At 37.3% G+C, this 57,671-nt stretch carries 53 protein-coding genes, 1 pseudogene and 1 other annotated feature (2 of these 55 only partly in view); of the genes and pseudogenes, 43 read left to right on the top strand and 11 right to left on the bottom strand.

The window, feature by feature from the left end; genetic code table 11:
• Positions 1-1,381 carry the 5' portion of a stalk domain-containing protein gene (locus MHI10_RS10660; RefSeq protein ID WP_340785325.1) on the bottom strand. The gene continues 8 nt to the left of window position 1, outside the view, so 1,381 of the gene's 1,389 nt are visible here — the first part of the coding sequence; it begins with the start codon at positions 1,379-1,381; the stop codon falls past the left edge of the window.
• A 338-nt stretch (positions 1,382-1,719) separates the two neighbouring features.
• Positions 1,720-2,598: a LysR family transcriptional regulator gene (locus MHI10_RS10655; protein ID WP_340785323.1), complete on the bottom strand. Its 879-nt coding sequence runs from the start codon at positions 2,596-2,598 to the stop codon at positions 1,720-1,722.
• 115 nt (positions 2,599-2,713) lie between these two features.
• Here MHI10_RS10655 and MHI10_RS10650 point away from each other — a divergent pair, with 115 nt between their 5' ends.
• The gene (locus MHI10_RS10650; protein ID WP_340785321.1) at positions 2,714-3,724 is read left to right on the top strand and encodes a DUF2332 domain-containing protein; all 1,011 of its coding nucleotides are present in this window, start codon (positions 2,714-2,716) and stop codon (positions 3,722-3,724) included.
• A gap of 52 nt (positions 3,725-3,776) precedes the next feature.
• Here the strand turns inward: MHI10_RS10650 and MHI10_RS10645 are convergent, their stop codons facing one another.
• On the bottom strand, positions 3,777-5,513 hold the full coding sequence (locus MHI10_RS10645) for an ABC transporter ATP-binding protein (protein ID WP_340785319.1): 1,737 nt from the start codon (positions 5,511-5,513) through the stop codon (positions 3,777-3,779).
• 154 nt (positions 5,514-5,667) lie between these two features.
• Between MHI10_RS10645 and MHI10_RS10640 the strand changes: the two genes are divergently transcribed.
• From MHI10_RS10640 to MHI10_RS10590, 11 genes are all read left to right on the top strand, one after another.
• Positions 5,668-7,089, top strand: coding sequence for an ABC transporter permease (locus MHI10_RS10640; protein WP_340785316.1), 1,422 nt, complete (start codon positions 5,668-5,670; stop codon positions 7,087-7,089).
• Between the two features lie 14 nt (positions 7,090-7,103).
• Entirely contained in the window at positions 7,104-8,600 is a 1,497-nt protein-coding gene (locus tag MHI10_RS10635; protein ID WP_340785312.1) for an ABC transporter permease, read from the top strand.
• Positions 8,601-8,620: 20 nt separating this feature from the next.
• Complete coding sequence (locus MHI10_RS10630; RefSeq protein WP_340785308.1) at positions 8,621-10,435, top strand: ABC transporter substrate-binding protein; 1,815 nt, start codon at positions 8,621-8,623, stop codon at positions 10,433-10,435.
• 158 nt (positions 10,436-10,593) lie between these two features.
• The gene (locus tag MHI10_RS10625; protein ID WP_340785306.1) at positions 10,594-11,271 is read left to right on the top strand and encodes a response regulator transcription factor; all 678 of its coding nucleotides are present in this window, start codon (positions 10,594-10,596) and stop codon (positions 11,269-11,271) included.
• A complete protein-coding gene (locus tag MHI10_RS10620) occupies positions 11,252-12,619 on the top strand; it encodes a HAMP domain-containing sensor histidine kinase (RefSeq protein WP_340785302.1) in 1,368 nt (455 codons plus the stop codon). The genes MHI10_RS10625 and MHI10_RS10620 overlap by 20 nt, the downstream gene beginning before the upstream one ends.
• A gap of 79 nt (positions 12,620-12,698) precedes the next feature.
• The gene (locus MHI10_RS10615; RefSeq protein ID WP_340785300.1) at positions 12,699-13,094 is read left to right on the top strand and encodes a hypothetical protein; all 396 of its coding nucleotides are present in this window, start codon (positions 12,699-12,701) and stop codon (positions 13,092-13,094) included.
• 443 nt (positions 13,095-13,537) lie between these two features.
• Positions 13,538-14,299 carry a Nif3-like dinuclear metal center hexameric protein gene (locus MHI10_RS10610; protein WP_340785298.1) on the top strand — a complete coding sequence of 254 codons (762 nt, stop codon included), beginning with the start codon at positions 13,538-13,540 and terminating at the stop codon, positions 14,297-14,299.
• A 103-nt stretch (positions 14,300-14,402) separates the two neighbouring features.
• Positions 14,403-14,891, top strand: coding sequence for a tetratricopeptide repeat protein (locus MHI10_RS10605; protein ID WP_445683182.1), 489 nt, complete (start codon positions 14,403-14,405; stop codon positions 14,889-14,891).
• A gap of 100 nt (positions 14,892-14,991) precedes the next feature.
• The gene (locus MHI10_RS10600; protein WP_340785296.1) at positions 14,992-15,543 is read left to right on the top strand and encodes a hypothetical protein; all 552 of its coding nucleotides are present in this window, start codon (positions 14,992-14,994) and stop codon (positions 15,541-15,543) included.
• Between the two features lie 263 nt (positions 15,544-15,806).
• Positions 15,807-16,277 carry an SRPBCC family protein gene (locus MHI10_RS10595; RefSeq protein ID WP_340785294.1) on the top strand — a complete coding sequence of 157 codons (471 nt, stop codon included), beginning with the start codon at positions 15,807-15,809 and terminating at the stop codon, positions 16,275-16,277.
• A gap of 95 nt (positions 16,278-16,372) precedes the next feature.
• Entirely contained in the window at positions 16,373-17,050 is a 678-nt protein-coding gene (locus tag MHI10_RS10590) for a GNAT family N-acetyltransferase (RefSeq protein WP_340785292.1), read from the top strand.
• A gap of 541 nt (positions 17,051-17,591) precedes the next feature.
• Here the strand turns inward: MHI10_RS10590 and MHI10_RS10585 are convergent.
• Complete coding sequence (locus MHI10_RS10585) at positions 17,592-18,569, bottom strand: LysR family transcriptional regulator (protein ID WP_340785290.1); 978 nt, start codon at positions 18,567-18,569, stop codon at positions 17,592-17,594.
• Positions 18,570-18,911: 342 nt separating this feature from the next.
• Here MHI10_RS10585 and MHI10_RS10580 point away from each other — a divergent pair, with 342 nt between their 5' ends.
• The 23 genes and pseudogenes from MHI10_RS10580 to MHI10_RS10475 all read left to right on the top strand — a co-directional run bounded on the left by MHI10_RS10580 (position 18,912) and on the right by MHI10_RS10475 (position 39,127).
• Positions 18,912-20,477, top strand: coding sequence for a class I adenylate-forming enzyme family protein (locus MHI10_RS10580; RefSeq protein WP_340785288.1), 1,566 nt, complete (start codon positions 18,912-18,914; stop codon positions 20,475-20,477).
• A gap of 100 nt (positions 20,478-20,577) precedes the next feature.
• A complete protein-coding gene (locus tag MHI10_RS10575; protein ID WP_340785286.1) occupies positions 20,578-21,030 on the top strand; it encodes a Zn-ribbon domain-containing OB-fold protein in 453 nt (150 codons plus the stop codon).
• A gap of 93 nt (positions 21,031-21,123) precedes the next feature.
• Positions 21,124-22,272, top strand: a complete 1,149-nt coding sequence (locus tag MHI10_RS10570) for a thiolase family protein (protein WP_340785285.1) — start codon at positions 21,124-21,126, stop codon at positions 22,270-22,272.
• Between the two features lie 62 nt (positions 22,273-22,334).
• Positions 22,335-23,288 carry an MBL fold metallo-hydrolase gene (locus MHI10_RS10565; RefSeq protein WP_340785283.1) on the top strand — a complete coding sequence of 318 codons (954 nt, stop codon included), beginning with the start codon at positions 22,335-22,337 and terminating at the stop codon, positions 23,286-23,288.
• Between the two features lie 141 nt (positions 23,289-23,429).
• Positions 23,430-24,605 carry an acyl-CoA dehydrogenase family protein gene (locus MHI10_RS10560; RefSeq protein WP_340785282.1) on the top strand — a complete coding sequence of 392 codons (1,176 nt, stop codon included), beginning with the start codon at positions 23,430-23,432 and terminating at the stop codon, positions 24,603-24,605.
• A 124-nt stretch (positions 24,606-24,729) separates the two neighbouring features.
• Positions 24,730-24,876, top strand: a complete 147-nt coding sequence (locus tag MHI10_RS21430) for a hypothetical protein (protein WP_445683220.1) — start codon at positions 24,730-24,732, stop codon at positions 24,874-24,876.
• A gap of 386 nt (positions 24,877-25,262) precedes the next feature.
• Entirely contained in the window at positions 25,263-25,769 is a 507-nt protein-coding gene (locus MHI10_RS10555) for a sigma-70 family RNA polymerase sigma factor (RefSeq protein WP_340785280.1), read from the top strand.
• Complete coding sequence (locus MHI10_RS10550) at positions 25,766-27,085, top strand: DUF4179 domain-containing protein (RefSeq protein WP_340785278.1); 1,320 nt, start codon at positions 25,766-25,768, stop codon at positions 27,083-27,085. Before MHI10_RS10555 ends, MHI10_RS10550 begins: the two co-directional genes overlap by 4 nt.
• A gap of 247 nt (positions 27,086-27,332) precedes the next feature.
• Positions 27,333-28,346 (top strand): hypothetical protein, encoded by a 1,014-nt coding sequence (locus MHI10_RS10545; RefSeq protein ID WP_340785277.1) that lies wholly within the window; start codon positions 27,333-27,335, stop codon positions 28,344-28,346.
• Between the two features lie 199 nt (positions 28,347-28,545).
• Positions 28,546-28,762 (top strand) — a binding site (T-box leader).
• Between the two features lie 243 nt (positions 28,763-29,005).
• Positions 29,006-30,679 (top strand): annotated as a pseudogene (gene argS / locus MHI10_RS10540) (arginine--tRNA ligase).
• Between the two features lie 35 nt (positions 30,680-30,714).
• On the top strand, positions 30,715-31,239 hold the full coding sequence (locus MHI10_RS10535) for a GNAT family N-acetyltransferase (protein ID WP_340785276.1): 525 nt from the start codon (positions 30,715-30,717) through the stop codon (positions 31,237-31,239).
• A gap of 487 nt (positions 31,240-31,726) precedes the next feature.
• Positions 31,727-31,987: a metal-sensitive transcriptional regulator gene (locus MHI10_RS10530; RefSeq protein WP_340785274.1), complete on the top strand. Its 261-nt coding sequence runs from the start codon at positions 31,727-31,729 to the stop codon at positions 31,985-31,987.
• 55 nt (positions 31,988-32,042) lie between these two features.
• On the top strand, positions 32,043-32,519 hold the full coding sequence (locus tag MHI10_RS10525) for a DsrE/DsrF/DrsH-like family protein (RefSeq protein ID WP_340785272.1): 477 nt from the start codon (positions 32,043-32,045) through the stop codon (positions 32,517-32,519).
• 10 nt (positions 32,520-32,529) lie between these two features.
• Positions 32,530-32,871: a rhodanese-like domain-containing protein gene (locus tag MHI10_RS10520; protein WP_340785270.1), complete on the top strand. Its 342-nt coding sequence runs from the start codon at positions 32,530-32,532 to the stop codon at positions 32,869-32,871.
• A gap of 13 nt (positions 32,872-32,884) precedes the next feature.
• Positions 32,885-33,181, top strand: a complete 297-nt coding sequence (locus tag MHI10_RS10515) for a rhodanese-like domain-containing protein (protein ID WP_340785269.1) — start codon at positions 32,885-32,887, stop codon at positions 33,179-33,181.
• Positions 33,182-33,271: 90 nt separating this feature from the next.
• Positions 33,272-33,835 (top strand): sulfurtransferase TusA family protein, encoded by a 564-nt coding sequence (locus MHI10_RS10510; protein WP_340785267.1) that lies wholly within the window; start codon positions 33,272-33,274, stop codon positions 33,833-33,835.
• Between the two features lie 25 nt (positions 33,836-33,860).
• On the top strand, positions 33,861-34,256 hold the full coding sequence (locus MHI10_RS10505) for a DsrE/DsrF/DrsH-like family protein (RefSeq protein ID WP_340785266.1): 396 nt from the start codon (positions 33,861-33,863) through the stop codon (positions 34,254-34,256).
• A 148-nt stretch (positions 34,257-34,404) separates the two neighbouring features.
• Positions 34,405-35,532, top strand: coding sequence for an MBL fold metallo-hydrolase (locus tag MHI10_RS10500; RefSeq protein ID WP_340785265.1), 1,128 nt, complete (start codon positions 34,405-34,407; stop codon positions 35,530-35,532).
• Between the two features lie 265 nt (positions 35,533-35,797).
• A complete protein-coding gene (locus tag MHI10_RS10495; protein ID WP_340785264.1) occupies positions 35,798-36,025 on the top strand; it encodes a sulfurtransferase TusA family protein in 228 nt (75 codons plus the stop codon).
• A gap of 80 nt (positions 36,026-36,105) precedes the next feature.
• Positions 36,106-36,891 (top strand): sulfite exporter TauE/SafE family protein, encoded by a 786-nt coding sequence (locus tag MHI10_RS10490; RefSeq protein WP_340785263.1) that lies wholly within the window; start codon positions 36,106-36,108, stop codon positions 36,889-36,891.
• Positions 36,892-37,191: 300 nt separating this feature from the next.
• The gene (locus MHI10_RS10485) at positions 37,192-37,641 is read left to right on the top strand and encodes a nucleoside deaminase (RefSeq protein WP_340785260.1); all 450 of its coding nucleotides are present in this window, start codon (positions 37,192-37,194) and stop codon (positions 37,639-37,641) included.
• A gap of 117 nt (positions 37,642-37,758) precedes the next feature.
• Positions 37,759-38,253, top strand: a complete 495-nt coding sequence (locus MHI10_RS10480; RefSeq protein WP_340785258.1) for an RNA polymerase sigma factor — start codon at positions 37,759-37,761, stop codon at positions 38,251-38,253.
• A gap of 1 nt (position 38,254) precedes the next feature.
• Positions 38,255-39,127 (top strand): DUF3298 domain-containing protein, encoded by an 873-nt coding sequence (locus MHI10_RS10475; RefSeq protein ID WP_340785257.1) that lies wholly within the window; start codon positions 38,255-38,257, stop codon positions 39,125-39,127.
• 55 nt (positions 39,128-39,182) lie between these two features.
• Here the strand turns inward: MHI10_RS10475 and MHI10_RS10470 are convergent, their stop codons facing one another.
• The 4 genes from MHI10_RS10470 to MHI10_RS10455 form a co-directional block, all read right to left on the bottom strand.
• On the bottom strand, positions 39,183-39,566 hold the full coding sequence (locus MHI10_RS10470; RefSeq protein ID WP_340785256.1) for a VOC family protein: 384 nt from the start codon (positions 39,564-39,566) through the stop codon (positions 39,183-39,185).
• A 63-nt stretch (positions 39,567-39,629) separates the two neighbouring features.
• The gene (locus MHI10_RS10465; RefSeq protein ID WP_340785255.1) at positions 39,630-39,944 is read right to left on the bottom strand and encodes a DMT family transporter; all 315 of its coding nucleotides are present in this window, start codon (positions 39,942-39,944) and stop codon (positions 39,630-39,632) included.
• Positions 39,944-40,282 (bottom strand): DMT family transporter, encoded by a 339-nt coding sequence (locus tag MHI10_RS10460; protein WP_340785254.1) that lies wholly within the window; start codon positions 40,280-40,282, stop codon positions 39,944-39,946. The genes MHI10_RS10465 and MHI10_RS10460 overlap by 1 nt, the downstream gene beginning before the upstream one ends.
• A 222-nt stretch (positions 40,283-40,504) precedes the next feature.
• Positions 40,505-41,068, bottom strand: coding sequence for a TetR/AcrR family transcriptional regulator (locus tag MHI10_RS10455; protein WP_340785251.1), 564 nt, complete (start codon positions 41,066-41,068; stop codon positions 40,505-40,507).
• A gap of 107 nt (positions 41,069-41,175) precedes the next feature.
• Here MHI10_RS10455 and MHI10_RS10450 point away from each other — a divergent pair, with 107 nt between their 5' ends.
• Positions 41,176-41,730: a DNA-3-methyladenine glycosylase I gene (locus MHI10_RS10450; protein WP_340785250.1), complete on the top strand. Its 555-nt coding sequence runs from the start codon at positions 41,176-41,178 to the stop codon at positions 41,728-41,730.
• A 284-nt stretch (positions 41,731-42,014) separates the two neighbouring features.
• Positions 42,015-43,844 carry a GTPase gene (locus MHI10_RS10445; protein WP_340785249.1) on the top strand — a complete coding sequence of 610 codons (1,830 nt, stop codon included), beginning with the start codon at positions 42,015-42,017 and terminating at the stop codon, positions 43,842-43,844.
• Between the two features lie 53 nt (positions 43,845-43,897).
• Here MHI10_RS10445 and yfkAB read toward each other — a convergent pair whose 3' ends face one another.
• Together yfkAB and MHI10_RS10435 are read right to left on the bottom strand one after the other, a co-directional pair.
• Positions 43,898-45,007, bottom strand: a complete 1,110-nt coding sequence (gene yfkAB, locus MHI10_RS10440) for a radical SAM/CxCxxxxC motif protein YfkAB (protein ID WP_340785246.1) — start codon at positions 45,005-45,007, stop codon at positions 43,898-43,900.
• A 71-nt stretch (positions 45,008-45,078) separates the two neighbouring features.
• A complete protein-coding gene (locus MHI10_RS10435; RefSeq protein ID WP_340785244.1) occupies positions 45,079-45,822 on the bottom strand; it encodes a DUF4184 family protein in 744 nt (247 codons plus the stop codon).
• 794 nt (positions 45,823-46,616) lie between these two features.
• Between MHI10_RS10435 and MHI10_RS10430 the strand changes: the two genes are divergently transcribed.
• Positions 46,617-47,684: a DUF4085 family protein gene (locus tag MHI10_RS10430; protein WP_340785242.1), complete on the top strand. Its 1,068-nt coding sequence runs from the start codon at positions 46,617-46,619 to the stop codon at positions 47,682-47,684.
• A 73-nt stretch (positions 47,685-47,757) separates the two neighbouring features.
• On the opposite strand, the gene MHI10_RS10425 is transcribed toward MHI10_RS10430, so the two are convergent.
• Positions 47,758-49,695 (bottom strand): right-handed parallel beta-helix repeat-containing protein, encoded by a 1,938-nt coding sequence (locus MHI10_RS10425; protein WP_340785239.1) that lies wholly within the window; start codon positions 49,693-49,695, stop codon positions 47,758-47,760.
• A 308-nt stretch (positions 49,696-50,003) separates the two neighbouring features.
• On the opposite strand from MHI10_RS10425, the gene MHI10_RS10420 reads away from it, so the two are divergent.
• The 5 genes from MHI10_RS10420 to MHI10_RS10400 form a co-directional block, all read left to right on the top strand.
• Positions 50,004-51,125 (top strand): AAA family ATPase, encoded by a 1,122-nt coding sequence (locus tag MHI10_RS10420; RefSeq protein ID WP_340785237.1) that lies wholly within the window; start codon positions 50,004-50,006, stop codon positions 51,123-51,125.
• 24 nt (positions 51,126-51,149) lie between these two features.
• On the top strand, positions 51,150-52,601 hold the full coding sequence (locus MHI10_RS10415; protein WP_340785233.1) for a vWA domain-containing protein: 1,452 nt from the start codon (positions 51,150-51,152) through the stop codon (positions 52,599-52,601).
• Positions 52,602-53,060: 459 nt separating this feature from the next.
• A complete protein-coding gene (locus MHI10_RS10410; RefSeq protein WP_340785231.1) occupies positions 53,061-53,894 on the top strand; it encodes a DUF2785 domain-containing protein in 834 nt (277 codons plus the stop codon).
• Positions 53,895-54,126: 232 nt separating this feature from the next.
• Entirely contained in the window at positions 54,127-56,832 is a 2,706-nt protein-coding gene (gene acnA, locus MHI10_RS10405) for an aconitate hydratase AcnA (RefSeq protein ID WP_340785228.1), read from the top strand.
• A 225-nt stretch (positions 56,833-57,057) separates the two neighbouring features.
• Positions 57,058-57,671: the 5' portion of a hypothetical protein gene (locus MHI10_RS10400; RefSeq protein ID WP_340785226.1), read on the top strand. 97 nt of this gene lie beyond the right edge of the window; the window shows 614 of its 711 coding nt (coding positions 1-614); the start codon lies at positions 57,058-57,060; its stop codon lies beyond the right edge, outside the window.

Here is a 57,671-nt window from a genome sequence, read left to right as displayed (position 1 = left end):
TGGAAAGTTGATGAATTGACCATACGATATCCGCATCGAAGCCAAGAGTTAACCCGTCATCTTCGTAATACAATTCAACTTGATCACCTGCTTGTAACTCTACGTCACCGACTAATGTAACTGTAGCAGAACTTAGTATTGTTCTCATAGTTAACACCAGTGCTATATTTACATCAAGTATAGGTAGGTAGCCCATAATCAAATCAGTGTTTCCATTAAGTTTCACTGTAAACATTGGGTCAATTTCTCGTCCTAAACTAATATTTGCTGCAGCGTGAGTTTTATAGTTAACAGTTGCTTTAATTGCATATTTTCCAGTTTCTGGAGTGGTAAATATCCCTGTAGCTGGATCGAAGTCTGAGCTAGAATAATATGGTGACTGTACATTCCAATTCATAGATATAGTGCCACTATCCATAGTAGTACTTGATGCAGAAAACCCTACATTCGCATTATTAGTTCCACCAGCAGGACCTGGGTCGCCTTGAGGACCTTGTGGACCCATTGGACCAGCAGGACCCGGGGCGCCTTGAGGACCTTGTGGACCCATGGGACCAACAGGACCCGGGTCACCTTGAGATCCAGCAGCCCCAGTGTCACCTTTGTCCCCCTTATCTCCTTGTGACCCAGTAGCTCCAGTGTCACCTTTATCGCCCTTAGAACCTTGAGATCCAGTAGCGTTAGAGTCACCTTTTTCACCTTTAGGCCCAGTAGCCCCAGTGTCACCTTTATCGCCCTTAGAACCTTGAGATCCAGTAGCCCCAGTGTCACCTTTATTGCCCTTAGAACCTTGAGATCCAGTAGCCCCAGTGTCACCTTTGTCCCCCTTATCTCCTTGTGGCCCAGTAGCTCCAGTATCTCCTTTAATGCCATTTGAATTCACATCGTTTTTATTCTCGCCAGGATTTTCTGACTCTGAGGAAGGGGACGTCTCAGTTTGAATGAATATTGTTTGCATCGTTGCATCCCATAAAATTTCAGCACCAAATAATTCACTAATAAAACGAACGGGTGCCATAACACGATTGTTAATAATCATAGGTGGTTGAGTAAGCGTTAAAGTATTTTTTTCATCCCCAATTTTAATGTTGGCTACTGGGTTATCAATTTTCAGTACGCCTAATACATCTCCTTTCACAGCTGTGAGCATTTTGCTGGTATTATCCCAACTTAGCGAGATGTTAAGTACATCTTGGAGGACACTTAAAGGCACAAGTGTTGTCCCATTATAAATAATAGGTGAATCTTCACTCGGAATGTCGCTTCCATTCACATTAATAGAAATTCCGGAAGCTTTAGCAGAAGGTACCTCTACTACAATCGGAACTACTAATAGCATTAAACTAAAAATGATGATAAAGAGTAGCTTGTTTTTTTTCATTTTATTCCCTCTCTTTTTTATAATGTTTACATACTAAAAGTAGATACCATTCTAGTTATAATAAATTAATCTACTTAAAAGTAGTAACTAATGGAACTATATCATTGAAAGGTTAAAAATGGGTTAAAAAATAAGATAATTCAAAATAATATAAAGATATTTTAAAAATTCATTTAGTTCTCATCCCGATGCTCTTGTCTCAAGCTAAAATAACTGATTTTCAAATAGGTAATATAAATAGGAAGTAAGGAATGAATGCCTATCAAAATTAGAAGAAGGGCTATTTTTTTTGCGTAAAATTAGCTGATTAGATGCTAGGTGATTGATAGATTGTAGTCCTATTCCATGTTTGCTTCACGAATTGCTTGTAATAATGGTAATAAACTTTCATCCTCGCGAAAATGGCGCATATACAAATCTACGGTATCTAAATAAAATAATGTAAAATGGTAGCTTGTAAATAAACCATTCTTCAAATCTTGGTCAATGATTGATTCGGGTAAAAATGCCATCCCAAGCCCGTCCTTCACGAATTGTTTAATGATATGACTTTGCTTAGTCGCTCTTTTACGCAATTGAGGGAATTCCTTTTTAAGTAATGTTTCAGCCTCCGAAGTTTCCTCTAAGTGTCCTGAAAATAGTGGATACTTTTCGATTAGTTCTTGAAGTTGATTGTAATGCCAGGTATTTTCTTTACCTGATTGAATAGGGTAGATTAATTTCAGCGGGCTTGAACTAATTTTTTCAGAATGAATTCGTTTAACTTTACTTTTCCCAATACAAATTGCAAGTTGTACTTTACTAGTCAGAATAAGTTCATCCATATATTTTGAATCTTCAACTATAATATCAATCTCATATTGTGGGAAATTAATTGAAAACTGATAAATAATTTGTGGTAAATTCGTTTCTGCAAGTAGTGGAGAAAGGGCAACTGCTAGCTGTATTTTATTTTGTTGTGAAAGCAATTGCACAGCTCGGCTACTTTCATCTATATTTTTAATAATGTTTACAGCTAACGGATAATAAAAGCGACCTGCTGAAGTAAGTTTGATTTGTGTATGATGGCGTTCAAAAAGTTGGACATTAAGGCTTTCCTCTAATTGTTTAATATGGACCGTTATACTTGGTTGTGAAATGAATAATTTCTCTGCAGCAATACGAAAATTGCCTGTTTCAACTGCTGTAATAAATGATTTTAACCATTTGATGTCCATTGATAACCTCCAAACTATAATTAAAAATTTTAATTAGAATGATTTAAATTCATTAATTTTATTAAATGTAACCTCATTATACAATAAGAATACAAAAGTAGGGGGAGGCATTAAAATGGAGAAATTGGCGATGATTTTTAACCGTTTTGCAGAACAGGAAGCGGAAGGTAGTAGTCCGTTGTATGAATATTGGAGTTTGAATATTGCGCAGGATATCGAATTATTAACGTTAATTCAATTGATCCCGCCAAATCAACCAAAACCAAACTTATTTTTCGCAGCTGTGCAATATTTGGCATGTGAAAAACAACATCATTTAGCCCGTTATTATAAAAATGTTACATCAAGCGAATTTGCTCAAAGCTTTATTCATTTAAAAGATTTTTGTCAGCAATATAGAGGTTCCTTACAGGATATTTTTCAAATGAAACTTGTCCAAACGAACGAGCTAAACCGTGCTGCCTATTTGTATCCAATCTTTCATAGGATTCAAACAAAGCATCAAAAGCCGTTATCACTTATGGAAATTGGTACGAGTGCAGGGTTATTACTTAATTTAGATCAATATTATTATGAAATTTCTGAAGGTGAAATGAAACATATTTATGGAAATGAAAAGAGTAAGGTGCGTATTGTAGCGGAAAATAATGGTCAATCTATTGGAGCGTTGAGTGCGCTAAATATTAATCATCGAATAGGTATTGATTTAAATATAGTAGATTTACAAAAAGAAGAAGATTATTGGTGGATGCAGGCGTTAATTTGGCCGGAACATAAAACGAGAAAACAGCAACTTGAAAATGTGCAAGCATTGAATAGCAAAGTGAGGAAAACATTGCTTGAAGGGGATTTTTTAACGTTCATACCGAAGATGATGGAGCAACAGGATCATACAACGCAATTAATCATTTTTCATACGCATGTTGCGAATCAATTTTCAAACGAGCTGAAACAACAACTGTTGCAAATGCTTAGTGAAGTCAGTTACAAGCAGCCTATTTATCATGTTTACAACAATATGTATGACAATTATGTACACGTCGACTATGTTCGTAATGGACAAACAGAAGTTTTAAAAACACTACAAACGGTTGATAATCATGGGAAATACTTTGCTTGGAATTGAAAAGAAGTAAAAAGCCATTCCCTAATCAAGCAGAGAATGGCTTTCTTCGTTGTTACATCGCTACCCAATGATCTTTCGAAACTTCCACAAGCGTTGTGTTTTCCACATCAAAGCGGTTGTTCATTAATTCTTCTTCGGTCATGACGTGGCGCTTTTTCTGCTTTTCAATGACCGGATCTGGAATCGGGATGGAATTCAGCAACATTTTTGTATAGGGATGCTGTGGATTCGCATACAATTCTTCGCTTTCTGCTAGCTCTACAATTTTCCCGCCATACATTACGGCGACACGGTCACTAATATGCTTCACCATCGATAAATCATGCGCAATAAATAAGTATGTTAAACCGAGTCTTTGCTGTAAGTCTTTTAATAAGTCGACCACTTGCTTTTGAATGGATACGTCAAGAGCAGATAAAGGCTCATCACATACGATAAAATTTGGCTCTACGGCTAATGCGCGGGCAATGCCGATCCGCTGACGTTGCCCACCACTAAATTCGTGCGGGTAACGGCGCGCATGTTCTTTATTTAAACCGACTAGTTCTAATAGTTCTTCCACTCTTGCACGTCGTTGCTCTTTTGATGTAACGAGCTTATGTACATCTAACGCCTCACCGATAATATCGAGTATTTTTTTGCGCGGGTTGAGTGATGAATATGGATCTTGAAAGATCATTTGCATATGGCGACGCATACTTTTCAGTTCATTTTTCGTTAAGCGCGTCACAGGTACACCTTTATACAATACCTCCCCATCAGTCGGTTCATGTAATTGCAGTAGCGTGCGGCCAGTTGTGGATTTTCCTGAGCCCGATTCGCCAACAAGTCCAAGTGTTTCACCAGGGTAGATTTTGAAAGTTAAATCGTTGACCGCTTTTAAAACGTTTCCTTTCGCTGCTGCGAAATGCTTGGACAAATTTTTCACTTCGACGAGTGGTACCGTTAAATCGACATCCGAACCGACATTCGGCAACTGTTTCGGTTCTTTCTTTTCATGTAATTTCGGTAAAGCATTCAATAAGTTTTTCGTATAAGGATGCTGTGGATTGGCGAAAATTTCTTCGGTCGTACCTTCTTCTACAATTTCGCCTTCCTTCATTACAATTATGCGGTCACACATGCCTGCAACGACACCTAAATCATGCGTAATCAAAATAATCGACGTGCCTAAACGTTCCTGAATTTGCTTCATTAAGCTTAAAATTTGGGCTTGAATCGTCACGTCTAGCGCAGTTGTTGGTTCATCAGCAATGAGTAGGGAGGGGTTACACGCAAGGGCCATCGCGATCATGACACGTTGACGCATCCCGCCACTAAACTCATGTGGATATTGCTGATAGCGTTCTTCACTATTTTTAATGCCTACTAATTTTAAAAGCTCAATCGTTTTTTCATACGCTTGTTTTTTAGATAGGCCTTGATGCTTAATTAAACCCTCTGCTATTTGTTCACCAATACGAATGGTTGGATTCGTTGAGGTCATGGGATCTTGGAAAATCATACTAATATCTTTTCCACGTATCCCTTCCATTTGTTTTTCGGATTGTGTGATTAAATTTTTGTCTTGAAATGTAATCGTTCCAGATTTTAAAAAGGAAGGGGGAGAGGGAAGTAGGCGCATAATCGAACGCGCGGTTACACTTTTTCCACTGCCTGATTCTCCAACGATACCGAGCGTTTCCCCTTTGTTTACATGGAAACTAACCCCTTTTACTGCTTCAAATTCCGTTTCATCCGTAATAAATGAAACGCGCAAATCATTTACTGTTAAAATTTTTTCATTCATTGTTTGCTCATCCTTATTAGAAAATTTAAATAATTATATTGACGAAATGATATTGCTACTACATACTGTACTCTACAGGTAGGGATTATACAATGATAATATTCGCAATATTTTAAACTATTTTGCTATTTGTCGTTGGGAAGGAGACAATATTATGAGTAAATCGAACGATATTAGGAATACAAATCTGGTTCAGAAAAGCTATCAAAGAAACTCATCGAAAAAAGGTTATTTAATTGCTTATTTTATTCTCGGTTTACCTGTGCATCTTGTAACGTTTCTCCTTTATTTAGTAAAAGGTTCAAAAACATCCGATATAGAAAATGTAGCGTTGCTTAAAGAGCAGTTTTACAAGGATGGAAAATTTGAAACATGGTACAAGGAGTATAAGAAACAAGAACTGACGAAAGCGCATTTTTTCAAACATCCTGTCGATGAGCAAAAAATAGCGGATCATGCAAAAGTGCTCGCTACACAACGCGTGCAACGTGAAGTAGAAAACATAATGGCAACAAAGGGGATTGAAAAACATACATATGTAAATTATTTTGGTCAGTTGTTAAAACATCCGATGTTTTTAGCTATTAGTGTCATTCCGGGTGTACTGATGTACTTGCTGCTCTTAATAAGTAGTAATCCGTTTGTGCGCTTCGTATTCGAGCGTTTCATTCAAAGTGCATTTGTTATTTTAGGTGTCGCGACGTTAGTATTTACGATTCTTTATATTTCGCCGTTTGACCCGGCACGAAATTTACTAGGCGTCGAAGCAACGCAAGAGCAAATTAACAATTTCAACCGTTTGTATGGCTTAGATCAGCCGTATCTTGCGCAACTTTGGAATTCATTGACGGGGCTCTTTACGTTTGATCTTGGGACTTCATTTGCAGGTAAGGAAGATGTCACACAAAGCATTATGAATAAGTTCCCTGTGACATTAGAAATTGCTTTATTCTCGTTATTGATGGCGGTTGCCATTGCGATTCCAGTCGGCATTATTTCAGCAGTAAGACCGAATACACTCTTCGATTATGTGCTGATGTTTATTGCTTTAATTGGTTTATCGATTCCGAGTTTTTGGCAAGGGCTTATTTTTATTTTAACGTTCTCGTTAGAATTAAAGTGGTTCCCAGCGACTTATAATCCGAACAATTGGATGTCACTTGTGCTCCCAATTGTCGTACTTGGAACGTCGCTTGCAGCATCCATAGCCCGTATGACGCGTTCAAGTATGCTAGAAGTGATTCATGAAGATTATATTATTACAGCGAAAGCAAAAGGATTAAGTGAACGAAAGGTGATTACGAAACATGCAATTCGTAATGCGATGATTCCTATTATTACGGTTATCGGGCTATTATTTGGAGGCATGTTAGGCGGGGCATCGGTCGTTGAAAAAGTATTTAATATTAACGGAATCGGCAGCTATATTGTAGACAAGCAGTTCATTCCAGATATCCCAGCGATTTTAGGTGGCGTTGTGTATATTGCGATTACGATTTCGATTGTCAATATGCTCATAGATATTTTATACGCGTTCTTTGATCCACGCATACGTTCTAAAATGAAAAGGTCATAAGAGGAGGCAGACACGTGAAATTCATATCAGATGTAAAGCTGCTTTTGAAAATAACACAAGAATATGTCAACGCACAGTTTACGCTTGCCTTTTCTGCTATTTTTTCAGCACTGTTTTTACTTTATAGTTTTAATTTTGAAGAAGGTGTGTGGCGCCCATACGTTGTCGCGTTATTTGCGATTTACGCCGTAACTGCCGTTTATGTTTGGCTCGTATCCAAGCTTATTAAAAAAGATTTAGCGAATGAACGTGAAATTACCAAGCGCACGCGAATGCTTGGGTATCCGCTCATACTCACATTATTTTTAGGAAATGTATTTGCATCAGGGTTTGGTTTTATGCTTGCGACGAAAAATAAAACAGCGGAATATACATTTGCGGTGTACGCATTTCAAACGCAAATTTTTATTATTATGATTTCGGGTGTGAATATATTTAAGCCGTATGTTGTCGATACATTTTTACTGGCGATGGGTGCTTTTATTGCTTTAGCGACTGTGTACTTAGTGATGGCGATTTTAGTTGCGCGCAAGGTGACATTAAATGATGCGCCGAAATGGATGCTTATCCCAGGTGTTCTGCTATTAATACCGGTATTAACGGGGAATTTCTTTTCCTTTTTACTAGGAATTACATTAATCCGAAAAGCGCGTAATGCAGACCCATCTGCTATTGAAAAATGGCAAAAAATGTGGAATAAAATTTTACGAAATACAATGGCGGTATTTGGGTTATTTTTCATAACGTTTATGTTTTCACTTTCTGTTGTTAGTAATTGGACGTTTGATTATGACTTTGCTGTGCAAAATAACTATAGTGCATTGTTACAATCACCGACATTGGAGTATCCATTAGGAACAGATAATTTTGGACGCGATTTATTTTCTCGTATTGTTTTCGGTGCTCAAATTTCATTAATTGTTGGTTTTAGTGCAACTGTTATACCGGCACTTATTGGTGGAGCACTTGGCGCAATTTCAGGTTATTACGGGAAACATACCGATAATATTATTATGCGTTTATTGGATATTTTGTATGCAATTCCTGGTATTTTATTGGCAATTGCGATCATTGCAGCATTTGGTGCAAATACGGTGAATTTAATTGTCGCGCTTAGTGTTGGCGCGATTCCGACATATGCGCGTACGATGCGTGCCAACGTATTACAAATTTCTAACTACGAATTTGTTGAATCTGCCCGGGCATTAGGTGCGTCGGATCGTTCAATTATTTTTAAACATATCGTACCGAATGCACTTGCTCCGATGATCGTTAAAGCGACACTGACAATCGGTGGCGCGGTCATTTCAACAAGTAGTTTAAGTTTCCTTGGTCTCGGTATTGAGCCACATATTCCAGAGTGGGGCAATATATTAAAAGTAGGAAGCACTTATTTAGAGTCACATTCATATTTAGCAATATTCCCAGGGCTATGCATTATGCTGCTTGTGCTATCATGTAACTTCTTTGGCGATGGACTGCGCGATGCAATAGACCCGAAAGCAAACTAATTATTATGGAGGAAATGAAAATGAAAAAAAAATATTTTACATTAGCATCTACGGCAATTGTAGCAGCGGTGGCATTAACAGGCTGTGTTGAAACAAAATCCGACGTTAAAGAAAATGATAAAGAGGTCGATGAAACAGCAAGCGCAAAACCGGTTATCGAATTATTAGGGATGGCGGCGAACGAACAAGATTTAAACATTGTCCGTGACCAATTAGTGAAAAATGGCTTCGATGTTAAATTAAATATTCAACCTGATTACGGTTCATTTAAAGCGCAAGAAGATGCGGGGAACTATGATATTTCTCATTCGGGCTGGACAACTGTAACGGGGAACCCAGATTATGCAGTTCGTGGCTTATTTAAAACAGGTGGCGATTATAGCCGAATTTCGGATGCAAAAATCGACGAATTAATTGACGAAGCAAGTACATTAACAGGGGACGCTGCAAAGGAAAAGTATAAGGAATTTGAGCAAACATTAGTATTTGATAATGCTTATATTGCACCATTATACATTTCTCAAAAATTCCAAGGTATTTATGCAAAAGAAGTAAATCCAGATACAGTGCTTTTACCAAAATCACGCGCACAAGTATGGGAAAAAATTTCTTTCAATGACCCAGCAAAAAATAGTTCAGAAACATTAGTTTTACATCAAACGATGCCTTCTTTAACATCACTCGATCCAGTGAGAGGGAATGACGGATCCATTAATACGTTAAACACAGAAATGTATGTTCGTTTAGTAAACTTAACTGAAACGGATGAAGTCGTTTCGGAAGGTTCATTATCATACAATCACGCAATGGCTGAAAATAAAGAGGAATTTTATTTCGTATTACGTGATGATATTAACTTCGCAAAAGTGGAAAATAAAAAAGCGGTTGATACAGGTGATTTAGTTTCAGCTGAGGATGTTGTCTTTTCATTAAATCGTGCAAAAGATAAAAATGCAGTACCTGATCACCGGACATACTCGATTCATGAAAACATTGAAACGGTAGAAATTGTTTCGGATATTACGGCATTAGAAGCTGTTAAAACAGCAGAAGGCGACACAGTATTAGAAGCATTATCAGAAAATCTTCCAGCGGCTGTTGCGGAAGTTGTAACAAATGAAGCGGATGTAGACAATGCAGCAGGAAAATACCAAGTAGTGAAAATTACGACACCAGCAGCATTCCCGCAAGTGTTAAACTACTTAGCGCACCAATCGGGAGGCATTGTTTCAGAAAAAGCAGTGACAGCCGTGAATACATTTGACGTAGCAAGCTATGACCCAAATAAAGATGTAGCGTACGGGGACCAAGCGTCAATTACTGAAGGTGCAACATATGCCAACCATTTAGCGGCATCAGGCCCATACATTTTAGTACAAAAAAATGATTATGAAGCAACATTCGTGAAAAACCCATCCTATCTTGTAGGCACGAAAAACGAACCGAAAATAAATGATATTAGCGTTCGTTTCATCCAAGATAATGACAGTGCATTATCGGCATTACGTAACGGTGAAATTCACGTATTACAAACAGTGCCAGAAACGAAAGTAGATGTTGTCGAGAGCGATCCGAACTTAAAGCTTAAAACATTTGATAGTAATGGCGTAAGTTACTTAATCTTCAATCCAAAAGGTCGTGAAGTTTCGAAATCAGTCGACTTACGTAAAGCTGTGCTCTATTCAATCAATCAAGATGAGTTTATCAGCTATTACCAAGGGAAGAAAAAGCCAGCTGTATCAACGGTTTCTCCATTAGTAGATACAGGCCTGAAATTAGAAGCAGATAGTGCAAAAGTGAAAGAGTATTTAAACGCTTATAACGCAAGTAAATAATGAAACATGCCCGGTGCGGTAAACAGGTTGAAAAATTTGTTTGCGCATCGGGCGTTTTTTTATCCCAATCAACACTTAGCGGTATGTAAACTTGCTTCCATCGCGGTTTCATGTCAAAATCGAAACCAATAGGAATGTCGAAAAAGGGGTTGGCGGCAATGAGAAAAATTTTATTAGTTGATGATGATGAAGCCATTTTAAATTTATTAGCGACTTATTTTAAACAGTGGCATTATAAAACAATTAAAGCGAGCAATGGTGTCGAGGCACTTGAAATGATGGATGAAACAGTGGATATCGCAGTAGTGGATGTCATGATGCCTATCCTCAACGGCTTTGAACTGACGAAAAAATTAAAAGAAGATTGGGAAATTCCCGTGTTGTTACTTACAGCGCGTGGGCAATTAGAAGATAAACGTGAAGGGTTTTCAGCTGGCGCGGATGATTATATTGTGAAACCGTTCGAATCTGAAGAAATGCTGTTTCGTGTCCAAGCGATTTTGCGACGTTATGACAAATTAACCGTTGCCAAGCTTGAAATAGGCGACCTGACATTAAATAGAGCGCAATTTGAAGTAGCCAAAGAACATATTTCAATCGTACTACCGAATAAAGAATTTGAGCTGCTTGAGCTATTATGTAGCCGCAACCGTGTATATGAACGCGCCCATATTATGGAACTTGTCTGGGGTGATATCGTGAGTGATGATACATTGAACACACATATCAAGCGGTTACGTGATAAATTAACGCGATTAAAAAGTAATGTGACCATTAAAACAATTCGCAATGTCGGGTATCAAATCGAGGTTATATATGAAAACGCTGTACAGTAAATTTATTCTGTTTACACTGGCGACTTTTTTAATTAGCGCTACGTTTAGCTTTTTAATAACAAATGCATTTTACCATCAAGTCATGAAGGAAAAAAATGATGCCAATTATGTACAGTTAGCAACTGATATTACAAATTATATACAACAACATCCGCCAGACTCATTAGAAGCGTATTTAACACAGCTTGGTCAAATCGGCTATCAAATTTATTTAGCAGATGAACTAGGGAATAGCTCTTTTTACGGAGATGAATACCGATTAAAGGAGCTACCAACAGCGGATATTGATACTGTTTTGGCAGGTGAAACGTATCACGGTGTCCGAGATTATCCGCAGCAACTCTTTATTACGGGCTTCTTTTCAAATGATTTAAGAAATACAGTCGGACTACCATTTGAATATGAAGGAAAAGATTATGCGCTGTTTATGCGCTTAGATATTAAGCTGCTATTTAGTGAAATGCATTTTATTATCGCAGGATTTTTCATTTTTATTCCGGTTGTTAGTATTCTTGCGATGGTTTTAGCTGCTTGGTATTTAGTGAAGCCAATTCAACGTTTATCGAAAGCGACAAAATTAGTAGCTTCGGAAAACTTTGATGCACATATTGTTGTAGATCGCGCGGATGAAATCGGTACACTCGCGACAAACTTTAATTTAATGACGAAAGAATTAAAAAAGCAACGGGAAATTCGCAAAGAGTTTATCCGCAATGTATCACATGATTTCCAAACCCCATTGCAAAGTATTGCAGGCTACGCGAATCTCATCCAGCAGCAAAAAGCGGATGATGAGCGTACGCGGGAGTATGGAGAAATTATCGCGCGTGAAAGTGATCGACTGTCGCATTTAACGAAACAATTATTATTATGGCAAAGTGCGTCAAAACTAGCAGAGCAAAAAGAGAAAATTGCACTGGATGAAGTGATCAAGCAAGTTATCAAGGAACAGCAATTTTCCATTCAACGAAAGAATATTTCCGTATGGATGGAGCTAGAACCACTTAATCTATACGGAAGTGAGCCATTCATTGTCCATGCAATTGATAATTTAATAAGCAATGCGGTGAAATATAGTGAGCCGGGCACTGAAATTAGCGTGACAGGAAAAATAATCGAAGGGCAAATCGAACTCATCGTGCAAGATGAAGGGCACGGTATTAGCGAGGAAAATATTACCCGGATTTTTGAACCATTTTACCGCGCAGATGAATCGAGATCAACACCTGGTACCGGTTTAGGGCTAGTGATCGTCAAGCAAGTTGTTGAAATGCATGATGGGACGATTGCTGTGCAAAGTGAAAAGGGTATAGGCACGAAATTTTCAATGACGTTTCCGATTGAATAAATAACCATGGTCGTTCAGATTGAGTTCAGATACGTATTTTATACTCACTATAGATTATATTTATGGAGGGTATTTAAAAATGGTAGAAAAAAAATGGAGCATCCGTCTCATTCGTTTAGCAGCGATTTTTGGATTAATCGGAGCGGTTATTGGATCAGATATGTCGGGCACAGGTAGTTATGCAATGCGTCCAATTCACGCGCATATTTTAGTTGTTGGTTGGTTATCAATTGCAGTTTGGGCATTATTTTATAGAACATTTACTGTGAAATCAAAAAAATTAGTAAATTTACATGGCTGGACAGCGGTACTTGGTACAATTGGTTTAACAGTCGGCATGCTCTTTTATAATGTTAATCCGTTTAACTTCAATCAAACATTCACATTAATTTTCTTCATCGTAGGCGGTACGACTTTGTTGATCAGTTATGTGATTTTCATTTGGATTACATTTACGTTGAAGACGGAAGAATAGACTTTCAAATAAGTAGACAGATTAAAATCATCTATCACCTAAAGAATTTTAGGCGGTGGGTGATTTTTTGTTGATGTAATTAGAAACGAAGCAAGATGTAAAAACAAAAAATGCACCCTATCGGATGCATTTTTATCTTTTTCTCAACAGTGAATCCCCAAGAGGTAATCCAACGAAAACAACCAAAACCGTTAGAATTACTAGGGTTTTTAAAATTAATACCGCAGCTACATCAAACATCGTACCGCTCCTTTGTTATTCATATTTTCTATCTTATTTATTGCAATGATCCAACTGCTAATAAAGTACGAAAACATCTGAACGTTATTAGTTTGCTTCATTAAAATATATGTATACAGTTCCCAAAATATTTTGTATCGGATAATGATGTTAAAGTTAGAGTGCAGAAAATACAATAATTGTAATGGGGAGCGGTAAAGTATATGGATGTTTCACATATTGTCGAAAAAATTAATGGACTTTTTAACATAACAAATAAGGAAATTTATGCGAGTGAATCTGGGATTATATATGATGCAATTAAAAAAGTTAAAAAAATAGGATATTGTGTTAACTTAACGCTTGAAACAATAGAAGAAGCAAGAAAACATGGGGTTGATATGATGGTGACACATCATGATGCATGGGATGAAATTTATGGATTAAGAGAAGCCTGTATAGAAAAACTAGCGGATTATGGTATAAGCCATTACTATAATCACTTGCCACTCGATGACTGCAACTTTGGAACGAATGATAGTTTATTAATGAATTTGGATTTAGAAATTGTTAAAAGAACGCACGAGTGGGAAGGATTCCATTTTGGGAGAATCGCAGAATATGATGAAGAAATTGAAATGAATGATTTCATAATAAAACTTGAAAATTTATTGGAAGAACCCGTTAAATTTTGGCGTTTTAATGACAAAAAGATAAAGCGAGTGGGCCTAGTTTGTGGTAATGGAGGATCAACAACTTGCCTGAAGGAAGCAGTTGAAAATAATTGCGATGTCTACATTACAGGTGAATGCAATTTGTATACGATTCAATATGCTCAGTTTAAAGGGATAAATCTTATCGTGGGAAGCCATACTTTCACAGAATTTTTTGGGATTCAAAGTTTAGCATTAAAATTGAATGAGCATATGAAAGAACTAGAAGTAGTGAAACTTAATGAGGAGCATTATGAAGCGAATATAAAGTGAAATATTATAACAGATAAATACTAATTGCTTATAAGAATTTAACAAAAAAGATTTCAAATAAAAAGGCAAACATATACAAACTTTTAATAGGGGGGAACCGACAATGATTGAAGAACAACTTGCAAAAGCGATTGAATTACGAAATGCTGGCAAGAAGAAAGAATCAAATCAAATGCTTTTGAAATTGGTAGAGGAGTTTCCTAATAATGTGGTTGTTAATTACCAATGCGCTTGGAGTTATGATGTTTTAGGGGAAGAATTAAAAGCAGTACCCTTCTATGAAAAGGCCATTAAGCAAGGGCTAACTGGCAAAGATTTAGAAGGAGCAATATTGGGGCTCGGAAGTACATACAGAACATTAGGAGAATATGAAAAATCAAAAAGTACTTTTCTAAAGGGAATCGAATTATTTCCAACCAACAATGCAATTCAGGTGTTTTATTCAATGACCTTATATAATTTAAATGAACATAATGAAGCGATGAGGTTTCTACTAAAATGCTTAATAAATACAACAGAAGACTCGGAAATACTGAGCTATAAAAAAGCGATTAATTTCTATTCCGATAAATTAGATCAAATATGGGAATAGAATGCTGTCTTGAATATCAAAAAGGGAAATGCCTGTTTTACGAAAGGTGGTTAAGTAGCAGTAAAGTGGATTAGTTTGTTTATTTGAAAGGAAGGATTTAATGAATCTTAATGACAACGAGAGTCCTATTCAAAAATTATATAAAACTCAAAAATTTGCTTTATATTGGTTGTTAGGACTGATTTATTCAGGATTCATAGGGCTACAACTTGGCAGAATTCAAGCAATTACAGATATTAATTATACTCTACATGAATTAATGTTTGTACCAACTAGTATCGCAATGTTTACTGTACCTGTTGTGTTTCTTATATATATCTACTTTCTAATTAAATATTTGGTAGCAAGAGGAAAACAAAAGGCGAATTTAACAGCCGTTTCTAAAGTGGTGTTAGTAATAGCATCACTCATCGTTGTTGTATCAATAACAGTCCCTCAATCCTTTGAAGTACACACAACGGGAATATTTGAGGTAGAAAAGAAACTACATGAGGATCGAAAATATTATTTGGTCATAGATGATACAAAAGTTAGAGTATCTCAAAATGAATTTCATTTAATTGATGAAAATCAACAGTATTTGATCAGCTTTGTTTGGAATAAACGAACTCCGAACAAAGGGCAACTTGAGATGATTGAGCCATTTAAATAAGTTAGGTATTATATTCTATATACCTAAGCAAATATAGGTGTTGTTGATCTAAGAGGGATTAATGTTTTTTTAGAACTTTTTGTACTACCGCAGTTTTTTCCTTGAAATAATATTTGCAATTTTACTGTTTAAGAAAGTAAAAAAGTAGATAGGGTATTAATGGGGTAGAAACGAAAGGGACCGTTTTTTATTTAATTGACAACATAATTTGAGACAAGAAAAGAAGTTGTAATATAAAATATTTGGAGATGGAGGACTTAAAAATGAAACCGATTACTACGATACCTAACCTTTCAACGAGACCATTTAAATTAGTGGTTGAGCGCATAATGGATGCACCACCCGAAGTACTGTACCAAGCGTGGACAAAGCAGTTCGATCGTTGGTTTGCAGCTCCGGGAACAGTAATAATGGAAGGTAAAGTGAACACAGTTTTCTTTTTTGAAACAAGGTATAAACTCGAAACGCATAGTGAGGAGCAGCGTTCACCTCATTACGGACGATTTTTAAGGCTTGAGCAAAATAGCCTCGTTGAAATTACGTGGGTTACTGGAGCTGGGGGAACAAAGGGAGCGGAGACAGTTGTTACAGTTGAACTTGAACCTTCCAACAAAGGTACTCAACTTCGCCTTACGCACGCAGGTTTTCCGGATGAGGAATCTAAAAATAAGCACGAACAGGCATGGCCATTTGTACTGGAACAGCTAGATATGCGTATGATGGGACGTTCATAAAGCGAAGGAGTTATTTTAAAAATTTGGAGTTGCATATGCAGCTCTTTTTTATAGTTGAACAATTGAGAAAAATTCTAAAATTGGGGAGGTTATTTATGTTGAATAATTTACAATTAATGGAGCTTCATGTGAACGTGCTGTTTAAACACGATACTGAAAATCGAATAAAAGTCGTAAATGAGCCACCTTATGAAGATGCGCCTAAAATTTTTATTGGTGGTACCGACTTAGGGCGTGTAGTAAGGTATTCCAATACACTGGATGCGAATCTTGTAGAGAAGTTAAAACCGCTTATTAGCACGAATTCAGACATTAATTTAAGTGAAATAATTAATGTTTTAAGCTCAGATCATCCATTACATCATTTATCCATTGGACCAGCATATGTGTTTCCGAATGTAAGAAATAGAACTCATACACAAGCAATCCAAGTAACGCACGAAAACAAAGAACTGTTAAAGCCTTATTTTCCATATACATTTGAGGATTTTGAATATAAGCAACCATGTTTTGTCATAATTGAAAACGATATGCCCGTTTCGATTTGTTGTAGTGCAAGGAAAACGACAAAAGCAGATGAAGTGAGTGTATTTACACATGAAGATTATCGCGGAAGAGGATACGGGATCGATGTTGTAAATGCCTGGGCAGAGGAGATACAAAAACAAGGACGAACTGCATTGTATAGCACTTCCTGGGACAATTTCTCATCCCAATCTGTGGCGAGGAAATTAAAGTTACTTCAGTATGGTACGGATATTCACATAGGTTAAAAAACCCTCAACGAAAGAATCCTTATTTGACTATGAAAGAGGAGAACAATTTCTTTCACAAAAATTACTGAAAGAGTCCTATTCACCTCAAGTTGGAATTAAAAAATATGGCCGAATAAAAGTAAACAGCATCAAACTTGGAGATTCTGCCTACATTTAATACCTCAATTGGCGTCTATTGTGAGCATTGGGTGGTTATTATTCATTGTTCCAACATTAAAAAATAACAGCTCAACCATAATAGATGCATTTGTTTTTTGTCAGCAACGATGATCTTTTTGGCGACCGTTTTCATCATTGGATTGGGGCTCACAATTTTGAAAATCTATAATCGATTAAGGTTAATTAGAAATAGATGATTGTGAGGAATTCCACTTAAAGGAATAGGTGCTTTACTTCAAGAGGAAGTAAAGCTTTTTTCTTAGCAACGTACCTCATTCGATCGTTTCATCGCACAATTACAAGAGTAACGGAAAGCTGCAAATTTGTTTGAAATCATAAATTTCCACACAGGAGAAGTTTAAGCTCTTTAAAAAATGATTTAGCAATCAAATTTTTTGAGGAAATCATGTGTTTCTCGTAAATAAAACGGCTCTTCATCAATGTTGTTTGTGTTGAGAGCCAAAGTTTTTTCTTTAACGATATTGAGGAATACTTTAGCAGTTTTTGATATATTCTTCTTTGCTATTACATAACCCATAAGTTTCATAACAGGTTTGTTGTTAATTACAAATGGTATAGCTGTTATATCCGAGGTATCAATATAATGTTTATTTTTATTAGGTAGATCAAGAATTAGTGTAATTGCTTTACCTTTGGCAACGGTTTTTCTGATAATATCCATATTGTTTGTTGTAAATAATATGTTAATATTTCCGTATTTGTTAGAAATCTCTTCATAAAATGATTTTACGTATTCGCCGTGAAAGGTGATATTTGATTGGTCGAGTAAATCGTGGGGAGTAATTTTTTCTCTAGATGCTAAAGGAGAATGATTACTTACAAGGACATATACTTGGGCTTCAAGAAGGGTTTTAAACGTTAAATCTGGATTTTCTTGTTGTATACCTTCATTTAAATAGATCATACCTACATTGATTCTAGATTGTCTAACTTCTTCGATAATAACATTTGTTTGCTTTTCTTCAATATCAACATGAAAATAATGGTGATTATCATGAAAAGCTTGGAAGGATTCGAGAAGTATCGTGCTACTTAATGCTGGGACTGCTGCAATTTTTAATGCCCCATTTATTTCTCTATTTTTCTCTAGTGCGTGTTCCTCAAATTCTATTAGTTTCGTGACAATTTCAAATGCTTTTTGAATTAATTCTTTTCCATCTGCTGAAGGTACTGCTCCTGATCGTGAACGATTAAATAAAAGGATGCCTAACTCTTGCTCTAATGAAGAAATCGCTTTGCTTATTCCGGATTGTGAAACATGCAAATTTTGCGCGGCAATCGTAATGGACTTTGTGTTCGCCACCTCAACAATATATTTTAATTGTTCGAGATTCATTGTTAACCCCCCATGACTAGGATTCATGTAAAGATGATTTATAGTTATTTTACATAAATAAAACCATTTTGTACAATTAATTCAGAATAATCTGATTTATAATTCTTTTTTTTGAGAGTGTGGTGATTTATGAAAAAGCAATAGTATACTTTTTGATTATTGAAAGCGCTCACAAACTATTTTGATTAGCAATGCTGAAACTACTAATTTTTCAACTACATCCGCGTGCCTCTTTAAATGGCGGAGCTTTACTAACTACCTAGAATTATAGACTAATGAAAAAATCTTCATAAAAATTTTATGAATGACAATTGTAAATAACCATTTAGGGGGATTAGAAAAATGGAAAAATTATTTAATGGAAATATTATTCAGGGCAGTGTAGAACATTGGGCTCAAGTAAAACCAGATGAGGCAGCTGTAATTGATGAAAACGGAAATATTCTGAAGTGGGGAGATTGGAATGAACAATCGAACTTACTTGCAGAGGCTTTGGCAGAGGAAGGCGTGACAGAGGGATCAACAGTCGGGGTAAGGACACAAATGCGCCTTGAGTGGTTTGTGATTAACAGAGCATTAGCTAAGCTTGGTTGCAAACAAGTGGGCGTTAACTATCGTTTAACTCCAGGTGAGGTAAAGGGGATTTTGGCGGATAGTAATGCGAAAGTGCTTATTTCTGATGATCATTTACCATCAAAATTAACGAAAGAATTATCAGATGTTTTACACGTCAATATTAATGAAAAAGAATTTTTGGAAATTAAAAATTATGAAGTGATTATGAGTAATGCAACGATGAAAAAACGATTCAGCCAAATGCCAAATCCACCTTTAATCATCTATACATCGGGAACAACTGGCGCTCCGAAGGGGGTATTTTTAAGTCCAGAAATCCGACAGCAACGTGCTAAAGAAATACAAGAATACTTTGCAGATGTATTTCGAATGAGTGTAAGAATGCCTACAGATTTAAATTTAGTTACAATGCCATTTCATCATTCCGCAGGTCCAGCTGTATCGGCAGCAGCCCATTTAGTTGGGGAACCAGTCATTATACTTTCCAAGTTTGATCCAGAAAGAGCTTTACAACTTATTCAGGAATACAAGATTACGAATTGGACATGTGTGCCTACGATGATTAAACGGTTGTCCAAGCTTCCACAAGAAGTACTTAATAAATACGATGTTTCGTCCATAAAAATAGTAGAGGTTGGAGCAGCACCTATTCCAGAAGCTACTAAAAGATGGGCAATCAGTCATTTTGGAAACTGCTTGGTAGAGGGATACGGTACATCTGAGGTCTATATGGTAAGCACAATGTTACCGGAGATGCAGCTTGTTAAACCAGCATCTTCTGGTCGTATGTATAATCATGCTCAAGTGAGTATTCGTGATGAAAATAATAATGCATTACCTATTGGCGAAAAGGGAGAGATTTGGGTCAAAACGCCAATGACAATTGATCGTTATTATAATCGGGAACCACTTGGCTTGGATACGATTGATGAAAAAGGTTTTTTCAGAACAGGGGACATCGGGTATTTGGATGAAGAGCAGTACCTTTATATCGCTGACCGTAGTAAGGACATGATTATTAGGGGCGGTGTTAACATATACCCTGCTGAAATTGAAGCAGCCATTATAAAGCATCCTGATGTAATGGATGTAGCTATAATTGGGATACCACACGATGATTTGGGAGAAGAAATAAAGGCTTTTTGTCATTTAAATGAAGGGGCGACTTTAACAGCAGAAGAATTGATTTCGTTTTGCAAAAATGAGCTTGCTTTATATAAAAATCCTAGTTCGATTGAATTTGTTGACCAGCTACCTTACAGTGCAGTGGGCAAAATTCTTAAACGTGATCTCAGAGACCCATTTTGGAAGGATAAAGAAAGATCCGTGTAAAGATAGTAATTGAAAGACTTAAGAAGAAACATCCCCAAAAAATTCTATAATGTAAAAACTATTGAAATTTTATTTTAAATCTGAGGAAAGGGGGAATTATATGGCACTGCAAGTAGCGCTTAAGCCCAACTTGTTCTCAACCCATGGCACGAAAGATTTACCTAACCATCCATTGTTAAAAGGTGGGAAGTGTGAGTGCGGACATACTTTTTTTCCATTACAAAAATATGGCTGTGAAGTATGTGGTAGCCATGGGGACCGGATAAATGAGATAGAACTCATGGGCAGAGGAGTAATTAAAACTTTTACTACCGTTTATCGAAACGCTCAGGAAAAAAAGTCAATCACATATGGGGCAAGTCCAACTGATTTTTTACATGTACCTTTTGTTCTTGCATCAATTATTTTGGATGAGGGATGTGAGCTCATGGCCTTAATAGATGGCGATGGCAGCAATCTACATCCAGGACAAACGGTATACTCTACACTGGTATCGGTAATGGAAAATGAGGACAATCAAGAAATACTTGATTTGCGATTTACCCCGTACTAATTAACCAACAATGATTAGAACTTGATTGCTCGAGAGTCAAAGTAAAGCTCTAACTAATCAAGTTCTACTTTATGGTATTGAATGGAGGATATGATGAGAAAAACATTAAAGAATCATCGACCAGTTTATGTTGTAGGTATTGGCTTGCATCGCTACCAGCCGATGAGTGATAAAAGCTATGTAGAATTAGGTCTTGCAGCCATTCGAGAAGCACTGGATGATGCAAAAATGATGTGGCATGATGTTGAATCATCTTATATAGCAACGACAAGTTTAGGTATGGCATCTGGACGGGTTATGTTGAGGCATCTTGGGGCATCTAGTGCACCATTAGTTCATATTGAAAATGCGTCAGCCTCTGGATCGAGTGCATTTCGTCAGGCATGTTTAGAGGTAGCGTCAGGGTTTAGTGATACAGCATTAGCAATGGGCGTAGATAAACCACACCGAATAAAGCTTGCAAGAGAGAGAACTGGAATAGATGATTTAACCCATAATTCAGTTGCTGCATTTTCACACTTTGCATTGATAGCAAATGAATATATGCATAAACATAAGATTAAGCCAGAACAAATTGCGAAGGTCGCAGTGAAAAATCATCGGAATGGTTCTCTAAATCCTTATGCTCATCGTCAAAAAGAACGAACATTAGATGAAATACTCTCAGAGCCAGCTATTTCAGGTTCTTTGACAAGGTTGGAGTGCTGTCCAGTAGGAGAAGGTGCTTCAGCAGTTATTATTGCATCGGAAGAAGGTATTAAAAGGCTTGGCATTGATCCTAATAGAGCAATACGTGTAACGGCTTCTACATCTCGAAGTGAAAATGTTTTAACACCGGGTGCTGATATTGATACCGCGTTAACGAAGGAAACAGCCACAATAGCTTTGAAAGAAGCAGGCGTTAATATTAAAAATGTCGATGTATTTGAATTTCATGAAGCATTTAGTATTGAAGAATTACTATATATCGAAGCACTTGGGATATGTAAAGAAGGAACAGCTGTTCATTTTTTAGAAGAAGGAGTATTTGATATTGGTGGGAAGCAAGCGATTAGCGCTTCTGGTGGGCTGATTGCTATGGGACATCCACTCGGTCCAACAGGTATTGGACAAATAGTTGAAGTGACGAGACAACTTCGACACGAGGCAGGTGCAAGGCAACAACCAAATGCAAAAATTGGTCTTGCCCATATGCTTGGGTTAGGAAGTGTTTGTACCGTTCACATCCTCGAGAGACCATAAATAGTTAGCAAGATTGAATATCAAAATGAAGCATAATCATTTTTGATATAAAGGAGAAGAAAATGAAAAATTACTATGGGGTTTTTTCTGTGGATATTCCACTGCCTTTTCGCTTAAATCAAGTCAATTGTTTTATTGGTAGAGGAAATGAAGGGTGGGCCATCATTGATACAGGGCTGAATCGAAAAGTAACAATGGATATTTGGAAAACAACCTTCAACGATTTAAATATGAATATAACCGACATTGAGTCGATCTTTTTGACACATATGCATATTGATCATTATGGACTCGCAGGTGAATTACAACGAAAGTCTGGTGCAACTGTCTATATGTCGGAAATTGATATACAACTAGAAGCCGATTTTTGGACAGAGGAACGTGATGTTCAGTTAAAGCAATTTTATCGAGATAATGGAATAGAGGAAGCGAAAATAGCTCGTATGTTCGAAACAGAGGGTCAGTTACAAACATGGGTAAATCCAAGACCAAAATTGAGTACATTTGAAGATGGCGATTTTTATAAAATTGGAGACCTTACTTATCAGGCTATTCATACACCCGGTCATAGTGATGGTCATTTTAGTTTGTACAATCGTGAGGAGAAAATCCTTTTTTCAGGTGATCATGTTTTACCGAAAATAACACCAAATATTTCTGTATTTCCTAACTCATCATCGAATCCGTTAAAAGAATACTTGGAGTCCCTTGATCAAATTAAAGAACTTGATGTAAATTTTGTAATACCATCACATGGCGAACCTTTCGAAGATTTAAGAGGGAGAGTAGAGGAAATAAAAGGGCATCATGATGTCCGTCTGCAGCAAATTTACGAATCCCTTTCCACTGGTTGTTTTGCCACTGAGGTATGTCAAAAAGTTTTTGGAAATCATCTTAGTTCGTATGACTATCCTTTTGCATTCGGAGAAATTTTGGCCCATTTAAATTATTTAGTTGAGATTGGGGAAATTGAAAAAGAAGGGCACCGATATTACAGAAAGAGCACCGTCAAATAAATGGAGCTCTTTCTGTAAGAGGGCAATTTATTTTATAATGACGGAAAATTATGAATATAAAATATGGCATATCATTTAATAGATATGCCACAAACCATATTATAAACAGATTGCAATTAATAAAAATAAGGGGATGATTTTATGTATTTAAGATTGTCAGAAGAGCAAAAAATGGTACAACAAACAATTCGAAAATTTGTGGAGAAAGAGTTAATCCCTCTGGAAAATGAGGTATTAAGAAATGAAAGAGCAGGTAAACCAGGACTATCACAAGAAAAATTAAAAGAACTTCAAATTAAAGCAAAGGAATCTGGTTTTTGGGGAATTAATACACCAGCAGAATTTGGTGGGGCTGAACTCGGCCAAATGATGATGGCAATTGTATTAATGGAGGTTTCTAAAACGTTTGTTCCATTTAAGTTTGGAGGAACAGCAGATAATATTTTATATTATGCGAATGAAGAACAGAAGAAAAAATATTTGATTCCGACGATTAATGGCGAGAAAAAATCTTGTTTTGCCATGACCGAACCAGATGCAGGATCGGATACAAGAAATATAAAGATGATGGCAGTAAAGGATGGTAATGAGTGGGTACTAAATGGTGAGAAAACGTTTATTACGGGAGGGAATGAAGCCGATTTTGTAATGGTAATTGCGATTACAGATAAGGAAAAACATCAAAGCTCAGGTCGAGATGGTGTTACTTGTTTTATCGTAGACAGGGAGATGGGTTGGAAATCTGAGTATATCGATACGATGGGTGAATGGGGACCAGCTGGATTGGTATTCGATAATGTTCGAGTTCCAGAGGAAAATATACTTGGAGAAATTAATGGTGGTTATAACCTTGGTCTAGAGTGGATTGGTTTTGCAAGATGGATTGTAGGCGCAAGAGCAATAGGGTCTGCTGAGAGATTATTGCAAATGGCCATTGATTATGCAAAGGAACGAAAAACTTTTGGTAAGCCGATTGCTGAAAGACAAGCGATACAATGGCAAATTGCTGACTCAGCTGTAGAAATTGAAGCAGCAAAATGGTTAGTTCTAAATGCCGCATTTACACTGGATAACGGCGAAGATAATCGTCATCTTGCTTCTATTGCAAAACTTTATGGTTCCAATATGGGGAACAATGTAGTGGACCGGGTTCTTCAAATTCACGGAGGCATAGGCTATACGAGAGAACTGCCAATTGAACGATGGTATCGAGAAGCGAGATTATGGAGAATTTACGACGGAACAGATGAAATTCAACGCATGATTATTGCGCGTAACTTAATAAAAGGGAATGTGAAAATAGGACAATTCATGTAAAAAGAGTACTTAAAAATTCTATTCTCTAAAAATATGAAGGTTATTGAAGCCATTCAGAAACTGTTAGAGTGTGCAGGAATATCAATAGATAAATCGATTTATTCGAAATAAATGAGGTCTATGTATCCGAAGCTTTGCTGTCAAAAAAGAATTAGATATAGATGCTACAAAATTAAGTGTGAATGGAGGTGCAATCGCTTTAGGTCATCCACTTGGAGCGACGAAAAAATATGATTACTTTGTCCCGATTTACATATTATACTACTGCTAGAGTGCTCATATTATACAGGAAAAGTTAGATAAAACATTAAGGAGCTGTCTCAAAAGGGATATTTTAGCCAAATGCGAATAAGAAGTGAAAGGTAGAAACATTGATTTACAACGTTTCTGCCTTTTAAATTTCATGTAATTTTATTTTAAAAGGAACTTAGGAGACAGCCTCACATTTACCGTCCTTATATGGGATTTTATTCGGCATTTAATTTTGATTATCAATCTTATTTTAAATAAGCTGTCACTTTGGGAGTATTTCTACGTAGAAATATATTATAGTTTAAGGATATTAAGTAGACTTGGTAAATGCATTTATCACATATTAAAATTAAAATGAACGATTTACCCCACCCACCAGTCTAATAAGTAAAGGGGGCGAGAATAATGGACGAACGAGACCTAGCAAATCGTGCACTTGCTGGAGATGAACAGGCGTTTTTACAGCTGCTTTCGCTCTATGAAGATGCACTTTATCGCATTGCATATAGCTATTTGAAAAATGAACATGATACCGTTGAAGCATATCAAGAAATGACATACCGTAGCCTAAAAAACATACATAAGTTGAAAGAACCAAACTATTTGAAAACGTGGTTAATTCGCATTTTGATTAATATTTGCCATGATATGAAATTAAAGCAATCACGTGTTCAATTGACAAATGAAATTGAGCAACCAGCACAAATGATACCGACAAATGATTTAGCCGATATTATCATAAAACTGCCGTTAGCGGAGCAACAACTTATTCATTTAAAGTATTTCGAACAATATAAAAATAGTGAAATTGCGGATGTTCAAAATATTCCAGAAGGTACAGTAAAATCAAGGCTCCATAAAACATTACGCAAACTAAGGGGCATGGTTGGAGAAAGGAGTGAATGGGAATGACGAACTGGAATGATGAAAAAATGCATCAACTGACAGATCAGCTTAATGAAATATCTGTACCGAAAGAGGCATTGCAGCAAGCGCGGATCAATGCACATCGCCAAAAACTACGACAGAAAAGGAAAATCCGCCGTACGTGGCAATCGGTTGCAATTGTCGCGGCAATGTTCTTTATTTTTATTGTATCTGTTCGTGTATCTCCAGCCTTTGCAAATGCGGTCGCAAAAATTCCTGGTTTATCGCCAATTATTGAATTAATTGCGCTAGATAAAGGACTAGAGGATATTGTCGCGAATGATTACTTTGAGGAAATATTAGTAAGTGAAATGAAAGATGACATCACTTTTACGTTACTTGGCGTCATAGCGGATGAAACAGGGATGCTGCTTTCTTACAAAATCGCTTCACCGAATGATTTACAAGGACTAACATTAGAAAATGTAGAACTAATGCGCGGTGGTCAACAGTTAGAGGCGAGCATTGGCTATGGCTGGTCTGGACACGATAAACCTATATATGAAATCGAAAATACAATTCGTGTGGACGCAGTAAAGCCAATAGATTATTCAAATCGAAATTTTGAACTCAATGTTAAATTGCAAAAAGAGAAGGAAATGACGTTTAGTATTCTATTTACATTAACAAATGACATTGCTAAAACGAAACAATATAAATTAGATGAAAAAATCGTCGTGGATGGGCAAACAATCGAAGTAAAAAGCATCGCGGTCTCTCCTTTACGTGCGGGCATTAAACTGGCGGTAAATCCGGACAATACGATGCAAATTTTACAATTTAACGATATGAAGCTTATAGATGAAAAAGGCGAGGATTGGGGAACAATTCAAAACGGTACAACTGCGTTCGGTTCAATTCGAAATGGAGATGTCACTCTTCTCATACAAAGTAATTATTTCCGTGAGCCTAAAAAATTGGCGCTCCATATTCCTCAAATAGAGGCATTGCCAAAAGGCGAGGATTTCATTACGGTCGATTTTGACAAACAACAAGTACTTTATCAGCCATCGATACTTGATTTTACAATTCGATTTCGTGAAAGAAATACGATTGTTTATTCCTATAATATGAGGGAAGAGAGTCGGTCTACTTTCTTTAGTGAAGGTGTCGATGCAATGGGGAACGCGGTATTTAAACGTTCTGGGTGGCATAGTGATGTATCTGAAAATCTAGTAGAAAACGGATCTCAATTCGAAGCATATGAAGGAACAATGACAAATCCAGTTAAGCTCATGATTAACAGTTTCCCGAATTATTTAGAGGGGAAGGTAACGGTTGAGGTACCACTTGGGGATTGATTTTTGGGCCATTTTTACAAATAAATTAGTATGAATGTATACTCCACCTAGGTATGTTTATTGTAGCCAGGTGGAGTATTTTTAAATTGCCAAATAGAAATTTTCACAAAGATATTTAAATGAAAACGCCAATTTGAAATTAAATTTCCAATCAAATAGTTAGTTTTAACGATTTTTCAACTCAATTCGAACATTGTTACTTCCATCAAAATTGGCTATGCTCATAAAAATGAAAGGGGGCTATTGATTGATAGCATCGCAAGTGTTGGAAAAGCAAGCTCGTTACACGAAGTCACAGTTGAACCAGGATGATTTGTGGAAAAAAGTTATTGCGGATTTGTTTGAAGATTTTTTGTTGTTCTTTTTACCAGAATTTCATGCGGAAGTCGATTTTTCGAAGCCCATCGATTTTTTGCAACAGGAGCTTTTCAAAGAGATTATTGAGGAACGAAAAGGGCGCAAAATGGCCGATCAAATTGCGAAAGTGATATTGAAAAATGGGGAAGAACAGTGGGTGCTTGTGCATACTGAAGTGCAAACGGATGATGACGAGGATTTTCCGCAGCGAATGTTTGAATATTATTACCGCATTTTTGATCGTTATGATAAGAAAATTGTAGCCATCGCGCTGTTTACGAAGCCAAGTAGGAAGAGTTCAAACGAGTACAAATATGTGTATTTCGGCACGGAAGTATCATATACTTTTAATAAATACGTCATTGCAGATTTTGACGTGGAAGAGTTAAAAGAATCACCGAAGCTATTTAGTAAAGCATTACTAGCTTCCATCTATATGAATCGCTCGAATAAGAAGATGAGTTTAAGAAGGGCGTATAAGCGGGCTTTACTACGTGAATTATTAATATTAAAGGATGTTAATCGTACGGAAATAACCGCCATATTTTATTTTGTAGACTATTTATTAAAGTTGCCAAAGGAAATGTTGGACCAGTTACAACAAGAAATACGAGCAGAAATACGAGAGGAGGATGAAATGATGTTGGAGTCATTTAAAGGAGATTTACCGCCAACATTAGCGGGGATTTTGGAGATGGAACGGCAAGAGGGGATCGAGTTGGGAATAGAAAAAGGAATAGAGCAAGGAATAGAAATTGGGAGAGAACAAGAAAGGGAAAAGGTAGTATGGCAAATGATTGTCAGTTTAATTGAAAATGGGGTTACAGATATGGTAATTGCACACGCGGCTAAACGGCCAATTGAGCAGGTGCAGGCTATTCGTAATGAAATGGAGTCAAAGTAATGGTGCCCGAGGAGTAAACTAAGGGTTTCATTGTTATCTAAAAACAAGTCGCCCTATATTCAATAATTTCCGTATGTAGGTCTGTTAATTTTGACTCCATTATGAAGTGATTTCATTCTGCTTTAATAAAAAACTGAATTTTAAAAATGCACTTGCTTTTTAAAATCCACTTGTGTAGAATAAGTTCTAATTTAATCTAATAAATTCGATGAAAAAGAAAAGTAATCTATCTGGAATGTCCAGCGAGTTAGGGGTGGTGTGAGCCTAATATTGAAAAGATGGACGAAACGCACTTTGGAGAAATTTCTTGAAATGTAGTAGAGAAAATCGGGGAGACACCTCGTTAACAATAGAAAGCGGTCACTTTTGTGGCAACTAGAGTGGTACCACGGGAATCCAAGCTTCTCGTCTCTTTTATTTAGAGACGAGGAGCTTTTTTAACTTGATTCAGCAAATCTGCTTCACTTCTATAAGTAGGGATGAATCAAGTTAAGCCCCGGCGGATGTCACAGATTTTTAAGGGTTTTAAAGAGGAAGTTAGCCTAAATACGTCACATCGTGTGACAATGGCTGACTGACCCACGTCCTGTGGGCCCGAGCTCGAAAAAATCTGGACGCAATTACGCCGAGGCGTAATTGATTTTGGGGAGGGAAATAACATGAAAACAAAATTAGCACAGGTGATTGCGGCAGCGCTACAAGGTAGCTTGACGATTGAAGAAGTGGAAGTATTACTTGAAATACCAAAGCATGCGCAGTTAGGTGATATAGCGTTTCCTTGTTTTACTTTAGCGAAAAAATATAAAAAATCACCGCAAATGATTGCGATTGAATTAGCTGAAAAAATCCAAGGGTCTTTCATTCAAGAAGTGCGTGTAGAAAATGCCTATATTAATGTGTTTTTCAATCAATTACAAATTGCACCGGACATTGTTACACAAGTACTAGCACAGCAAAGTTTATACGGTACGAAAGAAAAGAATGGTCAAACAGTAGCACTCGATTTTTCATCACCGAATATTGCGAAGCCATTCTCAATGGGTCATTTGCGTTCAACAGTAATTGGTCATGCACTTGCGAATATCGCGGAAAAGCAAGGCTATGAAACCGTTCGCATAAACCATATAGGAGACTGGGGCACGCAATTTGGGAAGCTGATTGTAGCGTATAAATTATGGGGCAATAAAAAAGCAATCGAACAAAATCCAATTACAGAATTGCTAAAAATCTATGTAAAATTCCATGATGAAGCAGAGCAAAATGAGGCGCTAAATGAACAAGCGTGACAGGCATTTAAGGCACTAGAAGATGGAAATATAGAAGCAACTTCGTTATGGAAGTGGTTCCGTGATGCGTCATTAAGTGAATTTAATGCAATTTATTCGATGCTTGGTGTACACTTTGATTCTTATAACGGGGAGGCATTTTATAATGATAAAATGCAACCTGTCGTCGAGGAATTAACAGCGAAAGGCTTACTTGAACAATCGGATGGCGCGATGGTTGTACAATTGGAAAATATGCCACCTTCGTTAATTATGAAAAAAGATGGAGCGACATTGTATGCGACACGTGATTTAGCGGCAGCGATTTATCGTTATAATACGTATCAACCAGAAAAAGTATTTTATGTCGTGGGCAATGAACAATCGCTACATTTCAAACAATTATTTGCAGTGTTACAAAAAATGGGTCATATATGGGCAGCGAATTATGAACATATTCCATTTGGCATGATGTTAAAAGACGGCAAGAAAATGTCGACACGTAAAGGAAAAGTCGTACTGCTTGCGGATGTGTTACGCGAAACGATTGAAGCAGCGATGAATATTATTGAAGTGAAAAATCCACAGTTGCCAAATAAGGTTCAAGTTGCGAATGAAGTCGGTATTGGCGCAGTAATCTTTAATGATTTAAAAAATGACCGAATGAATGATATCGAATTTTCGATAGATAAAATGGTCACATTTGAAGGGGAAACGGGTCCATATGTTCAATATACGAATGCACGAATCCAAACACTCCTTAGCAAAGGGCATTTTGAACAGGACTCCGAGCCGATTTTGCATATTGACAAGGAAGCGTGGGAAATTATTAAGCTTTTAGGCACATTCCCAGCAGTTATTGAAATGGCTTTCATACAAGCAAGCCCAGCGGTACTAGCGAAGTTTAGTTTAGCTTTATCAAGAAGTTTCAATAAATATTATGCTAACACGAAATTTTTAACGAATGATTTACCGGAAAAAGATCGTTTGAAAATCGCGTATGCTGTTTCGATTCTCTTGGAAGAAATCTTACGATTGTTAGGAATTAAAGCGCCGAAAAAATTATAGTTACCGTTCGTAAAAAAAAGGGGGAAATTAATAAAATGACTATCAAAATAGAGAAGTGTACCGTGGAAGATTTACTCGAACTTCAAGCAATTAGTCAAGAAACGTTTCAAGAAACATTTAAAGATCAAAATTCAACCGATAATATGAACGTCTATTTGGAAAGAGCATTTAACTTCAAACAATTAGAAAAAGAATTATCCAATCCTTCTTCGCGATTCTTTTTTGTTTATTTTAATAACGAAATAGCGGGATATTTGAAAGTAAACATGGATAAGGCTCAGTCTGAAGAAATGGGCGATGAATTACTTGAAATTGAAAGGATTTATATTAAGAGTAAGTTTCAAAAACATGGACTTGGTAAGTGTCTTCTTAATAAAGCAGTGGAAACAGCGTTGGAATGTAAGAAAACGAAAATCTGGCTTGGTGTATGGGAAAAAAATGAAAATGCGATTGCTTTTTATAAGAAAAAGGGATTTGTTCAAACGGGAGCGCATTCTTTTTATATGGGGGACGAAGAACAAGTGGACTATATAATGACCAAAACACTCGATGGTTTATGATTAAAATAAAGGAACTCCTGCATTTGGTTATTTTTCAGATGCAGGTCTTTTCATTTCATCCGGTTAAAAGTTTCTCCTTTTTTCCTGTAGTAACTAGCCAAACTTTTCCCTAAACTAGCCATTAATCAGTTAAAACTAGCCACTTTTTAAGCGTTACTCGCCAGAACACATTGAAAACTAGCCAAATTAATGCAGTATCTAGCCAAAGCACGTTTTACTCGCCAAATTTCTTCTTTAACTAGCCAATATTCATACCCCTGAAAAGATTCCGATGTACTTCATCCTAAACAAACGTACAATTTCAATTTATAAAGCCACCGTAACGACCGTATATACGATAAGACTGCGCAAATTTATTTACAAGAACAGATTCCGGTGTTGACCACTTAAAAAGAATAAAAACTTTGTTGTTGACATTATACCTGTAGGGGTATAATATAAGTCGTGTAAGCAAGAGCGATACGCTTTTGAAGAAAGGGTGAGAGCAGTGCAATACGATCCAAAAGTTTCTCATCGCTTAAAAAGAATTGAAGGACAGCTTCGTGGGGTACTTCGTATGATGGAAGAACAACAAGATTGTAAGGAAGTCATTACTCAGCTTAGTGCCATTCGTTCAGGTGTTGATCGGACAATCGGCGTCATTGTGACAAACAATTTAATGGATTGTGTCGTCAATGCGGAAGGGGACGAGGCACAGCTAAATACAGTCGTCCAACAAGCGATGGATTTAGTCATTAAAAGTCGATAACTACGGCTATATATTTTTGAAATTTTATATACCTATACGGGTACAGGAGGTTACAATGGAGAAGAAAAGAACAACCATCGTTTTATTCAGTGGAGATTATGATAAGGCGATGGCCGCGTACATTATTGCGAACGGTGCAGCAGCCTATGATCATGAAGTAACAATCTTCCATACATTCTGGGGGATTAATGCATTACGTAAACAAGAGCCAGTAACTGTGAAAAAAGGCTTCCTTGAAAAAATGTTTGCGAAAATGATGCCACAAGGTGCGGAAAAATTAGGTTTATCGAAAATGCAAATGTTGGGCATGGGTCCTAAAATGATTAAGCACGTAATGAAAAAGCATAATGCACTCACATTAACGCAGCTGGTCGAAATGGCGCAGGAGCAAGATATTAAACTTGTAACATGTACGATGACAATGGATTTACTTGGTCTTCAAGAGGAAGAATTACTTGATAATATCGAATATGCAGGGGTTGCCGCGTATTTAGCTGATGCCGAACAAGGTACGGTTAACTTATTCATTTAAGGAGGAAACGATGGAAACACTTATTATTATTGTACTAGTTGTGGCATTTCTTGTTTGGCGAATGAAACCAGCGAAAGGAACGAAAGCCATTTCTACGAGCGAACTGAAAACCATTTTAAATGATAAAGATAAATTTTTCCTTGATGTGCGTACACCTGCTGAATTTAAAGGGCGTAACATTAAACAATTTAAAAATATGCCATTAGGTTCAGATTTTTCGAAGGTGCCAAAAGATAAGGAAATCGTGGTCATTTGTCAAAGTGGCATGCGCTCAAGTCAAGCATGTAAACAGTTAAAAAAATTAGGCTATGAAAAAGTAACGAATGTCCGTGGTGGCATGAGCTCTTTTTAAGGAGGAAATGAAAATGAAATCAATCACAACAAAAGAACTACAGCAGCGTTTAGAAGCGGGCGAACAAATCAACTTAATCGACGTTCGTGAAGTAGGTGAGGTACAAGAAGGGCATATCGCTGGTATCGTCAATATTCCACTTGGCTTATTAGAATTCCGAATGCACGAGCTAGACAAAAACAAAGCATATGTAATGGTTTGTCGTTCTGGAGGTCGCAGTGGTCAAGCAACAGCGTTTTTAGATGCGCAAGGTTTTGATGTAACAAATATGACAGGTGGCATGCTTGATTGGGTGGGAGAAGTAAAATAATTTTCGGGTAAGTAATATCCAGGTGCATACGTCATCTGGATTCAATTTTAAATAAAATTATACCCCTAGAGGTAATGAGGAGGAACTAGAATGGCAATTAAAGCAGATGTGCAATTAGATGCAAAGGGTTTAGCTTGTCCGATGCCAATCGTTCGCACGAAAAAGGCAATGAATGATTTAACAGAAGGACAGGTTTTAGAAGTATTCGCAACAGATAAAGGCTCAAAAGCGGATTTAGCTGCATGGTCGAAAACAGTTGGTCATCAATATATCGGTACAACGGAAGAAGGCGATGTGCTTATTCACTACATTCGTAAATGCAATCCTGACACGAGTGAAGCTGTAGAAAAAACATTCGAACAAACCATTTCAAATGAAGAAATCATGGGGGAAAATAGAGTTGTTCTAGATGTTCGTGAAGCTGCTGAATATGCATTTGGCCACGTACCAGGTGCCATTTCAATGCCAATCGGTGAGTTGGAAGCACGCATGAAGGAACTCGACATGGATCACGAAATTTATGTCATTTGCCGTACAGGTACACGTTCGGATATGGCCGCGCAAACTTTATCAAACGCTGGCTATACAAAGGTTTATAATGTGTTACCAGGTATGACGGGTTGGACTGGCGAATTAGAAACATCTATCAAATAATATGTATTTATCGGAGGAATTGATTATGTCAAACAAAGTAGCAATTATCGCATCAAACGGTGGATTATTCGATGCATATAAAGTATTCAACATCGCAACAGCGGCGGCAGCAACAGATAAGGAAGTACAAATCTTCTTTACATTTGAAGGGTTAAATTTAATTCATAAACAAGCAATGCACGCACTTGAAATGCCAGCTGGTAAAGAGCATTTTGCACAAGGTTTTGCAGATGCCAACGTACCATCGATTCCGCAATTAGTTGAAATGGCGCAAGAGTTAGGCGTAAAATTTATCGCATGCCAAATGACGATGGACGTAATGGGCTTAACAACAGCAGACTTCGTGGATAATATTGAAGTGGGCGGTGCCGTAACATTCCTAGAATTCGCGAAAGACGCAGCACCAACTTTAACATTCTAAAAACGTGCAGTGAGTGATGCATTCCTCACTGCAATATCTTAATAGCAGTGAGGAGATTATTCCTCGCTGCAATCTCTTAATAGCAGTGTGGAAATTATTCCTCACTGCAAAAAAATCCAAATAATAATACCTATGGGGGTAATTAGTTTTGACAGTAAATAAATGGAATGCTGCTAATGTAGCGCGTAAAGTAATTGACAATAAAGAACTTTTCATTCTAGATGTGCGTAATGCAGATAGCTTTGAAGACTGGAAAATCGACGGGCATCAATTTGACTATTTAAATGTACCTTACTTTGATTTATTAGACGGCGTAGAAGAAATTTTGCCTAAAATTCCGACAAATAAAGACGTTTTAGTCGTTTGTGCGAAGGAAGGTTCGTCTATCATGATCGCTGAAATGTTATCAGAGGCTGGTCGTGAAGTAGCGTATTTAGAAGGCGGTATGAAATCTTGGTCGATGTACCTAGAGCCGATTAAAGTAGGCGATCTTCAAAACGGAGGCGAACTATATCAATTCGTGCGCTTAGGAAAAGGCTGTCTTTCTTACATGATCATATCTGAAGGAGAAGCGGCACTAATCGATGCAGTCCGTTTCACAGAAGTATTTACGAAATTTGCGGAAGAGAAAAACGTGAAAATTACACATGTATTTGATACACATTTACATGCAGATCATATTTCTGGCGGTCGTCACATTGCAGCGGCAACAGGTGCAACATATTACTTACCTGAAAAAGATGCAGCTGAAGTCGTGTTTGACTATGCAAAATTAGAAGATGGTTTAACTGTACAGATTGGTGCTTCGAAAATTGATGTAGGTGCACTTTATTCGCCAGGTCATACGATTGGTTCAACTTCATTCGTTGTAGATAGCAAGTATTTATTAACAGGTGATATTTTATTTATCGATTCAATCGGTCGTCCAGACTTAGCAGGCTTAGCAGAGGACTGGGTTGGTGATTTACGCGAAACATTATACAAACGTTACCGTGCACTAGCGGAAGATTTAATCGTACTACCAGCACACTTCATGATTATTGAAGAGTTAAATGAAGATGGTACTGTCTCAAAACGTTTAGGTGACTTATTTGCAGAAAACCATGGTTTAAATGTGGAGGATGAGGCGACATTCCGTTCAATGGTAACGGATAACTTACCACCTCAACCGAATGCGTACCAAGAAATTCGTCATGTCAATATGGGGAAAATTACGCCATCTGATGAAGAGCAAACGGAAATGGAGATTGGACCGAATCGTTGCGCTGTGCGCTAACGTTTCAGTCCAATCTTAGAGGAACAAAAGCTAAGTTGAAATGTTACACCTATGCATGCCTTACGCTCAAAAGACATGCAACTAACAAGGGAACAAAGGCTAAATAAAGGAGCAAAGGCTAAAGTTGTCACGTCCTGTGACAACGCCTTTGTAATCAACGTCGTGTTGACCTCCGTCCTGTGACAACGCCTTCGTGACCAACATCGTGTTGACTTAGATAGAAAATCGCTTACAAAAACAATTAAAACGAAAAGAGGAATTTATAATGAATATTACACAAACTTTAGATGCAAAAGGCTTTGCTTGCCCAATGCCAATCGTCCGTACGAAAAAAACGATTGATACGATGAACTCAGGTGACATTTTAGAAGTATTAGTAACGGATAAAGGCGCAATCAATGACTTTGCTGCTTGGTCAAAAGCGGGTAGTCATACAATTTTAGAACAAAAAGAAGAAGATGGAGTTATTTACTTCTACATCCAAAAAGCATAGAAAAGAATAGCGGGTAGCTTAATCTACTCGCTATTTTTTGCTAGAAATCGTTCATTTAATATAGAAAGAAGGAAAAGCAAATGGATTTCTCCATTATGTATATAGTAGTTATTTTCGCCATCGGTTTTGTCGGTTCATTTGTATCGGGGATGTTAGGTGTTGGGGGTTCCATCATTAAATATCCGATGCTGTTATACATTCCACCGCTATTCGGACTGGCGGCATTTACGGCTCACGAAGTATCAGGAATTAGCGCGGTGCAAGTACTTTTCGCATCGGCGGCAGGGGTATGGGCTTACCGTAAAGGCGGTTTATTAAATAAACAGCTCATCCTTTATATGGGGGGCGCCATTTTAATCGGTAGCTTTATCGGGAGTTACGGATCAGGATTTTTATCCGAAGAAGCAGTGAATATCGTTTATGGTACGCTGGCATTAATCGCGGCTATCATGATGTTTGTACCGAAAAAACAACTAGATGATAAGCCATTTAATGAAGTAACGTTTAATAAACCACTCGCAGCTGGCTTAGCGCTTATTGTCGGTATGGGTTCGGGCATTGTCGGGGCAGCGGGCGGATTTTTACTCGTACCGATCATGCTTACTGTATTAAAAATCCCGACGCGTATGACCATTGCCACAAGTTTAGCTGTTACATTTATTTCGTCTATTGGTGGCAGTATCGGAAAATTGATGACGGGGCAAGTGGAATATTGGCCAGCATTTATTATGATTATTGCGAGTATTTTAGCCGCTCCACTCGGTGCAAAAATGGGGAAAACAATGAATACAAAAGTGCTGCAAATCTTTTTAGCAATCCTCATTGCCGCAACCGCGCTTAAAATTTGGGTTGATATTTTAACTTAATTTAGCAGAAGTCCGCTAACTTTATAAGTGAAGGATGAATGCCAAAAAGGCACTTCTATTCAGTGGGGGGTTAAAATCCGGCTGAATTGGGGAACAAAGGCTAAACCCGTCACGTCCTGTGACAACGCCTTTGTGATCAACATCCTGTTGACCCAAGCCCTGGCGGATGTCACAGATTTTGAAAAGGAGTTTTTCGAGCAAAATCGAAAAAAATCTGGACGCAATTACGCCGAGGCGTAATTGATTGTACAGTCCACAATTTGGTATGATAGCCCTATGATAGGTAGGGAGGCAACGAAAATGAATCAATTTATGGAACGAGCGGTGCAACTAGCCATCGCCAATGTGCAGGAAGGCGGTCAACCGTTTGGCGCAGTACTCGTAAAGGATGATCAAATCATAGCGGAAGGTGTAAATGAGCTGCATATTGTCCATGATATAAGTGGACATGCCGAATTATTAGCGATTCGTCGTGCACAACAGCAATTACAAACGAGCGATTTATCTGGATTTACGATGTATGCGAGCGGGGAACCGTGTGCGATGTGCTTAAGCGCCATGTATTTTGCAAATATAAAAGATATTTTTTATGGCGAATCCGTAGAGCAAGCAACAAAAGTGGGATTAGATAAATCGAAATTTATTTACAATGAATTAAAAAAAGACCGAGATGAACGAACTGTTTCAATAAAACAAATGCCATTAGAAAACGAACAACAAAGCCCGATGCAGTTATGGGGAAATAAATAAGCAATAGACAAAGTACTATTAATTCAAGAAATTAATAGTATTTTTGTTTTCCGTAAACTTTTTCCTCCCCCCGGACCGTCTTATAAGTGTCGACAAATAAAAGAGAGGATTTTTGACATGGATGTGAATTTAGAACAATTGTTCATCGATTTCGTACGGGACAACAAAAAACCACTTTACTTATTCGCTTATAGCTATGTAAAAAATGAACAGGATGCACTTGATATTATCCAAGATAGTATTCAAAAAGCGTGGCAATCCCTTCATAAAGTAGAAAAAATAGCGCAATTGAAAAGTTGGTTTTATCAAATTGTTGCGCGTACGGCGATTGATTTTTTACGTAAAATGAAACGCATACAAGTGATGGATGAAGAAGAAATTAGCTATGTATCGCCACAACAACAGGATACATATGAAGATGTGGACTTAGAAAATGCGATGGATCAACTACCATATCCTTTAAAAGAAGTTATTATTTTAAGATTCTTTGAGGATTTGAAATTAGAAGATGTAGCCACTATTTTAAATATCCCATTAAGTACAGCAAAATCGAGACTTTATAAGGCATTAAAATTATTAAAAATTGAGTTAAGTGTGGAAGGGAGCAAGTAAAATGGATGACAAATTAAAAAAGATGAAAAAGCAATATGAGGATGTACAAATTCCAAAAGAGTTAGATGAGGTCATTGAAAACAGTTTAAAACGCAAGCCGAAAAAACGTAATAAAGTGAGCTGGTGGCTTGGGTCTGCAGCTGCGGCGAGCATGATTTTTGTGGGAGGTCTTAATGCAAGCCCAGCTATGGCAAGAAGCTTAGCCCAAATTCCAGTGCTTTCTGCTGTTGTTGAAGTATTAACTTTTACTGAATACGAAGTGAAAGACGGCAATTATGAGGCCAATATTAAAGTGCCTCAAATTACAGGTGATTCCGACGCGATACAATCATTAAATGCCCAATTTGAGGCAGAAGGGAAAGCGTTATATGAGCAATTTACAAAAGATACGGAAGGCATGGATGGAGGCCATCTAGGAGTGGATAGTGGCTATATCGTTAAAACCGATACTGATCAGTTGCTGTCGATGGGGCGCTATGTTGTTGAAATCGTTGGATCGTCGTCAACGGTTATGCAATATACAACTGTTGATAAAGAGAAACAAATCGTTTTAACGTTACCAAGCCTATTTAAAGATGCAAGCTATGTCCCAGTTATTAGCGAATACATTCAGCAGCAAATGCGTGATGAAATGGTCGCGACAAATGGGGATTCTACGTATTGGGTAGGTGGAACGGATAAAGTTGAAGAGGATCTGTTCGAACTATTTGAAACAATTTCAAATGAACAAAACTTCTACATTACAGAGCAAGGGAAATTAGTCATTGCCTTTGATAAATATGAAGTAGCACCAGGGTATATGGGACTTGTGGAATTTGAAATACCAACTGAATTGATTCAAGATAAGCTTATGAGTAACGTTTATATTCGTTAAAGAAAGGGAAAAAGGGATGCAAAGTTATTGAAACTGCATCCCTTTTTTATATTCGTTATTTCTGTATGATTTGAATAAGGTTGCCACATGTATCATCGAGGACAGCTATTGTGAAATCGCCCATTTTTGTTGGCTTCATCGTAAACTTTACGCCGCAATCACTTAATCGTTTGTACTCATTTTGAATATCTTCAACCCCAAACATTGTTGCTGGGATACCTTGAGCTACTAAACTCGTTTGATAATTTTTTGCGGTCGGATTGTCATTAGGTTCAAGGACAAGCTCGATGCCGTTTGGATTTTCAGAAGAAACGACTGTAATCCATCTGAATTTTCCACTTGGAACGTCATGCTTTTTTACAAATCCAAGCGTTTCTGTATAAAATTTTAGTGCCTTTTCTTGATCTTCCACGAATAAACTCGTAACAATGATTTTCATACTATTTAACCTCTTTCATCTTTGTCATGAATTAATTTTGTTCCACTTAAACGAGTATTAGACTCATTGCGTTAATTTCAATCCTACAACTGCAATTAAAATAAATGAAATAAATAAAATACGTTTCCAGTTTTTTGATTCTTTATAAAAAATCATTCCAACTAACGTCCCGCCAACTGTACCAATGCCGGTCCACACCGCATAAGAAAGCCCCATTGGCAAAGTTTTCATAGCAAGTGCAAGTAAAGTAAAGCTACATGCAAAGGAACCAAATAAAATAGCAAAAGCTCCAATCGAGCGCTTTTGAACGACTTTATTCATGCCGATAACGCCGCTCACTTCAAATAATCCTGCGAAAATTAAATAAAACCAAGCCATTACGCATCCCTCGTTTCTTGTGGTTCATTGGAAACAAGTTTTAATCCGATTACCCCAACAAGGAGAAGAGCAATAAATCCGATTTTAGCCAGACTAAGTGGTTCGTTGAAAATGATCGTTTCCACGATGACCGTGCCAGCTGTTCCGATTCCAGTAAATACTGCATAAACCGTCGCAACAGGGAGCTTGTCATTCGCAATAATTAAAATATAAAATGATAGGACAATCAGTACGACGACCCCGCCCCACATCCAAAGGGTGGACGCATATTTCAACCCCATTGCCCAAATAATTTCTATTAAGCCAGCTAAAAAAACAAGTAGCCAATATTTCGTCATGATGCTTCACCTCAGTTTTTTACTTGCTTCAGCAAACGGATTTGTTCCGAAAGCGAAGCGACAGAACTCCTTCACTTCTATAAGTAGGAGATAAATGCCAAATATAACCTTGATTCAGTGTAGCTTCAAACCTTGCTGAATCAAGTAAAGCCCGGAGGATGTCACAGATTTTGAAGGGGAGTTTTTCGAGCGGACTCGAAAAAAATCTGGACGCAATTACGCCTAAGCGTAATTGATTCCCCGATAAAATACAGTCCAGCTCGCGTGCAATCTCTTTTCGAAACGCTCCTTACCTCCGTAGAGCAATTCAACAAATAAGCTATCGAGCAAGGCTAAATAACTAATAGCTGCTTCACGTGGCGTAACGGCGATTGATTGCGATTTAAAAAAGTGCGTAAACTGTTGTTCAAGGCTGTCTAAATAAAAATAAACATGTTCCATTAGTTGTTTTTCCAAATGCATTGGAGGGAAGAAGGCGGAACGTAAAAAGAATTTCGTTACATCTTGCCCAGCATAGCGCAAATCGCAAGCATGTAAAAGTTGAAATAAAGTTTCCTCCATCTCTTCTTTTTTATTCTTTTCGATGAACTGTTCGACATAGGCAAGTTCGAATTCCATTGCTTCTTTTGAAAGGGTCATGTATAGCTCATCTTTACTTTTAAAATACGAATAGATGGACTGCTTTTTTATGCCGACCTCTTCCGCAATTTGCGCTAATGAACCACCTTCATAACCGTTTTCTGCAAAGCTCTTAAATGCAGCTGCTTTAATTTTTTGAATGGTCATTGTATCACCTTCCTAACGTTCGTCAGTTAAAAATAACATAATGCGATTGTCGTGACAAGTACAATGATTTAAACTGAAGAAAATAAGGTATAAAAGAGGGAGTAATAATGAACCGATGTGCATGGGTTAAATTAGATGAACCAATTTATGTTACGTATCACGACGAGGAATGGGGTGTGCCTGTTTACGACGATCGCCACCTTTTTGAAATGCTATGCTTAGAGGGCGCACAAGCTGGACTGAGCTGGTTGACAATTTTAAAAAAACGACAAGGATACCGCGATGCATTTGATCAATTTGATGCGGAAAAAATCATTCATTATGATGATGTAAAATTAGCTGAATTAAAAGAAAATCCTGCGATTATACGCAATCGTTTAAAAATCAAAAGTGTCGTCACGAATGCCAACGCCTTTTTGGCTATGCAGCAAAAGCACGGCACCTTTTCAAACTATATATGGTCCTTTGTAGACGGACAACCGATTATTAATCATTGGCAAAGTATTACGGAAGTACCGATTACGACCGAAATAAGTGATCGTATGAGTAAGCAATTAAAAAAAGACGGCTTCAAATTTGTCGGCAGTACAATTTGCTATTCCTTTATGCAAGCAGTTGGTATGGTGAATGATCATACGATGGATTGCCTTTGTCGGAAATAAGGAACAACCGTAAAAAGGAACAACTCGTACAACTTTTTGCTGCCCTCAGAAATTATGATTTAGTATTATGTAGGCACATTTTTCAAGAACAATTACGCCTAACATCCTATTGCACGCCGAAAACTGCACATACTGTGTGTATACACAGTATGTGCTAATACCTAATTTCGAATATTTTGTCTGTGTCACTTGACTCAATTTTCATTTTTTTCATAATTATCACCTTTCATAAAAGGGGATACAGCTTATAATCGAAGTAATGAAGTAGTAGGGGGGTATGGCAGATGACTGAAGTAAAAACTATTGAACCACTCGTAAAAGAAAATCCATCATCATTGCAACAATTGATTGAACGTCTTAAGCCATTACATGTAATTTTATCGCAAAACTCTTACGTGAAAGATACAACACGTCGGCTAAAACGAATTATTGATGATTCAGAAAGCCAACCAATGTTGCTTATATTAGGGAAAGAGCGCGTAGGAAAAACAACATTAATTAATGGTTTATTAGGTCGTGCATTATTTACTGGGGGCACAGACCAGCCTACGAGCATTAATACATTTATCCGTTTTGGTGAACAGGAGTGCATTAAAGCCTTCTTCTTAGACGGTGTTATTGCTACATTTGATATTTCGAAATTGCATTTAATTACAGTATCTGATACGTTTAGTGCCCAAATTATTCGAGAACATTTAGATTATATTGAAGTGTATATTAAACATGATTTATTGAAATCTGTAACGATTGTAGATTCCGTAGCACTTGAAGTAGGACCAAATAACACAGCTTATTTTTCTCAAACATTGTTACAACGTGTAGATGAAGTATTTTGGGTACTTCGAAATGGTTCACCCGCAACGGATGATGAAATCAATTTACTGAAGAAAATGGAAACGTTTGCGATTACACCCCATTTTATTGTCAACGGGATTGACCAAGAAGGCGGGAATGTTGCTGCCTTTATCGAATCGGAAAAAGCACGCTACGGACATTCGATCGGTGATATTGTATCTGTGTCTGCATTGCAGGCGTTAGAAGCGCGCAAGACGCATAATATGCAACTACTGATCGACTCGCGTATTACGGAACTGACGCAATTAATTCATCATATCGTAAGTGATAAGCAGAAGAAAACGCGCCATGTTTCAGAGCAACTCATTCATTGGTTGGAGCGCCTTCGAAAAGAAGTTGAAATGATTCCGACTCGAGAGCCATATATTTCAGCTTTTGAAAGTGTAGAGCGCCATAATTCTGAAGCGGAGTTTGAATTTACTCGCCAACAGCGTGATCGGGCGTTGATTTCCTCATATGAAGAAGAGTATGAGAATGTAAGTGTTATTTTTAGTAATGTACAAACGCTGTATCAGCTCCTGCAAAAATTAGCGAGCGAATTATACTTACGAGATGCAGAAGTTGAAAAGTATGAAGAACATGCGGCGTTGTATCAACAATTCGTGCGAGATTATCGGAAATTGCACGGGGAATATTCGATGGAATACACGCGCTTTGAAAAGCAATATAAAAAATTGTCTGGAAAATCTTTAGCCTTCCCAATTGTTGACCCTGAAAATGAAGAATTCCTAAAGGATCGTATTGCAACACTAAATAAAATTCAACAACAATGCATTGAAAAATTAGAAGCAATTCAAAGATATGAAGTTTTCGTTTGTGGAAATTTATATGCGGTTCAAAATCGTTTAAATGAACTTGCTACAAAGCGATTAAAATCGATTGTTTCCCAGTTAAGTGATTTAAACATTCAACGAAAAAATGAACGAATCTTCCTAAAGTCTTATGTGAATAAGCTAGCTGAATTCAATTGCATTGTGGAAGCACAAGGCTTTTTACGCGATGCGGTATTACCTTATATGGAAGGGGAGGAATTGCCTCTTTCTGAGCAGGAAAAACTACATGTTCGCAATACAATCGAGTGTATTTGTGCGGTAGATTTAACGCACAAAGCATTGTATAATCGCTCCACAATTCCAGAGCCAGATGATTTAATGGCACAGCTCGAATTTGAATCGAAATACAAACTAGTTGGCCTTAGCTTAACGGAATCGGATGTCAAGTCCGACCTACCAGAAGCGCCGAACGAATTGAAGATCTAATACAAAAGCCGCAAGTACAGGACCATTTCCTTACACTTGCGGCTTCGTTTTATTTATTTAGCAGAACCACTAATAAAAGCTTCATCTTGATAATACATATTTTTAACTAACACATTAGGGCCTAAGCATTTTACAGCAGGACAGTGGCAGTTTAAGCTTTTCGCAATGTCTGTAGCAAGCCATTTATCAAATACGGCTGGCAGAGAATCGTTTTGAATATTGCCAAGTGCTGGCGTATCGCCAAAGTCTGTCACGATGACCTCGCCTGTAAAGATATTAATATTTAAACGCGAGCGCCCATCGGGATCATTACGTAATGTGACGTTTTTTGCCTCACGTAGCCTTTGTAATAGCTTTTGGTCTTCTTCATTTGAACTACATGGATAGAATGGGAGCGTCCCAAATAACATCCACGTATTTTCATCGCGCGCATCGAGTATTTGATGAATCGCTTCACGTGTTTCTTCTAGAGATAACGAACTAAGGGTAGAGGCGAAATCAGAAGGGTACATAGGGTGAATTTCATGTCTTGCGCACTTCATTTCCTCCACAATTTGGCGGTGAATATGGTCTAAATAAGGCAATGTTTTTTTGTTAAGCATCGTTTCAGCGGATACCATCACGCCATTTTCTGCAAGCATTTTTGAATTATCAATCATGCGTTGGAACAGGGCCGCTCTTTGCTCCACAGTTGGTTTTCGGTCCATCATCGCAAAGCCAGTCTCCACAAATTCCTCAATCGTTCCCCAGTTATGCGAAATATGTAGTACATCTAAATACGGCGCAATTTCTAAATAACGTGCACCGTCCATCGTTAAATTGGAGTTCATCTGTGTTCGGACGCCGCGCTTATGCGCATATTTTAGTAATGGTAATACATAATTTTGAATCGACTTTTTACTCATCATTGGCTCGCCCCCAGTAATAGAGAGCGTTTGTAAATGTGGAATTTCGTCTAAGCGCTGTATTAGGAGCTCAATTGGTAAAGCGTCTGGATCTTTCGTTTGGAGCGTATAACCGACCGCGCAATGTGCACAGCGCATATTACAAAGATTCGTCGTTGTAAATTCAATATTCGATAGGGTCATTTGCCCATGTTTTTCGATATCTAAATACGCTTCCCACGGATCGTAGCTCGGCGTGATTTTAGTTAAAGTGGTCATAATTTGTACATCTTCCTTTCTAACAATCTATTTTCTCATAAATTGAGTACTTTGCAAATGAAAGGCAGTCATTATTCCTTTCTTTTTAGTACATATTTATAAAATAGTGATGTAATAAATAAACTAATAAAAAATGAATCGATTATCCGAACGACAACGATTCCGTAACTTAAAATTGAAATATAGTCGATGATATACCAGAAAAATACGATGACTAGTGTTAAAAGTATAAGAGATAGCCAAAAGAAGAGTTTTTGTTTCGTCTGGATGTTCGTCTTTTTTTGTTTTTGTGATGAAGCCCTAACATACAAATAACTCACGATTAAAATTAATCCGAATAATGTACTCCCATGCTGTAAAAATTTATACAATGGGATATCAAAACCGGAAATTGTAAACGTATTTGCTAAAATCGTAGGGAATTTCTGAACCATATAGCCATATTTATGTGTAAAAGAATCCCATGTTACATGCGTTAACATTCCTAATAAAGCACAATACATAAAAATGCTCACTCTTAGTGCGTAATTCGTATGCAAACGCCCTTTTGTATGGTCTTGCAAGGCTACTGGCAAATGATCAAAGAGCGTTCGATGAATAAAGAAATGATAAACGAAATAAAAGAATACAACGAGAGGGAGATTGTAAGTCAAAAATCCCGAAAAGGTATGCCCAATTGCTCCGACTGGTTGCCCTCTTAAAAAATATTCAAAATCAGGTGCCATACTACCTAAAACGAGTGCAGGGAAATGTATGTATTTGCTTTTTCTAGAGAAAGGTAATACGGCAGCTGGATGTGCGAATGTTAATGGCATTAGATTAAACTCCTTCATGTTTTGGTTAGATTGTAAGAACAAGAATCGATTCGATGATACTCAAGGTCCGCGCTAATAAAGCATTATATCATTATTGTAAAATCGTTTGCAGGTTTTTCTAGAATATAAGCCTATTTAGTAATAACGGAATATAGGTCCATACATTAGCAATTATTTAAACAATTAAAGGACTTAGTTTATACATGAAAACTAAGTCCTTTTACTATTATTTCGGTTAATTTTACTAAGATGAATAGGATCAATATAGTGTGTCTAGACGACTTTTAATTTGTTCGCCCATCGCGTCATTTGTACGTCATTAATCTTGTACTTTTTTCGTGTATTTAAAAATCTGAAAAAGAAAGTAAATAGAGTACACAATTAGAATCAATACAATAAAAACGCTAACAAAATTAAAACGATAAAAAATAACTTCTCTTTCAAGAACAATGACAGTAATTAGAAAGAGAAGCAAAAATGCATTCGATATCAATTCAAGTAATTGCCTTTTTCGTTTAAAAATTGCAAGAAGAAGAAATTTGGAGGTAAGTATTAAAGTTAAAATAAAAAAGTATAATTGCATTTCGTTGTCAAATGTAAAATATAACAGCATAATTCACCTCGTTTATTTTCTCATTGTATCAAAAAAATGGAACTTCACACCAATATTTACAGTGTTATTTCTACCGATTTTTAGCGTAATAAGAGCATTTTTTATTCAAGAATTTCAATGGCAAACAAGATTTCGTAGCTACGGTCTTAGAATGGTATACTCACTTAAAAGGAGTGAAATGATGTTTTTCTTAACAAGTAAACGACAGGAAGAATTCGACGCAGCATTTACATACCCATTTGAAGAAGAGCCTGATGCTGAATTTGAAGATATTCTATATGAGCAGCTAACCAGGCTTATGGTTGTCTTACCACAAAAGTTTCTGCCAGGAATTATTGAACGAACTCTGTTTCGAAATGTTATTTTAATGGAAGAGTTTGAAGAATGGTGCAATGTGACAGTGGAGGAGTTCACAACAAAGGGGAATGCGATACATGACAAGCGTAAAGCCATTGTTGAACGCTTTAATCCATCTGCACAAACTATTTTTTTACAATCTTTGCATGATGGTGAAATTTTAAATGCGGAGCAACATGGAAATAATTTTAAGCTTCTATTAGATATGAGTGGTGGGTTTACAGTCGAGTCAATTGTGCAGTTAGTTTTCCATGATACACAAACAGAAGGGAAGCTTGAAGGCTATTATGTGTATGACGAACTAATTGAGAACGAGGGGGGATTTGCATTACGAGTTTTATCTAGTTTTGGTAGCCCTTATGCGCAGTGGACGATTTTCTTCAAAGATGTGACAGCAAAATACTTGTATCGTCCAGCAATTTATACTGAACCAGGAGAAGTTACTACTTGGGATGCATATGTTATGGCGTTAAACGAAAATGACAAATACTATATTGTGAAAGATATGGACTTTGAAGAAATTAATTTGGCTCATCTTTCGCAAACGGACAAGGGGATTTTTGCTGGGGGGGAATTACTAGGTGATACCTTTGAGGAGGCAATAGAGCGTATTTATTGTGCAACTTATGAAGATCCATATGCTCATTTTAGTGAGCCAATTCCGACTAATGAGTTGTTATTTGCTCTGTTTGATATAGACCAAAATATACGCGTACGTGCCTTCAACACAATTTTTGCACTAGGTGAGGATGTCGCGTATATCGTTAATGATGCGCTACGTAAAGCCGAAGTAAATGCAGATGAAAATATTTATTTTGACATTATAGCGAGCCATTTCAATCAACTCGGTTGTTTAGAAGATGATGTAAAACTGAAATGGATTAGGGAATAAGAAAAGTGCTGTTCAAAAACGTTCTACGATTGAACAGCCTTTTGGTTTTTAATGAATACCTAAAAAAAATACCTTATTCATTCACTTCATCAAACGTATGGGAGATGAGGCTATTATTTTCACTATAAAACTTTTCTCCAAATGAATTTTCAACGGATGTTCGAACAAGTTCAATTTTGGAATGATTAATCGCTTGCACATTGTAGTTAAAACGCTCATTTTGAATGATACAATCGGTCGCATGAAGAGAAGAGTGGTTTTGTACATAAAAATCCGATTCATGACCTTCTGTAATTTGAGTAGCAGAAAGCTCGACGGTGGAATCTGTGTCCATCCAAATTTGCGAGTACTTATGGTTGGAAATAAACGAATCTTGGATGAACGCTTCCGCATTATTTTCGATAATGAATCCATTGCGCTCGCCTTGCAGCAACTCACTATTTTTAAAAATGAGTGAGCTATCATTAATGACGATCTGTGGCATTTGATGCGCGGAAATTTGACTTTCAAAAATTTCGAGGGACGCATCCTTCAGCACTTTAATGGCATTACCCGTACCGCCGCTAATTATTGAACGATGAATGGTTGCTTTCGTCCGACCAACAAGTTCAATTTGTGTACCTAAAGCATTATTGAATGTGGAATCATGTACATTCAACTGACAATCTTCCAACATAAAAATGCTTTTCCCACCCGTAAACTCACTGTTCGAAATAGCTACGTTTGCCTGTTCTTTACCTGCAATATGCGGCATGGAATTGTCTTGAAATTGACAGTTTTCAATCGTCATGTTGGCTTGATTGGCAGCGAGTATCCCATTGCCTTTATTGTTCCTTAATTCGGATTCCATCATCACTAATTCTGCACCAATGACCGTGGCTCCTGAATTGTCGTTTTTAGTTATGACGCTTGCGACGACCGATACAGAAGCCTCTTTTTCCACGAAGATTCCCACTTGCTTGCCATCTTTAATCGTGGAATCTTTTAACGAGCAAATCGATTTTTCCGTGACAAATAATTGCGATAAGACATTCGCTGCAAAGGTTGTTTGACTAAAATTAAGAATTGATTTTTCCCGCACTTGTACGCCCACGCCTTGGCAGTTTATGATTTGGCAGTCTGTCATGTGAAGCAACGATTCCATTGTCAGCTGAATATTTGCAATGCTGTGGGAGGAAAAAAGCGTATTTGAAATGGTTCCCTCAGCGAATTCCCTTAGCATTAATCCAGATTCCTGCCCGTGTTGAATGAAGCAACGATCGAGCTGAAATTTACTCTTTTGAATCCATAATTGTGGCAAGTGATGATGTTGCATCGTTGTTTCGGTAAGCGTGACCAATGTATGTTCAGTTGCATAAATCCCATTGCCATCTCCATGCTCAATCGTACTTCCGCAATCGGTTAACGTAGACTCGCTTTGAACAATGATTTGTGTGCCGGAATGGTTATGAATTTTGACATTTTCGGTTGAAATATGCGACTGCGTTTTTGCCCATATCGCATGACGTGCATTTGAAAATTCACTATTTTTAATTTCAACGGTCGAATTTTCTGCTAATAGATGTGCTTTTTCATTATTGTCAAATGTACAGTGTATAAATGATGCATGACTTTGATTGATTAGGGCAATTGCGATGTCGTTTGCATTGGAGAAGGTGCAGTCTACAAACGTTGCCTTTCCGCTGTTGAGTGAGAGGATAACATTAGACAATAAGCCATTAAATGTACAGTTTTTGACGGTAAGTTCACCTTCTACTAAAATTTGCATCGTTGGATAAATCGCCATATTTTCGAGTGTTGCATGGCCCGATTTTGGAATAATGATGACCCCTTCAACGAATACAGGATTTGTCACATGACCGCATATCGTAACATGCTCAAGTATTGTGATAGATTCCTTATATTTTCCACCAGCAAGATGGATTTGATCGCCTCCCTGTGCTTTTTCCAATGCGCGTTTTACCGTTTTTATTTTGGAAAAAATAGAAGTAGATACTTTAATTATTGACATAAAAAACCTCCTACTCGTCATGCTCTACCATTTATATTCACTAATTTTACTGAAATTAATCAAGTTGATGAAAATTTAGATGCTTAAATCGCAAAATAGCATTAATTACGTATCAACTACAGTTTTACCTTTATATGTGTAAGCGAGTCCATTTATTAAAAAAATAGCGAGGAAATCAGAGTGTTCAATAATGAATGGACAAAAAAAATCATATAAATGTTTAAAAAGCGCTAGAGAAGTGAAAATTTAGTAAAGCGGACCATTGAATCACTTTTAAGGTGCGGTTTTGAAGGGAAGGGGCGTTTCGTATGTTAAATAAACAATTACTTGTGATCCAGCAACATTTAAATGAGAAATTTTTTGACCGTGAAGTTGAAATAGAGGCGTTATTGACTGCACTTCTTTCAAAACAACATATTTTGTTTATTGGTCCTGCAGGGACGGGGAAAAGTGCGTTATCCGCGATGCTCGGTGAAATTGTAGAAGATAGCCATTATTTTCAGCATTTATTGACACCGTTTAGTACACCCGAAGAACTTTTCGGAATGTTGTCATTGAAAGATTTAGAGCAAGGCATTTATAAACGAAATGTAAAAAGTATGTTGCCAGAAGCTCATTTTGCTTTTATTGATGAAATCTTTAAGGCTAATTCAGCTATTTTAAATTCCTTATTAACGTTAATTAATGAGCGTGTTTACTATAATAACGGCGTTCCGATTGCCTCTCCATTAATGACATTAGTCGGGTCTTCGAATGAATACATTGAGGACGGGGAAGGCTTAGAGGCACTTTTTGACCGTTTTTTATTGCGTTATGAAGTAAATTATATTCGTGAAGATACAGCCTTTGTTGCGATGTTAAAAGATGAGCAACCGATACGAATTCCAAAAATGACACTTCAGGAACTTTCCAATCATCAAGCGTATGTTTCGCGTATTCATATTTCAGACACGATTTACAAAACGATTGCGAAAATACGCAAAGGTCTTTATGACGAAGGGATTCGCCCGTCAGATCGCCGCTTTAAACAATCATTATCCATTTTAAAAGCAAAAGCCTACATGGCAAGCCGAATGGAAGTCCAACAGGAAGATGTCCTCATTTTGGCGAATGTATTATGGGAGACGGTTGATCAAAAAATGAGGACAGAAGAAATTATTCATGAGCTGGCTTTTGATACAGTCGAAACGTTCATTCACCGTGTACAATATGAGTTTGAAGGAATTTTAATGAATGCGCAAAGCACGATGATGAGCAAGACGCCATTTGCACGTACCGCTTTGAGCGAGCTCCTTATGCAAGGGAAAACGCTATTTATAGAAGTGCAAAATATGAATCGCCAAATACCGAACCGTCCAGAATTACAAACATTAAAAAATGATATGCATAAACGACTACTTCAAATGACGACAGAAGTCATTGGTTTTTAAGTAACAGAGGAAGGAGGGAGACCGGTGCTGTATAGTCATTCGATTTTTGATATTTCAACGGATCAGCAATTGCGCTTTAATGCGTTGCTAAAAATGGCGACAATGCTGCGGGAATGCTGTTTGGAAGGAGAGCAAATGTTACCAGGCTTTACGAATTTAGTTGGGGATTGCTGGACGGCTTTTTTTGCATTACAGCCGCAAGTAAAAGACGTGATGGAACAGGATGCAATCCAACATGATTTTATCATCAATTTATTGAAAAATGAAGCGTACAGGCGTTGGCACACTTTAACGAAAGGCGACGAACTACTCAGTGTTTTAACGGCAGTCGGAGTGGTGGAGCAAATGATAGCAACCCTTCAAAAATCGCAAGTGATGCAGCAACAAAGGGCAGCCGAGCATGTAAAAGAATTAATCCAAAATCAACTCAATCAACTACGAAAAAGCCAATCTGGCACCACACTTTCAGACGAAGCGAGATACCACCAATATCACCTTCAAAAAGACATCGAAAAAGAAAATAAAAGAATTAGACAAGCCCGTGAAGAGCTAAAAAACCAAATCAACCAGTTTGATGATGTCTCTATTAGCTCGATCATTACAAGCAATAAAAGTAAAGTTCTGCACACGAAAAATGCCATTGTAGCTGTAGGGACGATGGACGGGAAAAAAGTAGAGCAGCTGCTTTTAACAGATCAATTTGAATTAGTTGAAAAAATTCGTGCGCATAAAAGCTTGCTCCTCATTGCGGAAATGGTCGGACGTTTTAAAAAAATTGCGCATAAAAAGCACAAGATGAAGGAAAAACAAACGATGGCGCGGCAAAATATTTCGATTGGTCAGGAAGTTTCGAGATTGTTGCCATCGGAGCTTGCAAACTTTATTTTACCCTCGAGTAAGCTTGATTTCTTACGGCGCTATGGGGAACAACAAACGTTTATCTTTGATACAAAAGGGAAAGAGAAGAATGGGAGAGGACCGATTATTATTTGCATGGACGAAAGCAGCTCGATGAACGCGATAAAAGAGCAAAGTAAAGCCTTTTGCATCACGCTCCTTATGATTGCACGGCAGCAAAAGAGAGATTTCGCCATTATTCCATTTGCAAGTGGTGTTGGGGAAGTACAACTCTTTAAAAGAGGACAAGCTACATCCCAACAAATTATGGATTTTAGCGAACGTTTTTTAGGTGGCGGCACTAACTATGAACACCCGTTGCGAGAAGCATTGAATATTTTATTGAAAAATGAGTTTAATAAGGCGGATATTTTATTTGTCACGGATGGCTCCAGCTTTTTACCAACGAGCTTTATCGATGAATTTAATGAAATCAAAAAGCAAAAACAATTTGAATGCTCGGCTATTGTGTTAACGAATTTATTTAATGCCGTAGATTTAACGTTAGTCGAAAGATTTTCGGATCATATAATGGAAGTAAATGAGCTATTTGAAGCGGAGGATGCGTTTGTTTTCTAACTTTACCTTTACAATCTATATAAATTCAACAAAAGTTTCTACCTATTCATTGTAAGTATTCTGATAAAGTATTTGCTAGTTTAGGCTGGCTAAGCACATGAGGCGCACAGCTTTGTTGTCACAAATCTACACGACTCATCTTTGTGCTTTGTGCAAGGCCAGCCTATTTTAAAGTATTTCCGTTCTAAAAAGCTTCCTCAATTAAGTGCGTCGCTGCCGTGGGAGGCGACGTCATCGGAAAATAGGTTACCCTCCGAATTGGGAAAATCAAATACGCCTTCATTTTTTGTGCTAAAGGAACAGAGATTCTACGACATTTATACATGATTGAAATGGAAATCAACTCCACCTTTTTCAAAAAGGATTTTTAATTATTGGATTTTTTTATTAAACATATATAGTCAAACAATCAAATGTCTCTTACAATAAGCATGAGCAATTGTTTGAGGAGGAATTTTTTTGTTTACAGATTATTCGACATTACTAGAGGCTTTACCTGAGCAGCGGGCACAGTTCGTAAAAGGACAAGATGCAATTTTTGATACGATTTTGATGAATGTAGGTCATATGGAATCAGCTATTCGAGATCAGCAAAATTACCGCCTATTTATTCAATTACTATCTGAAAGTACTATACCGGCAACTATTTTACATCATTATGTTGATTATTTGGGTGCAGAAAAAGGTTTGCTTTTTGAAATTACTACAACGAATCCATCGGCAGTCATCCAGCGCTCATATTCTGCATTATTTTTAACGGCTATCGTTAACGCGGATCGTCAACTTGGTATTTTAACAGCTGAAGAAGTAGAACATCTTACAATTGCTGCGATCCAGCTTTTTGAGAAAGAACAAGATTTTCGCAGCTATATAGATGAAACAACGGGCTGGGCACATAGTATCGCACATACAGCCGATCTTCTTTGTGCGATTATCGGGCATCCACATTTTCATATTCGTTTTACGTCACATATTTTACAAGCGATTCGTACAAACTTGTGGAAGGGCTATGTATTTCAAGACGACGAAGAGGAGCGATTTACGAAAATTGTTATGGCACTTATGGCAAAAGGGATTGAGGATGCACTTTTTAATGAATGGACCACGCAGTTGTTTGACCGTTTAGAAATGGTTGCCTATGAGCGTGGCTATGATGCAATGTGGTTTAAAGCGCGGACAAACCTGTTAAATATGATGAAAACGTTCTACTTCTATTTGAAATTCTCGAAGCAATCGGACAAGCTACGGGATACGGTATCCAGCTTTATTCAACAATGGCTAAGACTATCGTAAAAATAATAATTAATGCAAAATGATAAAGAAGAATGAAGAGAATTCGAGACAACCGATAATAAATGATGTTATTGTAGAATAATTTTGTATTTCCGATGGGTCATAATTAAAACTTATCGCAAAAGATAATAATAATGCAATTTACTTATGTCGAAGAATGCGCTATCATAGGCGTTGGAGAAAAGAACTTAATTAGCCTTTTCGATTATGAAACTTTAGGGGGAACACCAAAATGGCACAAAACTTACACAACAGCCGCGCTTCATTTGAAGTAAACGGTAAGTCTTATAACTACTTCCGTTTAGCTGCTATTGAAGAAGCTGGTATCGCAAACGTATCACGCCTACCTTATTCAATCAAAGTATTATTAGAATCAGTATTACGTCAATACGACGGTTACGTAATTAAAGAAGAGCACGTAAACGAATTAGCTAAATGGGGTAAAGATGCAAACACTGAAGCAGAAGTACCATTCAAACCATCTCGCGTAGTTTTACAAGACTTCACTGGTGTACCAGTAGTAGTTGACTTAGCTTCTCTACGTTCTGCAATGAAAGAAATGGGTGGCGACCCAGACAAAATTAACCCAGCAATCCCAGTTGACCTTGTAATTGACCACTCAGTACAAGTTGACAAATACGGTAATGCTGCTGCATTAAATGCGAACATGGACCTTGAGTTCGAGCGTAATGCTGAGCGTTATAACTTCTTAAAATGGGCGCAAACTTCTTATGATAACTTCCGCGCTGTACCACCAGCAACTGGTATCGTACACCAAGTTAACTTAGAGTACTTAGCACCAATCGTACACGTTAAAGAAAATGCTGATGGCACTTTCGAAACATTCCCAGACTCAGTAGTAGGTACTGACTCACATACAACAATGATCAACGGTATCGGTGTTCTTGGATGGGGTGTTGGTGGTATCGAAGCTGAAGCTGGTATGCTTGGCCAACCATCATACTTCCCAATCCCAGAAGTTATCGGGGTTAAATTAGTAGGCGAACTTCCAAACGGAACAACAGCTACTGACTTAGCATTAAAAGTTACTCAAGTATTACGAGCAAAAGGTGTAGTAAACAAATTCGTTGAGTTCTTCGGACCTGGCGTACCTGGTTTACCACTTGCTGACCGTGCGACAATTTCAAACATGGCTCCAGAATATGGTGCTACTTGTGGTTTCTTCGCAGTTGACGAAGAATCATTAAATTACATGCGTCTAACTGGCCGTGATGAAGAGCATATCGCTGTTGTAGAAAACTACTTAAAAGCAAATGACATGTTCTTTGATGCAACTTTAGAGCCTGTATACACTGAAGTTTTAGAAATTAACCTTGCTGATATCGAAGCGAACCTTTCTGGTCCAAAACGTCCACAAGATTTAATTCCTTTAACTGACATGAAATCTGTTTACCGTTCATCTGTAGTAGCTCCTCAAGGAACTCAAGGTTTCGGTTTAACAGAAGCTGAATTCGACAAAAAATCTCCTGCTAACTTTGCAGAAGGTACTGTAGAAGTTCCAGCTGGTGCTGTAGCAATCGCTGCAATCACTTCTTGTACAAATACATCTAACCCATACGTTCTTTTAGCAGCTGGTTTAGTAGCTAAAAAAGCAGTTGAGTTAGGCATTAAACCTGCGAAATGGGTTAAAACTTCTTTAGCACCAGGTTCAAAAGTAGTAACTGGTTACTTAGAAGATTCTGGCTTACAAGCATACTTTGATCAAATCGGATTCAACACAGTTGGTTACGGTTGTACAACATGTATCGGTAACTCAGGTCCATTACTTCCAGAAATCGAAGACGCGATTAAATCAAATGACTTATTCGTAACTTCAGTACTTTCTGGTAACCGTAACTTCGAAGGCCGTGTACACCCACTAGTAAAAGCTAACTTCTTAGCTTCACCACCACTAGTAGTTGCATACGCTTTAGCTGGTACTGTTGATATCGACTTACAAAAAGACGCGATCGCTGTAACTCCAGAAGGCAAAGAAGTATTCTTCGCTGATATCTGGCCAACAACTGAAGAAGTTAATGCTGTATTAAACAAAGTAGTTACGCGTGAATTATTCCAAAAAGAATATGAAACAGTATTCACTGCGAATGAAAAATGGAATGCAATCGAGACTTCAACTGAATCTCTTTACACATTCGATGAAAAATCAACTTACATTCAAAACCCACCATTCTTCACGGGTCTTTCTAAAGAGCCAGAAGCAATCAAAGGTCTTGACGGTTTACGCGTAATGGCGAAGTTCGGTGATTCAATCACAACTGACCATATTTCTCCTGCAGGTGCAATCGGTAAAGATACACCAGCTGGTAAATATTTAATCGAAAATGGCGTTGCAATTCGCGACTTCAACTCTTACGGATCTCGTCGTGGTAACCACGAAGTAATGATGCGCGGTACTTTCGCTAACATCCGTATCCGTAACCAAGTTGCTCCAGGTACAGAGGGTGGTTTCACTACTTACTGGCCAACTGGTGAAGTTGAATACATTTATGACGCTTGCATGAAGTACCAAGAAGCTGGCACTGGTTTAGTAGTATTAGCTGGTAACGACTACGGTATGGGTTCATCTCGTGACTGGGCTGCTAAAGGTACATTCTTACTAGGCGTTAAAACTGTAATCGCACAATCTTATGAGCGTATTCACCGTTCAAACTTAGTAATGATGGGTGTTTTACCACTTCAATTCATGGCTGGCGACTCTGCTGATGCTTTAGGATTAAAAGGTGACGAAACAATTTCAGTTAACTTAACTGATGATGTGAAACCACGTGATATCTTAACAGTAACTGCAACTTCTCCAGAAGGTAAAGTAACTGAGTTCAAAGCGTTAGCTCGTTTTGACTCTGAAGTAGAAGTAGATTACTACCGTCACGGCGGTATCCTACAAATGGTATTACGTGCTAAAGCTGCACAACAATAAGCCATTCTATTGATAGAAAAAGAAGGTAAAGTCTTAATTGACTTTACCTTTTTTTATGGGTTCTTAGCTAGCAGGTACTTTATGAGAAACCATATTAGAACTTTTACATCATTAGGATGGATTCTTTCGTTAAACTTTTATAGAAATATGAATGTTTGTACAATAATTTTCGAAATATTGGAATATAAAGAATGTTATAATTGTAATATTCAAGGAGGTTATACAATGAAAAAGAAATGGTTAGCAACTCTATTGATTGGAGTCTCAATCATATCAGTAGGATGCCAAAAAGAAGAAATAGAAAGTGAAGGGGAAGTAGAAACCCAAACGGAAAATCCCCTAGACACAGAGCAGAATAAAGATGTCAAGGAAGGTAAATTAACTAGAGATAACTCATCTGCAAAAGAAACAAAAATTAATGCTGGAACTTTTGAAGTAGGCAAAGATGTGTCGGTTGGAAGATATGTTTTAACTGGAAATGGAGATGGCAACTTTTCCATATATGATGGGGAAGTACAAATAGTTCATGAAATATTAGATGCTACAAATGAAATTGGTGTCGCATCAGTAACGCTTGATTTATATGAAGGGCAGAAAATTGAGGTTTCAGGATTAAACGAATTAATATTAACCCCTGCTAAAACACCATTATTAAGGTTAAATTTATCTACTGGTAATTGGACAGTAGGAATAGACATAGAACCAGGTAGATATATTGTTGAACCTATTCTTCTAGGTTACCTTATAGGGAAAGGAAGTTTGCTTGTATATGATGGTGAAAAACAAGTAGTTAATGAATTCCTTGATGCAAATGGAGTACTTGATGTGAAAGATGCAAG

The sequence above is a fragment of the Solibacillus sp. FSL K6-1523 genome (genome assembly GCF_038005225.1).
Lineage (GTDB): Bacteria > Bacillota > Bacilli > Bacillales_A > Planococcaceae > Solibacillus.
This window is presented reverse-complemented; position numbering and strand designations above follow the sequence as displayed.

Excerpts from the sequence above, each read along its gene's own strand:
- MHI10_RS10655 (WP_340785323.1), bottom strand. The coding sequence starts at position 2,598 with ATGGACATCAAATGGTTAAAATCATTTATTACAGCAGTTGAAACAGGC.
- MHI10_RS10650 (WP_340785321.1), top strand. The coding sequence starts at position 2,714 with ATGGAGAAATTGGCGATGATTTTTAACCGTTTTGCAGAACAGGAAGCG.
- MHI10_RS10645 (WP_340785319.1), bottom strand. The coding sequence starts at position 5,513 with ATGAATGAAAAAATTTTAACAGTAAATGATTTGCGCGTTTCATTTATT.
- MHI10_RS10640 (WP_340785316.1), top strand. The coding sequence starts at position 5,668 with ATGAGTAAATCGAACGATATTAGGAATACAAATCTGGTTCAGAAAAGC.
- MHI10_RS10630 (WP_340785308.1), top strand. The coding sequence starts at position 8,621 with ATGAAAAAAAAATATTTTACATTAGCATCTACGGCAATTGTAGCAGCG.
- MHI10_RS10625 (WP_340785306.1), top strand. The coding sequence starts at position 10,594 with ATGAGAAAAATTTTATTAGTTGATGATGATGAAGCCATTTTAAATTTA.
- MHI10_RS10620 (WP_340785302.1), top strand. The coding sequence starts at position 11,252 with ATGAAAACGCTGTACAGTAAATTTATTCTGTTTACACTGGCGACTTTT.
- MHI10_RS10615 (WP_340785300.1), top strand. The coding sequence starts at position 12,699 with ATGGTAGAAAAAAAATGGAGCATCCGTCTCATTCGTTTAGCAGCGATT.
- MHI10_RS10610 (WP_340785298.1), top strand. The coding sequence starts at position 13,538 with ATGGATGTTTCACATATTGTCGAAAAAATTAATGGACTTTTTAACATA.
- MHI10_RS10605 (WP_445683182.1), top strand. The coding sequence starts at position 14,403 with ATGATTGAAGAACAACTTGCAAAAGCGATTGAATTACGAAATGCTGGC.
- MHI10_RS10600 (WP_340785296.1), top strand. The coding sequence starts at position 14,992 with ATGAATCTTAATGACAACGAGAGTCCTATTCAAAAATTATATAAAACT.
- MHI10_RS10595 (WP_340785294.1), top strand. The coding sequence starts at position 15,807 with ATGAAACCGATTACTACGATACCTAACCTTTCAACGAGACCATTTAAA.
- MHI10_RS10590 (WP_340785292.1), top strand. The coding sequence starts at position 16,373 with ATGTTGAATAATTTACAATTAATGGAGCTTCATGTGAACGTGCTGTTT.
- MHI10_RS10585 (WP_340785290.1), bottom strand. The coding sequence starts at position 18,569 with ATGAATCTCGAACAATTAAAATATATTGTTGAGGTGGCGAACACAAAG.
- MHI10_RS10580 (WP_340785288.1), top strand. The coding sequence starts at position 18,912 with ATGGAAAAATTATTTAATGGAAATATTATTCAGGGCAGTGTAGAACAT.
- MHI10_RS10575 (WP_340785286.1), top strand. The coding sequence starts at position 20,578 with ATGGCACTGCAAGTAGCGCTTAAGCCCAACTTGTTCTCAACCCATGGC.
- MHI10_RS10570 (WP_340785285.1), top strand. The coding sequence starts at position 21,124 with ATGAGAAAAACATTAAAGAATCATCGACCAGTTTATGTTGTAGGTATT.
- MHI10_RS10565 (WP_340785283.1), top strand. The coding sequence starts at position 22,335 with ATGAAAAATTACTATGGGGTTTTTTCTGTGGATATTCCACTGCCTTTT.
- MHI10_RS10560 (WP_340785282.1), top strand. The coding sequence starts at position 23,430 with ATGTATTTAAGATTGTCAGAAGAGCAAAAAATGGTACAACAAACAATT.
- MHI10_RS10555 (WP_340785280.1), top strand. The coding sequence starts at position 25,263 with ATGGACGAACGAGACCTAGCAAATCGTGCACTTGCTGGAGATGAACAG.
- MHI10_RS10550 (WP_340785278.1), top strand. The coding sequence starts at position 25,766 with ATGACGAACTGGAATGATGAAAAAATGCATCAACTGACAGATCAGCTT.
- MHI10_RS10535 (WP_340785276.1), top strand. The coding sequence starts at position 30,715 with ATGACTATCAAAATAGAGAAGTGTACCGTGGAAGATTTACTCGAACTT.
- MHI10_RS10525 (WP_340785272.1), top strand. The coding sequence starts at position 32,043 with ATGGAGAAGAAAAGAACAACCATCGTTTTATTCAGTGGAGATTATGAT.
- MHI10_RS10520 (WP_340785270.1), top strand. The coding sequence starts at position 32,530 with ATGGAAACACTTATTATTATTGTACTAGTTGTGGCATTTCTTGTTTGG.
- MHI10_RS10515 (WP_340785269.1), top strand. The coding sequence starts at position 32,885 with ATGAAATCAATCACAACAAAAGAACTACAGCAGCGTTTAGAAGCGGGC.
- MHI10_RS10510 (WP_340785267.1), top strand. The coding sequence starts at position 33,272 with ATGGCAATTAAAGCAGATGTGCAATTAGATGCAAAGGGTTTAGCTTGT.
- MHI10_RS10505 (WP_340785266.1), top strand. The coding sequence starts at position 33,861 with ATGTCAAACAAAGTAGCAATTATCGCATCAAACGGTGGATTATTCGAT.
- MHI10_RS10495 (WP_340785264.1), top strand. The coding sequence starts at position 35,798 with ATGAATATTACACAAACTTTAGATGCAAAAGGCTTTGCTTGCCCAATG.
- MHI10_RS10490 (WP_340785263.1), top strand. The coding sequence starts at position 36,106 with ATGGATTTCTCCATTATGTATATAGTAGTTATTTTCGCCATCGGTTTT.
- MHI10_RS10485 (WP_340785260.1), top strand. The coding sequence starts at position 37,192 with ATGAATCAATTTATGGAACGAGCGGTGCAACTAGCCATCGCCAATGTG.
- MHI10_RS10480 (WP_340785258.1), top strand. The coding sequence starts at position 37,759 with ATGGATGTGAATTTAGAACAATTGTTCATCGATTTCGTACGGGACAAC.
- MHI10_RS10475 (WP_340785257.1), top strand. The coding sequence starts at position 38,255 with ATGGATGACAAATTAAAAAAGATGAAAAAGCAATATGAGGATGTACAA.
- MHI10_RS10470 (WP_340785256.1), bottom strand. The coding sequence starts at position 39,566 with ATGAAAATCATTGTTACGAGTTTATTCGTGGAAGATCAAGAAAAGGCA.
- MHI10_RS10465 (WP_340785255.1), bottom strand. The coding sequence starts at position 39,944 with ATGGCTTGGTTTTATTTAATTTTCGCAGGATTATTTGAAGTGAGCGGC.
- MHI10_RS10460 (WP_340785254.1), bottom strand. The coding sequence starts at position 40,282 with ATGACGAAATATTGGCTACTTGTTTTTTTAGCTGGCTTAATAGAAATT.
- MHI10_RS10455 (WP_340785251.1), bottom strand. The coding sequence starts at position 41,068 with ATGACCATTCAAAAAATTAAAGCAGCTGCATTTAAGAGCTTTGCAGAA.
- MHI10_RS10450 (WP_340785250.1), top strand. The coding sequence starts at position 41,176 with ATGAACCGATGTGCATGGGTTAAATTAGATGAACCAATTTATGTTACG.
- MHI10_RS10445 (WP_340785249.1), top strand. The coding sequence starts at position 42,015 with ATGACTGAAGTAAAAACTATTGAACCACTCGTAAAAGAAAATCCATCA.
- yfkAB (WP_340785246.1), bottom strand. The coding sequence starts at position 45,007 with ATGACCACTTTAACTAAAATCACGCCGAGCTACGATCCGTGGGAAGCG.
- MHI10_RS10435 (WP_340785244.1), bottom strand. The coding sequence starts at position 45,822 with ATGCCATTAACATTCGCACATCCAGCTGCCGTATTACCTTTCTCTAGA.
- MHI10_RS10430 (WP_340785242.1), top strand. The coding sequence starts at position 46,617 with ATGTTTTTCTTAACAAGTAAACGACAGGAAGAATTCGACGCAGCATTT.
- MHI10_RS10425 (WP_340785239.1), bottom strand. The coding sequence starts at position 49,695 with ATGTCAATAATTAAAGTATCTACTTCTATTTTTTCCAAAATAAAAACG.
- MHI10_RS10420 (WP_340785237.1), top strand. The coding sequence starts at position 50,004 with ATGTTAAATAAACAATTACTTGTGATCCAGCAACATTTAAATGAGAAA.
- acnA (WP_340785228.1), top strand. The coding sequence starts at position 54,127 with ATGGCACAAAACTTACACAACAGCCGCGCTTCATTTGAAGTAAACGGT.